The sequence below is a fragment of the Bacillus sp. AFS059628 genome, assembly GCF_002571225.1.
Taxonomy (GTDB): Bacteria; Bacillota; Bacilli; order Bacillales; family Bacillaceae_G; genus Bacillus_A.
In genome coordinates this window covers 1-57,671 of record NZ_NVEC01000023.1, presented here as the reverse complement: position 1 = coordinate 57,671, position 57,671 = coordinate 1, and the positions used below count along the sequence as shown (strand labels likewise).

Genomic DNA, 57,671 nt, shown 5'->3' with positions numbered 1-57,671 from the left:
ATAAAAAACATACTTAATAAATCCAATCATGTTTTCTCCTTGATAAATAGCCATAGGATGAGCTTCAACATCTTCATAGTGCACTCCAAGAAGAGATAAATAATTAGGTGAAATGAAATTTTCTTGTTCTTCTTTTACATTTAACTCCACACATTCTCGGTAATTACTACTATCAATTTCTTTAAAATTTATTTCCATAACCTAATCCTCCTATTCAGATTAGTACAATCAATTTTGTTGCAACAATCTGGATAGCATCAACAATTTCTTTTTTTCGTTATCAGTTGAATTTATAGCGTATCCTGATCCTATACCAGACAGTTGAGACACACGGAAAACCTCCGTTTTTTATTGTTATTTTAAAGATACTTCGACTAGTTTCAATAAATAAATCACACAGTCATCAAGCATGTCGCATTTCTACGAATATAGATCCAAATCTAATCCCATATATATTTATAGTTTGGTAGGTAATGAATTTAAAAATTTCACCCGATTTTCATTCTTACCTATAGATACATATCCACAGTGTATCCATTGAATATTTTTCATTCCTACAGCTTTCAATGTTGCTTTAATAAAAGATTTTTTTATACCATTTCCTCCCAAAAATTGAATATACCATTTAGGAGCTTGGCCGGTTGTGATAACTTTTACTGACTGGATATTATTAAGCAGTCCTTTCATTGTTCCATTCTTATTTTCAATATAAGCAAAATCTTTTAGAAGTACTTTATCTAAAAAACCTTTTAATATTGCTGGAACATTATACCACCAGATTGGAAATATAAAAATCACCTCATTACTTGACTTTAACATTGACTGATACTTACCCACTAAATCGTTACCATACTTACCTTTCGAATATAATTTCAACTCACTCGCGTGATAAATTGGATCAAACTTATCTTGATATATATCAATCAATTGAAATTGTTGATTTCTTTCCTTAAATGTATCTACTACTTTAGATAAAATTGCATGATTATAACTTCCATCCCATGGGTGAACATATACTATAGTTTTCATACTTTTTCTCCTTTAACTTTTAATTAAGGTGGTTACAAAATATGCATAAGTGCGCATAATTGCACGTATCAAGCAGAAAAACTCAAGGTTAGCAGCTACTTAAGAGTTTTTCTAATTGATCAGTCGTAAATTTAAACTTATCAAATATCATTTTGCTATTTACTTCATAGAAAATATTTCTTCCTATTTTTGTTTTTGAAACAATTTCAAATCTATGCATTAAATCTAAATGCCTTGAAATAACCGATCTATCCTGTGGGAGATTTTCAGCAATTTCAGTTATATTTTTCGCTCCATAAACAGCTAAATATCTAATAATTTCAATTCTAACAGGATCAAATAATGTTTTATAAAAGTCAAAATCAATAGCATTATTAATTTCATTTGAACATTTAAGTTCTTCATCCCTGCTCATTTTTGTCTCACCACCTGTATATATGATACGTGCATGAATATGCACGTGTCAAATCTAAAGATTGAGAAATCTATTTAAAAATTGTTTGAAAGCAATATATTCAAACGTCAAAACAGCCTCTAGCCCCCACCGAACCTCGGCCAAGAAGAATCATCAATTACATTATTTTATATAAATCAAAATGTAATTAAAATATTAGCGTTGAATGAGTTTTATAGTATCTTTATTTTTTATAATAAATCAACGCCATTTGAATGCAAAGTGTTAAATCTTAAATTGATAACTCACTTTTAACTGAAAGTAAGATTGCTCTGTTTCCAGAAAAGTCTAAAGAGTTACCAAATAATTCTCTCCATTCATCAACCAAAGTTGTTTGACAATGTACGAAAAGACTTATTTGTGAATCTGAAAAACGATCGATTCTAATAGATGTACCATTTTTGGATGAAAGAGATAATTGTTTCCACTTTAAACTCTCTTGAATAGTGATATCTCCGATATTATTAGCAACATTCATAATCAATTCGATACCGCCTAATAGAAATTAAAATACCAAAAAAGAGGGAGATATAATTTATGAATAATAAAGAATTAAAAAAGATCGCAACAGCAATTACTTCACCGTTTACCTTTGTAACATCGTAGAGGAACTGCTCTTAGATCAAGGAAACGATTCCAAATACTTATATCGATTCATTATCTAGGCTCTTATCTAATACTTCGTAGCTAATTGTAACAAAGAAAAAATCGGTAATAGTATTTTTACGATTGTTTTGCAGTTATATAAAAAGTATGGGGTGAAGAAAAGAGCAAGAAACCAGTTTAATTAAGTATTTGAGCTATTTACGAAAATTTCCATTATTTATAAAAAGAGCATAGATAAAACTACAATTTGATTATGAAGAAGGAAGTTGCTGCCATACTAATAATGTTTTTCAACTGGGGTTGGGCTAATCCACTTGCCATTGTTATTGTCGCAACTCTTGTTTTAAATACTTGTTGGCGTATAACAAAACGTGCTGTTCATTTATTAATGGAAGGTTTACCTAACAATATTGAATTAAGAAAAATTATTACAACTATCAAGAATGTCAATGTAGTAAAAATAATTTCCTTATATGGTAAAATATTTCAAAGAAATGATGGAAAGAAACAAGAATTTGATGAAGCTATTATAACTTTTGAAATTATATATGCAATGTATCGTAAACTTGATTATGAACTTATAAAAATCCCTAAAGACCATGTTTGTAATCGAGCCAATTTTGTCCTTGAGAGTATCAAGTCATGGGGTGTATCTTATGCTCTTTCTGCTCGTAAATTGAAAAAGGAACAGTGTCAATACTGTTCCTTTTTCATATTATTAAACTTCAGCGCACCAAAGTTCAATTTCAATTTTTAATTCAGGCCATCCTAATGCAGAAATATACGCAACTGTCATAGATGGATATGCAGTTTTAAATAATTCATCCCACTGAGGATAAAAATGCTCCCAATCTATCTCTTCTGTTGCCCAAATGTTAACCTTTATAACGTTCTCTTCAGTAAATCCTTCTGATTCAAGTACCTTTTTTATGTTTGCAAAAGTATTTGTGATTTGGTCGTTTAAACTTGAAGGAACATTACCATCCATATCAGTTCCTACTTGGCCAGAGGTTACAACTAAACTTGCACCTTTTGGCACTCTAGTGATATGACTGTAGTTGCCTACTGGTCTAGGCATAAACTCTGGATTTGTTCTAGTAATTTTTTGCATAATATTACCTCACTTACTATAAATTATTTACTGATTTTCTTAATAAATTAGACAGACTTCACCAATTTCTGAAAATCTAAAAGAAAACAGCAGTAGAGTATCCATAACCTATAGGTAAAAACATAAGTATTTTTTTCTTCATGACTTGAACACTCCCTTTCTTTCGAGAAATATTAACAATTGCAATATCATCGTTCGTATAATATCGATAACCCTTCGCTACATCTTTTTTGGCTTTAATAAAGCTTCTTCATCATAATACCTTAACATTCTTTGATATATTTTATTAATCCTCGAAAATTCCCCGATTTTATACAACCAAAACACCTCCTTCGATTGCACCTTTTACCTCATCATAAGTTCGCATCATAGGATTTTTTATAAGAAGTTTTTTTTCTAATTATTAGTTCTGCTATAAGAAGGTTTAGAATCCAACATAACCAGACTGCTATTGTGTAGGAAGTCCCATATGGGAAATTCAAAACTTTATGAGTAATAGCCACAATTATATAAATGGTCATATTCGCAAAAGAAAGAAAGAAGCTTCGAATCATCCATTGACTATGTAAGATTACCTTCTGTTTTTTTATACTTAAATAACCAAGGATCGTTGTTCCAAGCCATAATGTATCTAAAATTAGAAACCCAGTTGTACTCAGAAATCCACCTGTTGCAAAGAAAGAGACATAGACTCCCGGAATGAAATTTAAAATAATAGACAAAACATATAAGCGGCCATTCCAACGGTGAAACTTTAAAGATTTAACTCGAATTCTCTTTATGATTTCTAAAGGGCCAGTGAGAAGAGACGTAATGGCCAGAATAATATGAATACGAATCATTAGTATCCATAGGGATTCATTCGCTATAAGTTGATCCTTTCTGGAAATAAAATCATGAAAAGTAGGGTCAACAATAAAATTCTTTGAAAATGTATGCAGTACCCACATGATCGAAATGATTAAAATTGTTACTCTAATAATTTTTTTCATTTTATCTCCCTCCGTTAAAACATTTAAGAAAATAAACAATGATTTGTCATGATAAAGACGGTAGCCATTATGAATAAAAACGTTACCCATCCATATGATTTTTCAATTTGACACGTTATCTAATCATTTTCCTCGGGGATTTCTGCTAAATTAATAATTTTTAATGTCTTTATGAGTCATTCCTATCAGGGCTCCGATATTCACAAAAAGTAGCAATGTAACCACTACCCATAAGATTGAAGGATAAGTTGAATACTCTACTACTATGCATTAAAAAGACTAACACATCTAGACACGATAAATTATAAAATGAGTCGTATTGGCTTTTCACATACAATACTTTAACTAGTTCTCTTCTAGGTTGTTTTAAATTACTAATCTTCCCCTTTTTTATAGTTCTTCTATTTTTAAAAATCAAATAAATCGGGAATTTTACCGAAAGGATTAGTATAGATACTTTATCTATATTCTTAAATCACCTCAGACCGAACCGTCTGGTTCGATAAGTTTATCATACACTCGCGGTAACTTTATTTCCATATATTTATTATTAATTTTTTGTGAACCGAAAGACAAAGAACCTATCGAATTGAAAAACTTAACTCAGGTTCTTTTCCAAGTAATATTGTAACAGTATTCTTACTTGTTTCTAGTGTGTTGCTTTAGATAATAAAGATGAAAGATTCTTATTAACCGTCCTTTGTATCCAAAGGAGGTAAGACATTGCGAGTATATTTTAAATAGATATTCTAATAACCAAAATGAAAAGGGTGCTCAAAAAATTATTATTTAACGCCATTTAGAATCACCATCTTTATTCTTTAAAAGCTATTATATTTTTTTATCTTTCCTTGCTTCTTAATAATGAAGATAAAGGCAAAGAATACAATCCAAATAAGAACAAGTACTGAAATAAACATAAAGTTAATACCTGTTTTTTCTACAACCTTATAAATTTCAGCGGATTCTCTTTCTAAAGCAAGTTTAAAGGTTTTCTTCTCTGCACGAACACCCCATGCCCATCAACTTAAGAGTGTAAACAAACTGAACTTTCGTTCAGCCGGGTTAAAACATTCTTAAAATAGAAGTATATTCTTAAAAATGTGCATACCAAATAAATCCTAATCGGTTTCACTTTTTTTATTATTCAATTTTCTTTTGTTTTCTCAATCCATTATACTCATAGACAACACCTATAATATCAAAGACAGTCTTCTTCTTATATCCATGAGATTTTCGTCCATTCTTCTGTAGAAGATGAAACAGGTGGATTAAAACCTTTGTTATTTCTCGGGTGTTTTGCTGTATAGCTTGATAAAGAATGTATAGATGGCCTTGAATCATTCCAATGGCTTATATTCGCTTAATTCTCTTTTCTTCTTTTGTAAAATTAATTATTGCATCTTAAACATGGTAGAAGAACATAGAAAAATAGCGATGAGTTTTCCATAAATGTGGCATTCTAATCGCTCTCGTTTCATATTGTGCCAATCATGAATTTGAAATAAGGATTTCCAAGTTTTAAAGATAATCTCAATCTGCCAGCGGAGGGAATAAAAATCATGTATTTATTCCCTCGGAACCCATTCCAAAGGTGTATTGGTAACATAAATGTTCATACCAGTTAATCGTTTGCTTTTCTCTGAGTATGTAATACCCTTTTTACTTTCCGTATACACTTGTTTTTTTTACGTTCTCAAAGTTGTTTTTCAGTTAATCGATATATAATAACGCGTCTAAATAGTTTTTTATATAAAGAAATAGCTGATGTATTAGTTTCTATTACTGGTTTAGTTAGTATTTATACGCCTAGATAAATGTATGTCCTGCATTTTCCAATACTGATTTTGCTTTTTCTATGGAATGCAGTTTAACTAATAAATAATCAGTGTTAAAAGTAGAAATAGCAAAAATGCTTATATTATTATCCGCTAGTGGATTGGCTAAGGAAGATAATATTCCTGTTAATCCAAAATCTAACATACCTTCTACTTTAATGCACTTCCAATCATGCTCAACGTCTTTTAGAATGTTATCAGGAACATTGGATGAAGCACAAACAATCGAAAGTTCTTCATTTGTACGTGTGATAGAAAATAATTCGCCTTTGCTCGCCCAAGAAGGTACTTCTTCTGTTTTAGGTAATTTTATAACAGAAAATGTAGTATCCAATATGGTCAAATTCATAATTCTCCCCCTCTTAATTAAAGTTTTAAGTTTCATTCATTAATCAACATAAAACAGAAATTACTTTCTGTCCCCATCCAAATGGATTGATTTGACACCAACCAAATTCTATAATGCATCTCTATCAATTTAAAAAATTGGTTGTTCTCCAAAACAAAAAAATGAGCCGAATTCTCATAAATAACTGTAAAAAGGTGAAATTTTCGTTATGGGGTATCTTAAAATCTTAGGTTGATGGGCATGCACGAACACCCCCACCATTTAATAAACCTCTAGATTCTTCTATATTATTTACTTGATCTGTTGTTAGTTTAACAACCTATGTTTGGTTTGTATTGTTAATTACGACAATATTTTTATCATCTCCATATTTCCTTTTTATATAATAAATCCATTTTTTCCGTTCTGAAATTCATCATCTTTTGATTATCAGGAACATTGCCACCATCAATTGCAATTTCAGAACCATAATAGACAATTGGTATTTCTTCTTGAGTATATAAATAAGTTAACGCTAATTTCCATCGTTCACCTGAAAATTCATTATTATTAACCATATCTCTTGTATATCTTTTCATATAATGCTTATTGAAAAAGGCTCCCATTACTATGGAATTTAGATTGTTTTTAATCTTCTTTAATAGCAAGCACAGGTTTCATCGATCGATTAATCGTTAAATATCCATCTATATTTATTTTTGTTATCCGCCATTTTGCAGTATCAATTTATATTGATTTACGTCAGGATTTGTTTGACCCATTGCAAAAACATGTTCTGCAGATTCCTCTTTAAACCAATCCTTCTTATTTGGTTCATTAACTAAAGGATTTTCTGCACTCACTTGATTCGTAGGAAAATCAATGATGATTTTTAAATTTCTTTTATGTGACTCATCAACTAGTTTTTTAAACTCTTTTATTGATCAAAAATGCTCATTCGTTTTATAAAATCTGTGATTCTATATCCATCATGCCCCTTATAATCATTTTTAAAGATAGGGTACGCATTAATGTGGTAAAACCAAGGTCTTTTAGGTAATCTAATTTATCAATAATCCCCTGAAAATCCTTCCTTGAAAACTAAATGGATCAAGAACATTAATATTCTGATCATTTTTAGAATCACCATTGTTAAATCTATCAAACATTAAGAAATATATCGTCTCATCCTGCCAGTTCCGATTTCAGCATGTGTGGGTAAAGAATCATGCCCATCAACTTAAGAGTAAGCACAACTTGAGCTTTCGGCTCATCGGATCAAAACATTCCTAAAATAAAAGCATACTCTTAAAAATAAGCATCCCAAATAAACCCTAACGGGTTTCATTTTTTAAATTATGCAACTTTCTTTTGTTTTCTATATCCACTATACTCATAGACAACACCCATGATATCAAAGACAGTCTTCTTCTCATATCTGTGAGATTTGTGCCCATTCTTCTGTAGGAGGTGGAACAGGCGGATTAGGACCTTTGTTATTTCATGGGTGTTTCTCTGTATGGCTTGATACAAAAGAGATAGATGATCCTGAATCATACCAATCGCTTTATATTCACTTAACTCTTTTTTCTTCTTTTGTAAAAGAAGTTGACGCATTTTAAACATTGTAGAGGAACATAGGAAAATAGCGATTAGCTTTCCATATAGTTGGCACTCTAATCGTTCTTGTTTTACATTACGATAATGGTCTATTTTGAAGAGTGATTTCCATGTTTTAAAGACAATCTCTATTTGCCAACGTAAAGTATATAACTCATGTACTTGTTCCATCGGAACCCATTCCCAGGGTATATTCGTCACGTACACGTTTAATCCCGCTATCATTTTACTTTTCTCTGAGTACGTTCTATTTTTTGATTTTTCTTTTTCCGCGATCCTTTCTCGTCGCTTTTGAAGTTGTTTTTCTGTTAATCGGTGAAAAATAACACGTGCAAACAGTTGTTGTTTATCACCGATATAAGCCTGTTTTAATTCAAATATTTCTCCAGGGTGTAGTTGTTTCAAAATCTGTTTTACATCAATTTGTATGTATTCCGATTGTTTCTTAATAGCGCCATTTTTAAAGTATTCGGGGTTTGGATTTTTCATATATACATTTGTATTTAATTTTAAACGAGAAATATAATATGTACCTCGTTGATCCATTTGATCTAAGTCTTCCAATGAAAAATAACCTAAATCACGAATACATAAATCCCCTGGTCGCAAGGTATCTAAGCACTCCGTGCCAAATGTTTTGTCATTATTTTTTCCTGGTCCAACTTGAAAGTTAAGAAATTCCCCACTGTGCAAATCATATTCTAATTGAATTTTGATTCCGGCTGTTTGCGCACAGCCTCCAGAGCCTGGATATACATCCTCTAAAGCATTTGGCACCTGAAATACAGTAGCATCTAGAATACGGATTCGTTGAAAATAAGAGAAGAGATGGTTAGAGATTTGTGTTTGTTCACATACTTTTTGTTGTAATAGTAAAGAAAAAATATGTTGTAAAAACAAAACTGCTTTCGCATTTAAACGTTTATTTAAGCCCTCAGGGCTGAGTAAAGTACCAGTGGTTGCATGAAGCCTACTACATAATCGTACTAAGGGTTCACTTGCTACTCGTTGACTAATCCAAATACAAATCGTAGCTAAGTCTGAGCCAGAAAACTTACGTTTTCGCTTTATAAATCCGATTTCTCTTGCAAGTTCTTCTAGAAATACAGGTGTAACATATCGCTGTAATTCTTTCGCAAATGATTGTAACTCATCTTGAATCAAAAGATTCATAAAAGACGCCATCCTTTCCTATAATTCTACAGAAAGGATAACGTCTTTTTGGCTTTATGGATAGTGCAAAACCCTAGTTTTATAGCGATATATTAGTACCTTATATATCTGTTTAATCATTATTTCTGTTACTTTTATACATTTACATAATCTTCATTATCAGAAGTGTGAAAAGCTAGTATTTTACTAGTTTTTTTAATCAGTAAAAAGTCATATGCTTTTTATCTTCTTTATAATATTGTAAACGATCTTGTAAAGTACCAGTATGAAACTCAAACTTGTGACCATCTGGATCTGTAAAATAAATAGACCGTTTATCTCGGTCATCTCTTTCTCGTCCAGGTAAGATATTAACCTGATTTTGAATTAATATTTCTTTTAAAGAATCAAACTCATTATTTGTTACAGTGAAAGCTATATGTGTGTAAGAGTACTGAATTTCGTTTCTTGGTATACTTTCTTCCACATTTAGAGCAATCCATAAACCATTTAAATCAAAATAAGCTAACTTTCTACCTTTTACTAATAATTTTGCTTGAAGTATATTTTGATAAAACTCAATAGCTTTCTCTAGATTTGCAACTGAAAAACAAATATGGTTAATACTTTGTATCATATTCCATTCTCCTTGTTAATTGATTAAGTTATATATTCCATTATAAGTAAAAAAATACTTTTCTACCAGGAGTACAGATCTATCACCAGCAAGCTAAGGAAAGCAAATACTCCAAGACGAGAAGATTAACACACAAGATAAAAATGTACATTTTTTTGTTTTAGGGCATTATAAAATTCTTAAGTTGATGGGCATGGGGTAAAGAATAGAAACAAAGAAAAGACATAAGACAAAATGTCAAAGCTTTTTTAACATTTCCCCTCCTAAATATTTCTTCACACATTAAGATAAGCCTTTCTGAAATGTAAGTTAAACCTATGAAATGATTTTATTTAAAAACATTTCATAAAATTGAATTTTAAATAATCCAGGCTACACGAACATTCTTTATGACAATTTGCTTCTACTGTATGTACTTGATTTTTTTATTTACTTTTTTACTTATTGCACTTAGTGAAATATTCTTTTTAATCTAGTCTTGTATAACAAAAGATAATGACTGATCACTTTAAAAAATCAGAATATAACAAGTAGAATGATTAAATTGACAAAAGCATTAAAAACTAGAAGGTTTCCATCTTTCTCTGCTTAATTTATGAATTAATTTTCAGGTTCTTGTTTTGCAAGTTCCTGCATTAAACCTCTTATTTTTTCTACTATTGGAGCTGGCGCTTTCTTTGGTGAACCCGAATCAAACGGAGGAATAGGATCGTATTCCAAAATTAGTTGAACGGATTTACTGATATCTTCTCCAAATTCCCATGCTACTAGCTGAAGGGCCATGTCTATTCCCGAGGAAACTCCAGCTGCTGTAACTATTTTTCCACTACGAACCACTCTATCTTCGCTTGGGATGGCTCCGAGAGAACGGAGAAGGTCGTAGAACCCCCAATGACAGGTCGCTTCAACTCCATCTAACAAACCAGCGGCACTTAAAATCAGAGAACCAGTACACACGGTTGTAGTCCATTTTGTCGTTTCATGTATTTTTCGAATCCAATTCAATGTGTCTTCATCATTCATTGGAGATTTATAATTTGGCGGACCGCAACCTGGAACAACAAGAATATCAGCTGAAGTTACTTCAGAAAAACTGTAATCGGCATGCAAACACCCCATATTTGAGTCCAAATTAATTAACCCTTTTTTCTTTGCTACAAACTTCACTTCACATTTCGCTGTAGCAGCAAATACTTCGTATGGACCGATTGCATCAAGGGATGTAATCCCATCATAAAGTAAAATGGCTATTTTCATAATAATCCTCCTTTAAACATCATTACATAGACCGGACCGTCTGGTCTGCATAATATATTATACATGATTATTATTTATTTGCCATCATGTATTTATCACATTTTAGTGAACATAATGATAAAGAACCAAGAGGAATTTATTATTATTCTCTTAGTTCTTAGCAGAGTAGGATTGTAAAATTATTTTTATTTGCTTAATACTATGATGCATATGTTCATTATTTAAAGATAAACGACTTGCCATAACAGATCCTTCAAAAGTAGAAAATAAAAAAGATGCTAAAGAATAGGAATCCAAATCCGGAAGAAATTCTTTTGAACAAATCCCCTCATCAATGATAGATTGTATAAAAAGTATAATTTGATTAAGTGCCTCAGCAGCTTTATCATGAAGTTCTGGAAAACCATAGTCAGTTTCTATTGCTGTATTAAGCAAAGGACAGCCTCCAGCAACAGGTGGACTATTAATAGCATCTTGATAAACATGAAATATAGCTATTATCTTATCTATCACCATAACTTTAGATTTCGTTCCTTCTAAAAAGTGCATCCAAATAATACTCAATGAGTATTCAAATGCAGCAAGAGCAATTTCGTTCTTATTTTCAAATCGTCTATATATTGCACCTTTAGGTAACCCTGATGCATTCATAATATCTTGAATAGAAGTTTGACTGTAGCCTTTTTTATTAAATAAGGCAACGGAAGTTTGAATAATAAGATCACGTGTTTTATCTACCTTATCCATTTATTTGTTCCTCCATATGTGAGTGTAACACTTATTATAAACCATACTCTTACATTTTTCGTGTCATAATTTGAAAATATGTGAAATTACTTATATCTAGGTTAGACAGTTAAGACGGTTCTGTTGCAAAGTTTTCTAAACGAGACTACACTCTAGAAAAAAGAGTAAGGAAAATCACAAATGCGATATTTTAAAGGGGAACAGTTCAAGAAAAATATTATTTTAGTAGCCGTCGGCTACTATTGTCATTTTTCTTTAAGCTATCGTGATGTCTCTGAAATTTTAAAAGAACGTGATATTTCTGTTCATCATACAACGATTATGCGCTGGGTTTATGAGTACAGGACTTTGATTTATCAGATTTGGAAGAAGAAAAATAAGCATGCGAAACAATCTTGGAAATTGGATGAGACCTATATTAAATTCAAAGGAGAATGGTGCTACCTTTATCGTGCGATTGATAAAGAGGGGTACACTTAATTGAAAGAACAAGGCTTTTATAAGCATACAATACATTGTACACTCAAACATTTGAATAATCTCATCGAACAGGATCATAGAAAAATAAAGCGACGGCTAGCTAAATCCGCAGGATTTCAAAGTCTTCGCCATGCTTCACGTACATTGAAAGGAATCGAAACAATTCATGCTATATATAAACGAAAACGAAGTTTGCGACCAAATTTCGTTTTTTCAACGTACAATGAATTACAACAATTACTTGCTATTGTATAAAATTTAATTGTACATAGCTTACCTTTTTGTCTGTTAAGAAACTTTGCAACAGAACCATTAATGTTGTTTTAGAATAAAGTTTGTCAAATTAAGCAAATAACCTTGATACACAAAAAGAAAAAGCGTATTTTTAAAAAAAGATTGCTCAAAACACGCACTTAATATTTTCAATTGGTTTATTCTTTTATAAAAAGTTGGATCATTTCCTATCTATGTTGCACAACAATCCCGCCCTATAGCTAAATAAGAAAACCCCTTATTCAAATACAACCATTTCTCCGACATCTATAAATCCAAATCGCTTATAGATATTTTTTCCATCATCTGAAGCCTGTAATACAACTGGTTTTTGTTTATTCTTTGTTTGAGTTAGAAGAAATTGAAACATTTCACTACCAATTCCTTTACCTCTAAATGTTTCTTTTGTCATCACATCATAAATACCATAACTATCTTTGCTTTCTATTAATAAACCAGTAGTTACAGGCATTTCATCTATGCATCCAATAAACATTTGAACTTCTGAACCTAATTTTACTTGTGAAAACTTATTAAAATAACTTTCTAATGCATCTTTTTCTGGCGTCCCCTCAAATAAGCTCATGAATACATCTATATATTTTAAAAGGTCTTCATTATTTTTCACATTAGTAATCATAAGTTGATGGGAAATTCTTTGACCAACATTAAGAGTATTTTCAAGTTTCATCATTACATTACGTTCCGCTTCTTTTAGATCATATTCTTGCATAAGTTTTGTCCAATCCTCAGTTAAATACTGAGCATCAATCCAAATACTAAAAGGATATTTTTTATGCGAAAAATTATCGATTCCATGTCTAATCTTAACTGTATTTTTGATATTTGGAGATTGCGGCACTACTACATTGAATGTATCAGTAGGAATTTCTGTATTTGCTATGATGAAATCTTCCTCTTTTGTAAGTTCTCCACTAACTGCATGAGTAAATACTTTTAATTTTTCTTCCAAATTGTTTATTACTAATTGTTGATTTGTAATCATGTTATTGCTCCTTTCCATTCAATTTACGCGCTTTTTTTATTATAAGATCAATTAAACAATAAATATACAGTGTTCACAGTATTTACATCCTCCCATAATATTCAGAAAATTTGAAGTGACTTGTTTTTTTCTCAATAATCTGGCCCGTTTGTTGCACAAGTAGGAAACGGAGTGTTCTTAGATTTTATAAAATAACTTATTTATTTTTAAACAGGGGGAACAATATTTTCAATTGAATTTTATGCTTTAAAAATAAACTTTCTGCAAGTATATGAGTTATTTTGAAAAATAATTTTGCGATATTAGCCTTTAAAACCGATAATTTTATGCAAATTTATGAGTTAAGTAATATCTTATAATGTATGAAAATAAAAACTATTTATGGAGGGATTCTTTACAAACAAAAAGAAGGCATATTCAGTGTTAATGGCTATAAATCAAAAAACCACTGATTTTATTGAATAAATAAAAAATATTATTCTTTTTCTTTTATTTAATATTAATAAGGTTGCAAAAAAAATAGATAGGGGTGCTAAAATGTACAGTATTATTAATTATGAAGTGTTTTTACTAACAGGGATTTTATTAAATCTAATTCCTGGCGCAGACACCATGTATATTGTGGGGAGAAGTATTTCACAAGGTAGAAAAGCAGGTGTGTATTCTGTTTTTGGTATTATTACTGGTTCTTTAGTTCATACGTTATTGGTTGCTTTTGGTTTATCTATTATACTTACAAAATCCGTTGTGTTATTTAACACCATTAAGGTTATAGGTGTTATCTATCTTGTATATTTAGGGATTAAAATGATACTTGATAAGACAAATGTAGCTTTCCAAGCCTCCTTCAATAAATTGGACATTAGAAAGATATATTTACAAGGACTTTTAACAAGTCTTACGAATCCAAAAGTCTCCTTATTCTTTATTGCATTTCTTCCGCAATTTATAGATACAAAGGCTTCAGGTCCTATGCCTTTTATCATTTTAGGACTTACTTTTACAGTGACTGGACTATTGTGGTGTTTGTTTGTTGCTTATTTCTCTTCATATGTCACAAAAAAATTAAGAGGAAACCAAAAGGTAGGAATGATTCTAAATAAGATAACAGGACTGATTTTTATTGGTATGGGGTTAAAGTTGCTTCAAACGAAAACTCCTCAATAAACCTGAATAACATAAAAATACTCCCTTTCAAGAGATGTTATCTTGGGGTTAAGTTAATTTCCACATAACTAAAAAGTCCCTTCAAAAAGGGAGACTCTTTTTTTGATTTGTTCCTACAAACCGGATAGCTTGATCCATCTTATGTGTCACTTTAGGAGTTATTTTACTCTATTAAAGCGCCCGATTGTTGAAGATCGTTATTCAATTTAAGCCGATGTTACTTTAAATACATTTTTGGATTTTGTCTTCAACTTTTACACGTTTGATAAAGAATGCTAAAACTAATCCAATAAGCGACACCGCCATAGCAAATATAAAAGCATTTTGTACTCCTTGAGTGAAAGAAGCCACTATATTTTCAGGGCTTGTCGGATTGGTGATGCCAGATAAATAATTTTGTTGTCCTATTGTCATCATTGTTGTAGCTGTTGCCGTACCAATGGCGCCTGCCACTTGTTGCATTGTATTTATTATCGCAGAACCATGAGGATATAGTTCTGCATTCAATTGATTTAATCCATTAGTTTGCGCTGGCATCATAACCATTGAAGTAATAATCAAACACATATACAGTTTGATTATTACTTCAATTGATGTACCTGAATCAACATTGGAGAAAATTCAAAGTACAACAAAGGCTATGAAAAAACCAGGAATCACTAACCACCTTGGACCAAATCTATCAAATAATCGGCCATTAATAGGAGACATGATCCCATTCAAAATCCCGCCTGGGAGTAAAATTAGCCCTGCTATCAAGGCGGTAAAGCCCATACCCTCTTGAAGATAAATAGGTAAAAGCAGATTAGCCTGATAATAGTAGCCATCACTGTCAGAGTACCTAATGCAAACATCGGCTGTTTTAAAGCCTTCAAATTGACAATAGGAGATTTAATAGAAAACTGCCTTATAGAGAATAGAATCAGTGATAAAATACCGTTAATTAAACTCACTATTGCAATTGATGTACTTTCACTTTGCCCTACACTACCAAAACCATATATTATTCCCAAAAATCCAACTGTAGATAGAAGTATAGACAATATATCGATTTTTGGCTTGGTGTTATTGTAAAACCATTTTTCATATAAAACACACTAAACAAAAGAGCAATTACATAGAAGGGAATCGCTAACCAAAATAATCAATGATAACTTAGGGTTTCAATCACTAGCCCAGAAATTGTAGGTCCAAGTGCAAGGGATGTCATCATTACCAATTCCATTAACCCCATAGACGTCCCCCGCTTTTTGGGAGGAATAACTACTAAAACAACATTATATATTAACGGAAGGAGTATTCCTGTACCAATTGCTTGAAGCATTCTCCCTATTAATAACAAACTAAAGCTTGGAGCAATTGCAGCACATATTGAACCTAAAATAGAAAATACTACTGAAGTTATAAATAACTTTCTTGTAGAAAACCATTGGATTAGAAGTGCCGAAATAAGTACTAAAACGCCAATGGTTAAAAGGTAACCCGTTGTTAACCACTGAACGGTAGATGCATTTATCTGAAACACCTGCATTAAATCACTGAAAGCCATATTTAGGGCTGTCTCGAAAAATAAACCTATAAATCCTGCCAGCAATAAAGATATCATAATAGGAATAACACTAAATTACTTGTCATTTCTTTGTACTTCCATATAACCCCACCCTACAAAGAATTATTTTCACATTTTCACTTTATTTCCAAAGTATTCATTTTGCAAGATTCCCATATGAATGATGTCATGCCATTCACCATTTCTAAATAAACTTTGTCTACTGTTTCCTTCTTGTTGAAAACCAATTTTAGTGTACAAATTAATAGCTCTGTTATTAAATGAAAATACTCTAAGTGAAACTCGATGTAGATTCATTTCGTAAAAAACGTAATCCAACAGTAATTTCACCCCTTCTGAACCATAACCTTTTCCCCAATATTCCTTTTCACCGATGTCAATAATAAATTCAGCATTTCTATTTTTATTATCAATGTTGATTAATGATACAATACCAATTGGTATTTCATTTCCTTTTTCAGTCATGATGTAGCTTTTGGCTGTATGTGAATCCAAAATAACGTGATCTACAAATTCTTTAGTCTCTTCCATCGGATAAACATCTAAAGATGGGTTGGTGGAATGCATAACTTCCACATCATTTCTCCATTTGTGATATAGTTCTGTATCTTCCTTTGTCATTTTTCTAAGTCTCATTCTTGATGATTCAAACAACATAAAATTCACTCCTATTTTACATGTTTTGGATTAATTAATCTTTCTAAAGAGAAAAGTAAGATGGATAACTGATTCTTGACTTCTGTTTGTTCATGTCCCAATTGAAACGTGTCCAACATTAAACCGTTTATAAATGATAGGATATATCTCGCAATAGAACGAGTAGATTGTTGCGTTCTGAATTCACCTTTACGCATACCTTCATTTAATACTTCTTCTATAGCTTCAGTAGTTCGATTATAACGCTCAGAAATGTAGGGGAAATTATCTTTATTATTTGCGTAATTATATGATAAGAAGAATTCTGCCTTTGCATAGAGCAATGTTTGGTCAATTGTCTCAATATAAATTTGCTGTTCTTCAATCCAGTTTTTTAATTGCGGCCATAGAGGACTTTTATCAGATGGCACAAAAAATTGATTGTCTTTTTGGTCATCATATTTTAAGACTTCGATGAACACGTGATCAATATTGTCGAAATAACTATACAATGCACCTCTAGATATTCCAGCTTTGTCCATGATATCTTGCATAGATGTACGAACAAATCCTTTCTCAATAAACACCTTCTTGGCTGCTTCTATCAACTCTCTCTTTCTCTCTTTTTTATATTCTTCGCTAACTATTGGTGCCATAAACACTCCTCCATAATGATTGACAAAAGGGTACATAAAAACTATACACCATTGTCGTTTATGTTATTGATTATAACGACAATAGTGTATAGTTTCAACCTTTTTCTTTAAAAAATATATTAAAAATAACAGAACAATCAAAATTGACTTGTGAATTAAAGTATTCAATTAAAATAAGTATTGTTCCCCCCTTCACAACCAATCGACTATTAACAGGAGTTAGCATGATTGAAGAATGCATGACTGTTAAATAGCAATTTTCAGAAAACTAAAGGCGCACTTGTTATTTACTCCACAATCTGGCCCGATTGTGGAACAAAATTAAAAAAGCGCATTTTATCAAAAAAAGCATCCTGTCAATATTTCTTAAACCCAATATGCGTTCCAAAACTCGTCGTTTAAGGAACTTTATTTATATTTATCAAAACTGACTGAAATATGTTTGAAATTTAGTTCCAAAACTCATTACCCAAAATAAAGTATCCTACAAAACAGCAAATACCGTTTATGGAACCTTCCTAACGTACGGAAAAATCAAGTTTTTTAAATGAAAAATTCCTTAGCGTACGAAATTCGCGTTATGTTGGTGGGACCTCTACTTGCTCCAAATGGTTGGACGTAAAATCACTTCCATGGTCTGTATAAAATGTGGTTCTGGTGCAAAAAATGAAGATGCTTGCAAATAATCTCTAAACATTGGACATACTGATACGATTATTCTATAAAAGGTGTGTGATCAGTATGCAAAAAGAACAGACATTCAAGTGGAAACATTATCAGCCAGCTATCATTCTATTAGCTGTACGTTGGTACTTGCGGTACAACCTCAGTTTTCGCGATTTGGTGGAAATGGTGGAAATGATGGGAGAAAGAGGATTATCATTAGCCCATACAACCATTATGCGTTGGGTTCATCAATATGGGCCTGAGTTGGATAAGCGTATCCGACGTCATCTTAAGCAAACAAACGATTCATGGAGGGTTGACAAAACGTATATAAAAGTAAAAGGACATTGGAATGTATTTATATCGTGCCGTTGATTCTGAAGGAAACACGATTGACTTTTATCTGAGTAAGGCCAGAAATCATAAGACTGCAAAGCTTGTCTTTAAGAAAGCTTTGCAGTCTCTTCATGTTTCTAAACCCCGTGTAATTACAGTTGACAAAAATCCAGCTTATCCAGTCGCTATTGAAACATTGAAGAAAGAAAAAAAGATGCCTGCAGGCATCCAAACGAGGCAACTCAAATATTTAAATAACATTGTGGAACAAGATTATCGTTTTATTAAAAGACGGATACACTCTATGTTTGGGTTCAAATCATTCCAAACGGCCGTGTCTATCTTAAGTGGTGTAGAAGCGATGCATATGATTAAAAAAGTAGATTGATTTGCAGAATCAGTCTGTCCAAAATCAGAATATCTTTATCAATCAACTGTTTGGATTAACGGCATAAAAAAGATTTCGGTGAGAATTCTCGCTTTTGGTTTAATTTATTATTTATTTGCACCAGAACCCTTTTGTGAGTGGCTCCAAAAAGAAGAAATGGTTACCGTACTCCATATGGACGGCTCATTTACATAATTATCGTTCTAGGGACCTATATAATTGAACTAGAAATACTCTAGTTGTAACCCCACTCCCACTTCCTCTATATTAGTAACTGTGGATAGAGCTATCTTAGAATGTAAATCTGTACAATGAGAGGCGTGAAGCTTATTGGGTCTAATTTCTTTTATATACTTTACAGTGTTCTCTAATTGAAAATTTGATGGATTCAATAAGTGAAATCCTCCTATGATATCTACTATTCTTTCTTCATCACATACTTCTTTAGCATATTCAATAATGTTACATATTCCAGAATGAGCACATCCTACTATAATAACTAGCCCTTCAGATGATTTATATACTAATGCAGTATCATCAAAAACATAATCGTCAAATTCTTCTTTTGTAGTAGAAACTTTCCCCATAACTTCTTTACCTTCAAAATCAAATTTCCTTTTAATTTCACCTAAAAACACTAATTTATCAGTCAGCCAAAATGATTGTTTAGATAAGCGAATAGGGAAATGTCTGTTTAATTTATTGTAAGATAAGATACTTCCTATCTCACCTACTGGATCCAGTAATTTACTTTCAAAAACTAAAGGATGACCAATGATTGTAGGCGTATTATGTATTATGTGCTCACCTTTTGCTTCCATATGCAACCTAATTAAATGCGTGAGTCCCCATGTATGATCGACATGTCCGTGTGATAAAGCAACCCAATCTAAGTCCCTTAGATCAATTCTCATCTTCTCTGCATTTTTTATAAAAGCATCAGAGTATCCAGTATCAAATAAAATCCGTTTATTATCATCTTCAATAAAAAAAGAAAGTGCTGGTTCTCCGAAGAAGTAGCGATCAATGAATGTATTATTATCGACAAGTATTGTTAATTTCATATAATACCCCCTTTTTTTTCTATCTCGATCTATTATAGTTAAGGTACAATATCGCTATGATTTATAACCGTGACTTCAAGTGGTCTCATAGAATCTGTATTGCCTACCTTTCCAGATATAAGCATTAGTCTATCTGTTAGTCTATTTCACTCCATAAACAGCTAAATATCTAATAATTTCAATTCTAACAGGATCAAATAATGTTTTATAAAAGTCAAAATCAATAGCATTATTAATTTCGTTTGAACATTTAAGTTCTTCATCCCTGCTCATTTTTGTCTCACCACCTGCACATATTATATTTAAAGATTGAGAAATCTATTTAAAAATTGTATGAAAGCAATATATTCAAACGTCATAAGAGATTTTAACAGCTGTTTCATGAATCGGCACTTCATTATCATACTTATCATCTACCCAATACAGTAGTCCCCCTTTACATATAACTTAATAGCCAGTATATGTGGCCACTAAATTCAATGCTATAAAGTAAATAACCATTTTTTTATTTTTATAAGTGTAGATTTTTCTGCTTGAACTGGACAAATAATTTTAACAATTTTTTCTTTCCTTTTTTATTAATAAATAAATATCCAGATTTATGAATATCATTATTTAAAAAACACTTTTTATAACCGAATATAAAAATTTGGCATCTCTTCCTACTCCACAAATAAGTGCTGATCCTCTTTGATGTTGCCACGGTAATCCAATATAATATAATCCTTTGATTGGACTGACACCTCTGTTATGAATAGGAAAACCTTTTTCATCTAAAACCCCTTCTATATCTATCCATTTGTAGTCAGGAGTAAAACCTGTTGCCCAAATAATATTTTGTACATTTATCGTACTGTAATCGTCAAAAGTTACTTCTCTTTCACGTGTTTGTGTCACTCTTGATTTGACTTCAATATTTCCATTATGAATTAATTTTTTAAATTCAAAACCAAAAATAGGATCACTTTGTTTCCGAAACCATAATCCACGTTTTGTATCAGTTCCTGCATATAAGAGACCAATCCTTTCTAACCAATGAAATATGCTTTTTCCCATAATTTTCATTGGCAAAAATTTAAATGAATGGCTAATAGCAATCGTTACATCTCGACTCTCTGCAAGTTCAGTCGCAATTTGTGTACCAGAGTTTCCTCCTCCTATTACAAGGACAGGACCACCTGGCATTTTCTTTGGTGATTGATATTGAGAAGAATGAATTTGAAATACCTCTTGTGAGAGGTGTTGAGAAATTGAAGGAATAAATGGTTTCTGAAAAGCACCAGATGCGATGATAACATGCCTAGAAAGAAATACTCCTTTATCGGTAGATACTTTAAATGTACTTTCTGTTTTTTGTACTTTATGTACAGTCGTTTCCAACTGTACTGGTAACGAAAAATGAACAGTATATATTTCAAGATAATCTGCAATTTCATCTTTTGTAGGAAACGCATTTTTATCTCCTTTTAATTTCATACCTGGCAATGAACTATAAGATTTAGGTGTAAATAGAACCAAAGAGTCATACCTGTTTCTCCACGAATCTCCAATTCTCTTTTCTCTCTCTAGTATTACAAAATCGTAGCCTTCTTTTTTCAAGTAATAGCCCATACTTAATCCAGCTTGCCCAGCACCAATTACAATAACGTCTAACACGCATTCACCCCCATTACCTACTTTTCAAGTTTTACATATGAACGATTGTTCATATGTTCATATGTTTTCGTTAATTATAACATTCCCTTTTTCTACGTCAAGGAATTTTTATTCAATTTATCCTTAGCACTTCATAGATGAAAATTGAGAAAACGATATTTTTCAGACTTTTTTAATTTATTTTGACACACATATTAGTAATTATTAATGCGATTGGAGTGAATACAATTGTGCAATACAAATACTTTAGATATAAAAGCCAAATTTATCCGTGGCTTTGCTGATAAAACAAGGCTTCAGATTCTTCAATGTATGATGGATGGGGAAAAAACGGTATCTGAAATTGTAGAAATCATCAACGGAAATCAGTCAAACATATCTCAATACCTGAACTGTTTAAAAGGATATGGCATTATTCTTGGAAGACAAGAAGGAAAGTATGTCTACTATTCTTTACGAAATGCACAAATCGAACAGTTACTTACAATGTTTGACGTTGTATTTCATATAGTTCAAAACGAGGTAGCATCATGTGATAAAAACGATGCATGCTTATCTCAAAAGGGAGAGAGTTGTCATGACAGATAAAAAAGAAAGAAAAACAAACGAGTTGCTGTCAAATTTCTTCTCACAGTGAATCTTCATCAACTTCTCCTAAAGAAGGAATACGAAAGGAAGATTCATCATGTTTCTCTTCAAAAAAGAACTTTCGATTGTTCCCGTTGCTACTGAGGAGACTTCCTGTTGTAGTAGTGACAAAGATACTGTGGAAATAGAAAAAACAAAAGAAACAAACTCATGTTGTTCCTCTAAAAAAGAGATTCCAATTGTTCCAATCGCTAAGAAAGATTCATGTTGTAGTAGTAACACTGATACTGCGAAAACAGTGAATACCTCTTCTGCTTCTTGTTGTGAACCTAACCAGAAAAGGAATCTTCATGTTGCTCTTCTGCATCCTCTATACAAAAAGAAGTAGTAACATCAGAAACTTCTTGTTGTATAGAGGAAGATTGAAGAAATATACGGATAAGCACCCAGGTATGAATCATGCGATTGAATTGCGAAAGCATACCAATAAAACTGTTAAAGAAATATGCCAAATTACAAGTGTGAGTCAGACCACTCTGTATCGTAGATTAAAAGAACTTGAATAAAGTTCTTTTTTGATTTGTAATTAAACCCCTGATTGACTCCTCATACCGAGAATCGTTTCCGTACCCTTATAAGGTACTCCAAAACCTTAGCTTGGACGATGCGTCGAGACCTCTATATGAAGAATATGATCTTACACATACTCATAATTCTTGGGCGTTTCAGAACCAAACAAATAATAACAGTAATTAAGAAGCTTAAAAACCATAGGTCTTTGGTTTTTGTATGATTTTTTAATAATCATTCGGTACGTGAAATTTTAAATATGTCTTGTTATTTTTTGCTTTGCACCCTAAAATTTGTATAGTATTTTATATGGATTCTATGTTAAAATATAGATAGAAAATTTGTTTCCATTGTTTATACTCTATTGTACGTAGCGTGAAGGACAAACCTTACGCCCTGTTAACTCGGGCGAGGTTTGTCCTTTTTTTACTTTAAGGAGGAATTTACTATGAAAAAAATCTACAAAATCGGAGCAGTTATAACAACTCTATGTGTTATTGGTATCACGATCTTTACTTTAACTAAAAATGAATCAGTCAAAACAGAAATAGTAACACCTGAAAAAACAATTGTATCTGCTGTAGATGCAGAAAGTGCACCAAAAAATATAAAAGATATTTCAAAAGAGGAATTAAAGCAAAAGATACAATCCCATGAAGAATTTATTGCGTATTACTATCAACCAACCTGCCATTATTGTAAAAAGGCTGCACCAGATATCAATAGTATGTCCAAAAAGCATGATAGAACCATCTATCGCATTGATATCTCTACACCAGAAAATCAAAGTGCCTTTCAAGAGTTCGACATTCCTGGTACTCCAGTTGTTGTAGCTTACAATAGAGGCGAAGAAGTTGAACGCCTAGAAGGGGCAGTGTCAGCTGCTACATATGACGGATTCTTTGCGAGACGTAATTCGAGCGCTATTTAATATAGTGCTCGTTTTTCTTTGTAAGAAAGGAGAATTTACATGCAACAAAACGCCCGCATTTATTCTTTAGACATAATAAGGGGTATAGCCATACTATGTATCCTATTTGCTAATCTACCTACTATGACGGGACTAGATCCCTTTAACCAGGCCGGTTACTCCGGTACAGATAAAGTGATTCGTTTTTTAATAGATTTATTTATACAAGCAAAGTTCTATACTATTTTTGCATTCTTATTTGGGGTAGGATTTTATATCTTTATAAAAAACGCGGAAGCAAAAGGCTATTCTATTTATAAGCTGTTTAGCCGTAGATTGTGCATTTTGCTACTCTTTGGTTTATTCCACTTTATCTTTCTATGGTATGGAGATATTCTACACGCATATGCCTTAGCTGGTTTTATCCTATTGTTCTTTTATAAGCGATCTACAAAGCTTATTTTTCTAGTTGGCTGCATCTCTCTACTTGTTAGCTATACACTACATGCTATTTTATTTATACAAGCAAGTTCTTCTATTTCTGCAGTACCAAATCACTATCAATATATGTTTACAGGCAATACTACCAATCAAACAGTAAATCTATTTACACATTATTCACATCAAATAAAAGCCCGTCTGTTCTTTCTAATGACCGAGGAATTCCAACAACTACTAATAGGAATTCCGGAATATATAGGCTTATTTTTAATCGGTTTATGGGCTGGTAAGAAAGATATTTTTAAGAGGATACCGCAATTAATAAAGGAAATTAGATTTTTACAGTGGAGTTCGTTATGCATTTCATGTCTTCTCTCTTGTCCTATTATCTACTATTTTATAAAAACGGATGTCTATTACTCTCAGGATATTAAACTATGGATTCTATTTGGAGGGAAAACGTTAGCTATATTCTATATTTGTACCCTACTTAGGGTTTGTGAGAATAAAAAATATATAGAGCGGCTGCACCCCTTTATGAACGTAGGCAAGTATGCTTTAACGAATTACATTAGCCAAAGTATACTAACTCTTGTCATTCTTTCATTGTACTTTAAAGATGTCTCACACGTATATTACTGGCAACTATGTATCTTCGGGGTTTTCATTATCTTTGTACAAATTATTTTCAGCAAAATTTGGAGTAAATATTTCCGCTATGGTCCTATTGAGTGGATATGGAGAAAAGGAATTTACAAAAAATAACCTATTTTTCACCAGTTTCATGCAACTAGCTGAAATAAATGATAAAATATCATATGAAAGATTAAAGATATATTAGTGGTTTAAAATAAAAGTAATTCAAGTCGGAGAAAGGCACCTTAAGGTGTCTTTTCTCATAGAAGCTCCCATACACATAAAGCGACTAAATTTTTTAGATTTACTGAACTAGACTCATTTTACCTTTTGTAAGATGCGCTCATTCTTATCCTATTATAATATATATTATGAATATGAATTACAGAAGTTGCATTACCTTAAAGGAAGACCCTTCTCCAACATTTCATATATGATTCAAAAGATTATCCTGAACCTTTTGAAGTGTGTTTTTAGAAAAGTTTTTTGAATAAACTTTTTTCGAAAAGGTTGTTAATTTTACAAATAAATCAATATCTACAGTGTTAGTACTAGTAAATATTTTCATGTTTACACAATTAATTGAGCTCCTTACTGTTTTAGCTAATTGAAAAATATTAAGTAATTGACAGATAAAAATTCACATATTCAATAAAAAGATTGCTTTTTTAGTTTAAATATTACAGTTCTTAAAAGTGAAACGGCTAATGAAGCATCTGTAATGAGGCACTAGAGATGCTTCGTTCATTTAAAAATTCAATTATACGACTATTTATATATTGAGGATTTTCTAAAGACATTAAATGACCTACATTCTTCACCAATTCTATAGTTAGATTGGGTGATGAATTTTCAGCACATTTGAAAGCTTCTATTGGGTTATACATTACTTCATTCTCTCCTAACATTAACAGCATTGGCGTTTGAATTTTGGCTAACTCTTGATTCGTAAAAATATATGGAAATCCCTGCTCTGTTGGAGTTTCATTTTTCACTGAATTATTCCACATCATTCCTGCTATCAATTGTTCTTGAATATAAGGATGAATAGTGTATCGATTATCAAAAATCCACTCTAAAAATTTCTCGACCCCTTCCCTACTATTCATCATTCCTGAAGCATAGGAAAAAAACAAAGGATGAAAAGGAATATACGTTGCTGCAGGACTCATTATTACAGCCTTATTTACCTTCTCTGGAAAAAATGTCAAGAAGTTAACAGTATGCAAAGCACCATATGACAACCCTACAATGTTTATGTTATTAATTTCTAATGTATGTAGTACTTCTTTTAACCATAGTGCGTAACTTAAGCGATCTGTAAAGCCTTTTTTGAGAACACTTTTATTTTTATCCCCTAAAATATCAATACATATTATTCTAAAATGGTTACTCCAGTGTAAGATATTTGGATACCACATTGTCGAACTCATCTTCGCTCCATGGAGTAATACGAGAGGTTGTGCTAATTTATTACCACTTTCAATAATATGGGTCTTTCCTTGAGATGTTTCCACAAAATAAGATAAAAAACTAGTTGGCCATAATTTTAGACTTTTCTCATAAGATTGTAGATAGTTAGTTTCTTGATATTTTTGTTCTAAAATCTTCATTTTAGTTCCCTCCATATAAATCATTTTCATAGTTCACTTTTAAAGTCACAGTAGTTTTGTTTTACTTAATATTCATTTTAAATTTAAAGTTTTCAATTTCATCGACTGCCTTATTATATCCTCCAGCATTTTTTAAAGATTTTCCAATTCTATGGCTATTTTTTGTATAAATATCATTTGATAACACATGCATTGCTGTATTACGTAATATTTCTGGAGTAAGCAAATTTCGATTTAACTGAACTCCGGCTTCTAATTCTTCTATTCTTTGAGCAACTATAGGCTGATCTCCCATAACTGGAATAACTAGCATAGGAACACCAAAATACAAACTTTCACTAGAACTATTCATTCCTCCGTGTGTAATAAATAGATCAGTATCTTGTAGAATGTCTAATTGAGGAACGTAATTATATAGCTTAAAATTAGAAGGGATATTTTCTAATTGACTAATATCATTTTGTTCTCCTACAGCTAATATGACAGTAACCGGGCTATCTCGAAATGCTTCAAAACATGTGTAATAAAAGTCAGGTTGTTCGTTAAATACTGTTCCCATAGAAATAAAAATAAGCTCGTTTCCCTTTTCCTGTTCTAAGGAAAAAGTCTCTACATCTTTACGCTGTGCAATAGAAGTCCCGACAAATATATAAGAATCATCAAATTCCTCTACATTTGGTTGATACAATTTTGATGTATATACAATTGTAATATCCCCCGGGCATGTCATTACATTTTGTCTTTCATTAAGGGTAATACCATACATATCTTCCCATTTTTTTAAAATATACATGACTTCCTGATATGAAGGAGATTTTTTATTTTCTTCTCCATGATTTTTCATAAGAGTAGAGGCCATCTTTTTAGTAACGGCAAATGTTGTACATGAAGAAATTTTAGGTAATTGTAATACTTCTGCTATGATCCATCCAACAGCAAAATTATTATCATATATAACATAATCGTATTCTTCTTCTTTTACTTCTTCTAAAATTACCTCTATTATTTTATCCATGGATTTTACCATGTGTAATAATAGTTCTTGAGAATCCATTTGCCTACTCATTCTTTTTACCATGTCTATTTGTGATATGAAATTTTCATATGGTCGAAATACAGCTCCTGTATTCTCTATTTTACTTCTATACTTTTCTACGCAATAGTAAATAACTTCCTCGCCTCTTTTTATTAGTTCTTCGATAAGTGCAATTGTCGGATTAATATGTCCCTCTCCTGGAAAATTAAACATTAGAACTTTTGCCATATTATTGTTCCTCCCCTAAAGTTTAATTAACTATTCTATTATTACTAATATCAATCACGTACTGATACTTGAAGTAAAGCTAAGGATTTTCCCCTTTCATTTTAATGAAATCACTTGTGCTATTAAATAGAAAAAACAATTAAGAAACAAAGTAGATATAAAAAATCACATAATTCCCTCTCTCTATTTCTCTCATGTATAATAAATAATAACTGAGAGTAGAAAGGGCTGAATTATGCGCAGATATCAATATTTTTAATCTACCCATCACTAATATAATGGAGGTAAAAGTATTGATTACAGAATTATACACACAAAGATTACATTTAAGAAAAACAAAAGAATCCGATTCATTAAGTTTATTTAAAATATGGTCTGATCCAGATGTTACGAAATTCATGAATATTATTAATTTCAATACTGAGGATCAAGCAAAAGACATGATTAAATTTCTAAACGAGATGGCTCAAAGTAATAAAGCGCTCCGATTTACTATTATCGAAGCAAAATCTAATCAAATCATTGGTTCATGTGGTTATAATTTCTTAGATTTTGAAAACTCTAAAACTGAGATTGGTTATGATATTTCAAAAGCATTCTGGGGCAAAGGATATGCACCTGAAGCAATCTCCGCTTTATTAGACTATGCATTTACTAATTTAAAGCTAAACCGCATTGAAGCAAAAGTTGAACCTGAGAATCTAAATTCCATAAGTGTTTTAAAAAAATTAAAATTCACGTTAGAAGGAACGCTAAGAAAAAGTGAAAAATCAAATGGAAAATTCATCGATTTAAGTATCTATTCGAAATTAATAACTGATTAATTTCTGTCTCTTCCCTATACTTCAATGAAGTATAGGGCTTTTTTATTCGTTAATAAAATTAAAGTGATAAATCAACAAAAAATTGGTTTCATTTCTAGTTACTAACCTACAACTCGAAACTCTTTATAAAGGTACACTTTTATAGGCATTTCAAATCTTCCCTACATCTTTGAACACGTAATTGATTAAGAAATTCCAATTTCAAATTTTAGAATGGAATTGCAATCAAACAGTTATGTTTCATCCCAGGTTTACAAAATAAACCGTTAATGAGTCACATAATTTACATAAGAAAACAAAAAAGAATATCCGCCCTCAAATAAATACAATAATTGCAAAAATACTACAATCAATTTATTGCAATATCCATTATCCTTATAACAAAATAGTTTTTATATTTACATTTTATAATTGTTAAATTATAAATTCTTTAAGGTATAAGGTATATCTTTTGTATACAAAGAGAATCAGTAAATACCCTGGAGTAATTATTAAACATTACTTTTACTTTACAATACCAATGTTTTGTTATCCTCAAATCGATAAATGACAAGCATTATTTCACTTATAAAAACAGGAAGATTTCACAATTAATTTTCATAAAATAATTAATCTTATATATATTTTTAATTCAACCATTAATAGAAATACACGTTAGGGAGAAAAATTTAAATGTCTATTTATAAAGAAAACGCTAACCTTTTAAAGGCAATATCACATTCAATAAGAATTAAAATAGTAATAGAACTTAATAAAAGAGGTCCATGCACTGTAAATCAAATAGCAGACTTTTTAGAAAGGCCACAGTCTACCACATCTCAACATCTAGCTATATTGAAATCACAAAAAATACTAGCTAGTAATCGAAAGGGATACGAAGTTTATTACAGTGTACAAGATAAAAAAATAAATACCCTAATAGAGATATTATTAAGGTAAAAAATTAATTAATTCTAATAATCAACAAAATAGTAGTGAATTTAGAAGTATTTAATATTTAAGGTAGTTGAATTATTGGAGCGGTACAAAACTTTATTGAACTACTCACCACTTAACATCCTTGTGGACTGTTTGAAGCGGAAGATTCCTAAGTACAGAAACCTAACCGGTTTCTAATTCAGTAGGCTATGCCTACTGAATTCACCTCCCACCTCCCGTTGGGCTAACGCTCTTCATACGCTTGAGGAGAGAGTACTCTGTCAGAAGACGATAAAAATTATTGGAGGTGAATATTCTATTTCAATTTTAAATAAGGAAGAGAAATTCATGGAAAATAAAATAAGATTAGGTACTATTATTCAAATTTTTTCTGGTGAAAAACTAACTGGAATATACATTGTATCCAAACTATCAATAGATTGTTTAATTCAAGATAAATATGCTTTGATTGGTACGAATGGACATCACTTTTTAAATATGTATTTTAGTAGCTTAGAAGATTTAGAACTACAATTAGAACTTGAAGATTCTTGGAGAATTTTAAATATAAATGTTGAAAAATTACTTTTAGAAAAGGATTCTGAAGAACAACTGAAAAAAATTATTTTGAATCATTCTAAAAATACTGTGGTTATTGATCAATGGAATATTGAAAAAGAATATAGTTCAATTTATAAGTTAGAAGATGTAATAAGAAACTTTATTAATGGTCTTTCTGGAAGGTATGGATTCTTAAAAAATACTAAGATAAAAAAGGAGAAAAATATTCAAATTTATTATAAAGGAGATTTATTTTTAGATATCGGAATTAAATTAGAAATTCGTATTGAACTTATAAATGATGAAAAAAAGCAAACACAAACTTGGATATGTAAAGCAAAGCTAATTTCATGAACTGCTCACGACTTAGATATAACCACTCATTATCTTAGCTGGCTCTGTCTGTAGAATTCCTACAGCGAGAACGGAAATCTCTTGTTCATTGACACACCAAGCTTCCTACTTTAGCTTGATTTTTGTAAATTCGGCAAGCCTGGATAATAGAACGCTGTATCTTTTACGACTCGAACAATTTTTCTGCAACCCCATATCTTGAGTTTTCAAAGAGGAAACTGTGGAGGTATATAATATCAAGCATTTTAACTTACGCCAGACGACATTCACCTTCTACCTATTTACTGGTACTATTACACCTACTCACCAATTGAGGAGGAAGTCTTCTGCCGGAAAAAGAAAAAGCATAAATGTATATTTATGAAAAAGCGATACTTTCGTCCCATGCCTAAAGGCGGACAAAAGTCCGGTATGGGCTTTCCCGTATCGCGAAATCTGTGATGCATTCATGCAATTTGTTGATTTTAGTACATCTATTGGCTTTGTAAAAAGAAGTTACATTATATACTATGAATAGATGTATAAACACATATTCTTTCACATAGAAATATAGATTTTTATATGAAACTTTCATTCCTAATGGACCAAGTTGGACATGTTTGTCACATAATATTTTTAAATTACAGTGTGTTTTTCACGATATTGTTTTGGTGTCATTGTCGTTATTTTTTTAAAAACTCTAGTGAAGTAACTTTGATCATTAAAGTTAAGCCACAGACAAATATCTGCTAAGGTATAGGAAGTTAAGGTTAATAATTTTTTTGCTTCTTCTATTCGTTCTTTTTGAATATACAGGCTCAAAGGAATTCCTACTTCTTTTTTAAATAATTTAGATAAATAGGTTGGATTAACTCCTAAAAAATCAGCAAGCTCATTTAGTGAAATTTCATGGTAGATATTATTGCTTACGTAGTTTAAGCATGTCGTAATCGTATTTGAATACTTCTTTGTTTTGTATTCCTTTACACGATCTGCAAACGTACATAAGGCATCTTCTATCAATCGATTAACAGAATACATATTGTCTAACTGTTCAAGCGTTTGTATGTATAAAATACTAAGAGAAAAAGCAATATCTGAGGGTAAATTTCCAGCAATCGCATACCTTGTAGCTAACGTAATAGCAATAATCCCATTATTCTTTTGATTTCTCAGTTGGTTTCCCTGAGATGTGATTCCTGCATCTTCTTGAGGAAAAGAATACGCATATTTAATCACATTTTCTTTATTCCCTTCTTTTATTTGCGAAAAAAGTTTCTGTTCTAAAGCAATATTGTAATTATTAGGATCATCTTGCCGACGTTTGGAAATATATAAATCTGGATTCACCATTTTATAAGGTTTCTCTTCTAACAATTTATTTTTTTTCCAAACGGTATCAATATCTAATCTTTCTTGAAAAATCATGTAATGTAAGAAAATCCCTATATGAAGTAACGTCATTTTTTTCATCTCAAGTAGAGATTGATAGTAAGACAAGCCTTCCTGTATCTTCTCACTTGCATGAAAGGCTTTCACAAGATTTCCTGCCATTTCATCTGTTACTTTTGGATAGGTAGTTGGTCCGATGACAATCGTTCCTTTTATCCCTTCGTGATTTTTAATCCGAATTAATACAAAGTTTTCTAAGTAATGGTTACCCCTAAAAATCGGAAAATTGTAAGGATCATTTTCTTGATACAATGCCTGAAAATGTTCTTCTCTGCTTGCATAAAAAGGGCTATATGTATCATAGCAAGTAAAAGAATGTAATATTTCTCCTTCCCCCGAAAGAAAATATACAGGTACATAAAATGTGTTATGGACGAGCTTACATAAGTACTCTATATCAATTTTTTTCATACTTATCCTCCTTTTAATTACAAATATATAAATTTCACATAGTATACAAATATGTATACTATGTGAAATTTTACTGAAAAATTTTACTATAAATTTTTAAAAAAGTATACTTTAAAGTACTACTTAAGATAAAAGGCAGATAATCAGAATGATAGAAATTTTAAAAAATAAATGCTTACTATAAATCAAGAAGCTCTTTTCCTAAAATTTAACCTTTTAAGAAAAGAACCTCTTTATCTTATATTTTTAATGAATGAAAAGGCTACTTTCTTCTTAATAGACCAAATAAAGCAATAAATATGACTAAAATTCCTATAACAATAAAACTTATTGTTTTTACAAAATCTTGCTTTTGATTTTTCTTAATTTTAATCATGCTCTCTGTACTGTTTTCTTTTATTTCATTATTTACTCTTTCTCCATAAATGAGTAAACGATATTTACTTGAAGTATAAGGTTCACATGTGAGTAATGTAGCCTTATCTTTTCCTTTTATAATAGCGAGTTTTTCAACTTGGCTAGGAAGTATCACTTCGTGACCTGTTACTTCATAGGTTAATTCTTCTCCTAAAATACGGATATAGAATCTATCACCCTTCTGTAATTGATCTAAATGTCGAAACATCTTAGCTCCATGATAACCACGATGGCCCGCTAAGACCGTATGCGTATCTTGTCCACCTAAAGGAAAAGATGTTCCACCAATTTGCCCAACTCCCATGCTAAGATGTTCCTGAGTTGCTCCTAAATAAATAGGAAGTTCTTCATTAATTTTTGGAATGATGACTGTACCTAGTACATCATTCTTCTTAATAAAATTTACAAAGGCTTCATTTTTCTTATCATTACTATTAAAAGGATCTTGCATAGAAAAAGATAATCCTTTTAAGGACTCATTATAGGCTTGCATGACTTTAAATTTATTACGTAAATCCTCATCTTTTAACTTTCCTACTCGCTTCTCATAATTAATTATTTCTGTTTCGTATACACGTTGATTCATATAATTCGAAACAGTTGGATATAGAAAGATGCTAAATCCGAGAATAAACAATGTTGCACTAAGTAACATCTTTTTCATATTTTCACCACACACTATAACTCTATTTACTTTCTAGTTTTTTCTTTCTTCTTCTCTTTAGGAATAAGAAGACACTCATAATTAGTATACTGATTGCCGCAATGATCTCCCAATTTTCTACAATAGGAGATTCTGAAAGATTTTCACTTGGTTTCTCTTTTCCTGTTGCTTCATATGGGATCCGATGCCCTCTCACTAATAATCGATGCGTATTTACTCCATACGGTGTACAAGTCAGCAATGTGGCGTAATCCTGATTATTTACAACCAGTAAATCCTCTGTTTCACTTGGTAATACCACTTTAATTTGATCTACTTGATACGCAAGAACCTTATCTAAAGAATGAATATAAAATACGTCTGACTCTTTCATTTTATCTAAATCTGTAAATAATACTGCTGAAGGTAGGCCTCGATGTCCTGTTAATACCGTATGTGTGCCTGTTCCTCCCACAGGTAAGGAGGATTTATCTAAATAACCTACCCCCCGACTTAATACTTCCTCAGAAGTTCCTTGATAGATAGGTAGTTTCACCTTAATTTTAGGAATTTCCACATATCCCATCACATCTCCTATGTTAAGTGCATCCGCATAGGATTTTCCACCAGTCTTTTCTTTTTCTGCAAATGGATCTGCAAATGTTTGAGTAGAATTTTGTACGTTCTTATTATACTCCTTTGCTTCCTTTTCTCTACGCTCTAATTCTTCCTTTTGAAGAGCCTTTACTTTGGCATCATAAGAACTAATCTGAGAGTAATGTGTTCGAGTTGCTAACCAGTTGCTGATTGTTGGATATAAAAAAATCCCTAGTCCTAATACAAAAATACAACCAAAAATAATATTGCGTTTCATAGTGACTCCTTTATCGTATACTGATATAGAAAAGAGGAGAAGCAAATGGCCCTCCTCTTTTCACATGTAACTACTATAAGTATAAAATTGTAAAGAATTAGTTATTTACTGTTTTTTTTCTGAAGAAAACAAATGCTGCTGCAGCCATTAGTAATAGACCTACTACAGTGAAGAGCACTGTGCCCATACCACCTGTTGTTGGAAGAACCCAACCACTCTTATTGTTTTCAACATTTAATTTAATTGCTTGGTGATCTGCATCCACTGTTACATCAATTGGATCTTTTAATAATTGGTAAGAACCTGTTGTTCCATCTTCTTTTTTATACGTTGGTGCTTTTGTTTCAACGATTTGGTAGTTGCCGTAAGGAATGTTATTCCATTGGATGACACCATTTGCATCTGATACACCTTTTACCTCTTTACCTTCTACTACAACTACTTTACCGTCTTTGTCACGTAATTCAAACTCTGCACCTTGTAACGTTTTGTTATCTGCACCATCCACTTTTGTTAAAGCAATGTTACCTGTTGTTACTGTAACCGTTGTAGGTTTAGATTCTTTTTCCCCTGTTACATCATTTTTGTTCTTGAAATCAATGGTTGCTTTGTTTTGAATTTGTGTTCCCGCTGGGAAACCTTCTTTAATTTTTGTTGCAATTTGTAAATGTAATTGTTTTTTACCATCTAATTTTGTAAAGTCTTTCACTGTCGCTGTTACTTTTTGTCCGTCTACAACTACTTCTACTACACTTGCATCTACTTCTACACCATCAATTTTAACGATTGGTGTTCCTACAATTGTTAACTTATCATCTAGAACGTCTTTTACTACATAGTTTTTGTACTCTTTAATATCCTCTGGAATTAAAGTTTTAATATCATAAGTATGTTCTGTATTTGGGTTCATTGGTGCATTTTCTGAATCCCCATTAATTTTTTTATCAATTGTTGGTTCTTCAAAGTTTTTAATTGCTACTGGTACGATAGCACCAGACGTAATTGTACCATCCGCATTTACTGTACCTGATTCTGTAATCGAAAACGCATGTTTCGTTGGATCAATCACATATCCAGTTGGTGCTTTCGTTTCTTGGAAGTAATACTTACCATACTCTAAACCTTGTACACGGATTTTACCGTCTGCACCTGATACTAATCCTTTTTGAACTTCTGTTCCATCTTCTTTAAATACAGAGAATTCTGCACCAGCTAATACTTTATCGCCAGCACCTGTTTTAGTTAATTCTACAGCACCACGTTTGATTTCATTCTTTGGATACATATGAACATCATAGTTTAAGCCTTTACCCTCTTTATCTGTCATCGGGATATCAACTGTGTACGTGTTTGGATTTAAGTTAACATGTGCTGGACCAGCAATTTCTTTTACTTCATAACGTCCTAATGGTAGATCCGGGAATACAGCTTGACCATTTGCATCTGTTGTTACTTGAATTGGTTTTGCAGTTGTAACTGGTGTTACGCTTTCTTTTGCGATTGTTCCATCATTTGTGATTTTCTCAAATGATTCAATTTGCTTAATTTCAAATGTTACACCTGGTAATGCTTTTGCATCTGCAGGAACTGTTTGGTTCGAAGAACCGTCACCTTCCGCACCTGGAGTCCCATTTTTTTCTTGCTCATACTTATGAATTGTTAACGTACCTGTACTTCTTGAAGCCGCATTTGCAAATGTGCTAGGCATCATAGCAAATGTGAATACAAGGATTAATAGCATACTAAATAGTTTTTTCATTTACTTTACCTCTCCCTATTGTTCTTTTCTATTTGTTTTTAGCTCTCTTACGGAAAAATACAACCAATGCTGCCACCATTATGATCATGCCAATCAGGTAAAATAAAGTTGTTCCTATACCACCTGTATGAGGTATGTTCCATCCATTTTTTGTGTTTTCCACTGTAATCTTGTGTAATGGTGAGGAAACTTCTACTTCAATTGGATCTTTTAATAACATGTATCCATCTGGCGCCTTGATTTCTTTTACTGTGTATTTTCCTAAGAGTAATAGTTCAGAAGTTGCTTTCCCATTTTCATCTGTCGTTAGTTTTCCAACTTCTTTACCATCTTTGTCTATAATCTGGAATACGGCATTTTTTAATTTGATAGCAGAATCCGCAGCATCCACTTTTTCAATCTCAATTTGTCCAAGTGGCTGAACCTTGATTTCTGTTGTTGGTTCTTGTGGCGGAACATTTTCCCCTGTTACTTTTGCAGTATTTTGAATAGCTGTTCCTTCCTGTCCTGCCTTGACTTTTGCATGGAATACGACAGTATGCCATTCTGTATCTGTAATATCACCTAGTTGTCCTGTGACTTTACCTTGTACATAATGACCCGTATCATCGCCTTCAACATCTGTCACAGCTTGTCCATTCACTTGTAATGTCCCTGGGACATATTCTAGTGCTTCTGGTAATTGGTCTTCAATTACCGCATTTTTTACAATGCTATCCGAAACCGTATTACGCATTTGAATCGTATATTCGATTTCATCTCCTACTTCAATATTTTTATCTTGTAGGTTTTTTGCGGTTTTCTTAGACTCTACTTTAGGATTTCTAGGATAAACTTCTACTGTTGTACTTGGTTCTTGCGGTGGTACATTCTCTCCTGTTACTTTTGCAGTATTTTGAATGTCCTGCCCAGCTTGTCCTGCTTTTACCTTCGCATGGAATACAACAGTATGCCATTCTGTATCTGTAATATTGCCCAGTTGTCCTGTAAATTTACCTTGTACATAATGACCGTTATCATCACCTTCGGTATCTGTTACAGGTTTTCCATTCACTTGTAATGTTCCTGGGACATATTCTAGACTTTCTGGTAATTGGTCTTCAATTACCGCATTTTTTACAATGCTATCTGAAATCGTATTACGCATTTGGATCGTATATTCGATTTCGTCTCCTACTTCGGTATTCTTATCTTGTAGATTCTTTGCAATTTTCTTAGATTCTACTTTTGCTTCCTTTACAATCACATTATTGACAACTTCATTTGTATCAACGGATTGATCTTCATTCTTCAATAAGTTCTTGTAAGCTACATGTGCTTTATTTGTGATTTTCTTGTTCACGTAACCTGATGAAACTTTGACTTTGAACTGTACGGTAACACCATCAGGTAAAATACCGGTATTTGGTAAGTCTCCTAAATTAACCGTCACTTTTCCATCTTGGTAATTTCCTGAATCTGTATCTGTTTCATCTGTTATATTTGTTGTTTTTGCATCTTTAACTACTTTAATTGTTCCTGGTACATACTCTGTTCCTTCAGGGATCGCATCTGTAAACACTGCATTAGATGCAACGTCACCACCATCATTTTTCACAGTTACGTTATACGTTAACTCATCTCCAGTTTTTACTTCACCTTCTGGAGACACTGATTTTGTTGCTGTCACACATGGCTCTGTACCAAGGAAGATATCATCTAAAAAGTTTCCAGCAGCATTATACCCACTCGCAGAAGAAATGGCTTCAAAGCCAAATCGTGTAGCTGTTTGTCCAGCTGGTACTGTATAAGTTCCCGTATAGTATTTCCATTGATCTTTACCAGTTGTGATTTGTTGGATTGTTGGTAAGCCCTTTGGAGAAACAATAGATGAACCGATTTTTACTGCCATTGTGTCAAGACCTTGTCTACCTTTATGAGCAAGTCGCCAATAAATTGTTTGTCCAGGTGTCGTCTGCACATCTTGATATAACTGCGCCGCTTCTCTGCTATTTAATTCCGCGAATTGTTGACCGTGTGCTACAGGATTTTTTAAACCTCCTTGATCCTCAATAGATCCCGGTTTTATCTGATCCATTAAATTTTTATTGAATATTTCAAATACTTGATATGAATCAGTTGTCTTCCATCCTGGAACAGTTCCTGCTGGGGCAGTAAAGTACCCTGGCCCATGAAAAGGTATACTTGTATAATAGGGTTCTTCAAAACTACCGTTTACAAGTGCCACACGTCCCAATTGTCCACATGAGTTTGCTGGTGGAGTTGGTGTTTCTGGCTCAGGTTCAACGTCATTTACAACTTCATTTGTGTCAACTGTTCCATCTGTATTAGTTAGCAAATTCTTGTAAGCAACGTTTGCTTTATTCTTAATTTGTTGTTTCACGTCACTAGATAATACCTTTACTTTAAACTGTACAGTAACCCCATCAGGTAGAATATCCGTATTGGGTAAATCCCCCAGATTAACTGTAACTTTACCATCTAGATAATCTCCTGAGTCTGTGTCTTTTCCATCAGTAACTGTACTAACCTGTCCATTTTTGATTACTTGTATAGATCCAGGTACGTATTCAGTTCCCATAGGAATTGCATCTGTGAAAATAGAGTTAGCAGCAATGTCACCGCCATCATTTTTCACTGTTACTTTATACGTTAACTCATCTCCCGCTTTCACTTGACCTTCTTTATCCACAGATTTTGTTGCTGAAACGCATGGATCAGTTCCTAAAAAGATGTCATCTAGTAAGTTTCCCCATAGAAGATCCCCATTTGAACTTGAAACAGCATCAAAACCAAACCTTGTCATAGTTTGTCCAGCGGGCACTTTGTAACTCCCTGTATAATACGTCCATTTATTATTGGTACTGCTTATCTTCTCAATAACTGGTAAATCATTTGGTAAAGTATTCGATGAACCTATTCGAAGTTGCATAGTATCAATACCAAATTCCCCGCGGTGAGCCAGTCGCCAATAAATTGTTTGTCCTGGAGTTGTCGCTACATCTTGATATAGCATTGATTGTTGGTTTGCATTTAATTCTGCATATTGCTTTCCTTCTGCAGCTACAACTGGGATTGTTTGACCGTTTCCTCCCATTTTCGGGCCCAGGAATTCATTAGAGTTTTGCATAATTTGAATAAATTTATCTGTTGCTGTTGTTTTCCAGCCAGGTACTTCATGTTCATAAAAGTACATCCAAGCATGCTCAGCTCCAGGTGAGCCTTTGTCTCCAACATTTCTTGCAGGCGGTTGCTCAAAACCACCATTGATGAGTGCTACACGTCCCATCGGTCCACATGAGTTTGCTGGTGGAGTTGGTGTTTCAGGTGTAGATACCTCTACTGTTGTTGTTGGTTCCTGTGGTGGTACACCATCCCCAGTAACAGTCGCTTTATTTTGAATGGATTTTCCAGCTTGGTCTGCCTTGACTTTTGCATGGAATGTTACATTATGCCATTCAGCATCTGTAACATCACCAAGTTTTCCTGTCACTTTACCCTGAATATAATGACCATTATCGTCACCTTCAGCATCTGTCACAGCTTTTCCATCCACTTGTAATGTTCCTGGTACATACTCTAAGCCTGCTGGCAATTGATCTTCAATTACAGCATTTTTTACAGAACTATCTGAAACCGTATTACGGGTCTGGATTTTGTAAAGAAGCGTATCTCCCACTTCAGGATGAGTCGCATCTTTGTTTCCATCCGCCTTTTGCTGAATACCCGCTTCTTTCTTTGATTCCAACACAGGAGCCTTTAAATCAACGGTGAACTTTGTTTGCGCATCTATTGGATCTAATCCGTCACCTTTTACACTAGCAATATTATTAATGGTTTTACCTGTTTGATCATTCGAAATTTTCGCTTCAAATGTAACAATGCGTTCGTCAGTATCAGATACATTACCGAAGTTTGCCGTAATTTTCCCATTATTATATTCCGGAATTGCATTATGGCTAGCCTTTATAGTTCCTTCTACAAGTTCTAATCCTTCAGGTACTTCATCTTCAATAATGACATTCTTCGCTATTGCCCCGCCTACTGTATTTTTGGCAACAATCGAATATACAACCGTGTCACCAATTTCATAATTTGTCTTGTCTTTTAAGTTGTTTTTTACATTCTTGCTAATTTCTAATTTTGGAGGAATTACCTCTAATGCGACTCCCCAAAAATGCGGATAGTGTAAATCTGTGCTACCTCCAGCATTTATTGGTTTTGCACTAAACTTTTGATCTATCTTATCTATCCCTGCTGGAAAATAAGGAGAATTAGTAAAATCTAAGTTTAGTATATCAGTATTAGCTGGAGTTCGATCTGGATTTCTGGTACTTATATTTTGTCCATTTTTAGTAATACTTCCATTCCAAAAATTATTTTCTGCTCTAGCACTATCACTCATATATGAATCATTGACAATTTGGTTATCTTTATATGCTATAATTCTATATTGATCGTTGTCTATATTTTTATTTCCACCATATACACTAGCTACCATGCTCCCTTTTAAACTACCTTCTTGCTTTGTCAAAAAAGGTTGATCTGACAAAGTTGCTTTGAAGTCTGGATGAGTAGTAGTATTAACATCATTATAATAATTTAATTTTGTCATCATTGATGGTAAATTCTCATTTTTTTCGACAAAAACGATATCCCAGTTTGCTAATGCATCCGAGCCCCAAGGAATAGACAATGGATTTTGTAACCATAAGTTTTTCCCCCAGTAATGTCCAGCACCTTCTTGTTTAACAAATTCTGTAATGTCATATACACCCTTAATACTTTTATCAAACAATAACTTTCCACCTTTTGGTCCTTGGATAAAAGTCGGAGTAGTATCTGTTGAACTTTTTATATTATCCGGGGAAATATAAAGGAACGCAGACACAACTTCTCCATTAGGTACATATTCCATTGAACTACTACTAATAGTCGATGAGTCATTATCAGCATCAATATATCTGCCCTTTATTTTAGGATCATTCGAAACATCATAACCCCAAACGTTACTACCGCCTATAGCTTGAAGATGATAAGGCCCAACTGCATTGAATGCTGTAATCTCATTTTTCCCATCAAAAGAATATGATGGTACTTGGCTTGAAAACTTATCCTTGGTGGATGATGCTGTCTCAGCATGAACTGTCTGTAAAACCGCACTAGGTGCTATTCCACTAAAAACTAATAAAAAAGCTAACAATGATACGATGGTTTGTTTGAAGCGCTTACCATATTTTTTTAAACTAAAATACTTTTGCAATATCTTCTCCCCTCCTTGATGTAAATATAAATAAGTTCACTTCCCTTTTAATTGAAACTCTACGGTCTCTATATAAGGAGAATTCAGCAATTAATATCTAAAAACATTCAAATTTATGGAATGAATTGGTATAATTAAGCTGCATTTTCGATAAAAGTTGTAATCTTCAAATATTTTTATGTATGATTTGAAAATGAACATATCTATCAGAACATATAGCTGTTTCCCATTCATCAAAAAGACTGAATCCCCTTTCCTAGATATTTAGATAGACATTAATTACTAAAAATATAATATAAGATTGTCATAAAAAAGTATGGTAAAATCTTTCCTTTGGTGGTACTATTTTGCACTTTTTTGATTTTTATAGTATTTCTTTTGGAAAAATGGTATTTTACTTGGTGTAATTTCTGCTTATATTAATACATCCATTTAAAAGGAGAATAAGATGCAAGGTTTAGTTAATACACAATATATCTGTAATCTCATTCATCAAACGTTTTTTGTACCCGTTTATTTTTTATCTGAGGAGGGAGAAATTTTAGATTATGCTACTTGTTATGATATAAGTAGCCCTTTCTATTCATCTAAAGAGGAGCATTTTCAGACACTATGTCAAGAATGTGATCTATTTAATTTTCCGCTTTTTAGGGGGAATGATTATCTTGAAAACTTTCTATTCATACAGATTAAAAATCAGGAAGGAGTAAAGGGAACGTTTGTCATTGGGCCAACTACCTATCCCAAAGTAACAGATGAAATGGCAACCAAATTAATGAAAACGTTTCAAATGGATAACAAAATACAGGAGGGATTATCCTACTATCAATCCCTACCAGAAGTAAAGAAAATCAAGTTACTTCAGATAGGGGTTTTCTTACATTATATGATTTTTAAAGAAAAATTAGATATTGATACTGTGTGGAAACAAAATAAATTGTTAGAAGAGACACCTTATAAAATCGTACATCCAGATTCTTATATTTCTAATCGGCGTCAAAATAGTGTTGGGAATTATAATATTTCCTTAGAACGTAAATTTTTTTCCAAAATTACAGAAGGTAATAAAGAAAGCGTAATCAAATATGCGTATTCTTTTCCTCAAGAAAATGCAGGAATCACATCTCAAGGAAATCAACTGAGAAATCAAAAGAATAACGGAATTATTGCCATTACGTTAGCTACAAGATATGCAATTGATGGAAATTTACCAACAGATATCGCCTTTGCACTGAGTGATTTGTATATACAAACTATTGAGCAATTGGATAATATGTATTCTGTTAATCGCTTGATAGAAGATGCCTTATGTACGTTTGCAGATCGTGTAAAAGAATACAAAACAAAAAAGTATTCAAATACTATTACGACATGCTTAAATTATATTAACAGAAATATCTATCAAAAGATTTCTCTTAGTGAACTTGCTGAGCTGTTACATGTCAATCCGACTTATTTATCTGGTTTATTTAAAAAAGAAGTAGGAATTACTTTGAGTCAATACATTCAAAGGGAGAAAATAGAAGAAGCAAAAAAATTACTAACCTTAACTTCCTATTCCTTAGCAGATATTTGTCTGTGGCTCAAATTTAGTGATCAGAGCTATTTCATCCGGATTTTCAAAAAAATAACGATGATGACACCAAAACAGTATCGTGAAAAATACAAATTAATTTGAAGGATATATCTAAATATTTATCTTTTGAATTACGTTTTTCTGACAAGTTAATTATTTTAAGAGTACTTGTAAAAGTGCTCTTTTGAGTCCATGGGTCCCCCTTTTTTAAAAGTTACCTACTTAATCCACAGTATATTAATTAATTAATTAATCTATTAATATATAACAACTAATAATTGATAATTTAATTTCCAGAGTATTAATAAAGTATAAACCTCTGATTATTCATAATATTGACTAATCTAGTCCAACTGTTTCTAAAAAACTTTTAGTTCGAAAAACCATACCACGAAGCATATATATCGTTTGTCTTTCAACTTCTAAAATCTCTTTTTGCATAGTCAATTCATTATTACTGAAAAAATGTATTAATTCACAAATAAACACTAACCACTCTTCTCTCAAAATGCAATCTATACAGCTTTGTAAACTAGCTATTTGCATTTCAGAAAGTGAATATTCTGTTTTTTTATACCCTATTTCTTTTTGGTCTCTCCATTTATCTTGAATTGGCCAACTAGCTGTGATTTGTTGCATCATAAACTGAATATCTTCCTTACAAAGTGTTCCTATGCCTTGATAAAGTTTCAAAAACCTGATTAATACTTCTCTGTCCATTTTTAATTCCCCATTCTAGATTTTTTCAGTATATCACCTATATTTACCATTAAATTTATTTACCAATTTATCGTGATTATATATAATATATCATCTTTTTTTCAATCACCTAAAGAAAATATCATTAAATTTTTTCTTGAAATAATAAAAATATTCATAACTTTCATATTCCTAATTACTTTTCTAAACTACTTAGTAAAACCGCACAAGAATTTTTCAGCTCTTCGTCCTAAATAGCTTAAAGTATTTAAAAAGAGTATATGAAAAACAAAAAATTTCCATATACTCTCTAGAATTAGTAAACCTCGGTTATTTAATTTTAATATTCCTATTTNNAAATAGGAATATTAAAATTATAAATTAACTCTGAATTCATAATCTATAATTTGCAAATATAACATCCATCTTATTTTTGCGTTTTATAAACTATTCTATATATATTTTGTTGTTTGATTGTTTACGTGACCAAGTGTTCTATAAAATTATATAGATCCGTATTTCCTTGTTCTTGTAGCTTATATGTTAAAAAATGTAACAAGCATCCTCCAATCATTATCTACTACGTTCTTACCAAAGTGAAGTGCGCGCACCACTCCTTTCATATGTAAGTCTCCGATTACTATAACATCAAAATTCATAGCTAATTTTTTAGACTTATAATGAAGAAAATTCTTACATTGATTTGCAACCCTTTCATACAACTTAGCGGCCAAATGTTTTGTTTATTCCAACAAACAGAGCCTTTCACATGCTGGAGCTAGGAGACTTCTTTCGGATAATGTGTTAAATATCTACTAACCTTATGATTATTTCCTTCTATTTTATGTACTAAATATTGATAAGTTTCATAATATTAAACAGCATTCATGTCCTAAATTTCAACTGCTTGATGATTCTAAACACAATTATTTATTCTAAAATTCATCTGAAAATTAAATTTAAATTAAAATTATTATCAAAAAAGTGCAACACTTATAAAGATGTTACTATAAACAAAGAAATTACTATAGTAGACTAAATATGTGATGAGATTACAACTATCAAATAATTTCTAATCTTCTCTATCAAAGTTACACTTTATAGTGCTAAATTTACAATAATCTTTGTTAGAACAACTAATTTAACTACAAAGTCCCTAAACAATTTGTTGCCTGAAAAAAATTAAAATACCATATGACATCTTTTGTATAAAGGAAATTACTCTTTACTGGATAGCGATATAAGAAAACTTAGCGAATAAAGAGTTTGAAAGGAAAAATCTTAGTTAATTGCTATACATTAAGCGTATTATCTAAAAATATGGTATCCTTCAATATAATTTAATGAGACTGATATAGTTTCTTTTGAATCGCGTATAGAAAAATATAAAATTCGATTTTCTAAATACTTAAATCATATCTTAAAATCTTAAAAAAATATAAATGTTCAATAAATCGAATACCATTTATATCCGTGATTTTCTACATTTAATCGTTGTTATTTCTCCTTATGAAACTATATCCTGCATGTTCTAACCAAGATACCCCTTTTATCCGTAAAAATATTTCAAGTTTAGAAGGTGATATTATGCATACAGACACTGATATAAAATATCTTTCTTATTTAATACATCAATCATTTTCAGTTCCCATCTTTTTTATATCTGAAGATTACAAAATTTTATTTGAATATAGTTCTATTGATATACATAATCCATTTTACCCATGTAAAGAAGCGTACTTAAGTGAACTTTATCAACATAATGATCCAAATAATTTCCCTATTATTCGTACTAATCCTTATCAAGAGCAATTTATCTTGATTCATATAATAGATCATGTATATGGAAAAGGAACTCTTATTATTGGCCCTACTACATATACAAGCTTATCTAGGGATATAATAATTAAATTAACAAAAGAATTTCATCCAAGCAGCGAAATAGAAGATATAATAGCGTATTTTCAGTCTATACCAATGATCAAAAAACTTACTTTGGTTGATATAGGAATTTTATTTCATTACTTAATGTTTAAACAAAAATTAGACATAGGACATTTCTGGGAACAGAATAAATTATTAAATGAAACGGATTATTCTTTTCCAAATCCTGACTTGTATATTTCATCAAGAAGACAAAATAATTTAAACTTGTACGATATAACATTAGAAAAACAATTTTTTACAGCCATTAAAGAAGGAAATAAAGAAAAAGTACTAGAACATCTATATGCTTCTTCTCTAGATAAGACTATTACTCTTTCAAAAGTAAGTAAGCTAAGAGACAAAAAAAATCATGGTATTGTTCTGATGACTTTAGCTTCCCAATATGCAATTGAAGGAAATCTTCCATCAGAAATTGCTTTTTCACTAAGTACTTTATATATACAGATTCTTGATCAATTAGATAATATAGAATCCGTAGATCGATTAATAGAAGAGGCTTTATGTAAAATTGCCGATCGAGTAAAAGAATACAATAATCATAAGTATTCCAAAACTATAGTTACCTGCTTAGATTATATTTCTAAAAATATTTACAATAAAATCACCTTAAGTATTGTTGCAAAAAGGATGAAATTAAATGCCAGTTACTTATCTAATTTATTCAAAAAAGAGGTCGGTATTTCCTTAAGCGAACATATACAAAAAGAGCGTGTAGAAGAAGCAAAGAAATTATTAACTTTAACTACATATACTTTAGTTGATATTTGTACATGGTTAAATTTTAATGATCAGAGCTACTTTACAAAAGTATTTAAAAAATTTACTAATATGACACCGAAACAATATCGTGAAAAGTATACTGTATTATAGTGAAAACTGAGAGACTCTTTTCTTAGTTAATCATAGTATCATAACTAGGAAAAGGGTTTTTAGTTATAGGTGGTGATTCTTTCCTTTCTGCTAAATTTTTAAAAAGGAACATCTAGATTAGCTGCTATTTGTATAAAAAAAGGCTTCATTATTGGAGCACTCAAATGATATAAATAAATGAATTAAAACAAATAACAGACAATTAAAAGTATATAAATAAAAATTATAAAAATCTAGATTAGCGTAACATTGTGTTTTAGCAATATAAGAACCTTGTATCAAGTCTGCTTTCATGCATTTAAATAAAAGTTTTAATTTTTATAGAAACACGTTTATTTTCCCCTGTATTTCAACCATAGAAAAAATAATTCCCCAAACTCCTTTGTACTTCCAGGAAGTAAATTTCAGTAAATTTATATGTATATTCACTTGACACCACAGATATTAGAGGTAATTATTTACTTATAATAAAAATTATTACAGGGGGATTATTATGGTCACATCCATTGATTTAAAATACGTCTGCCATCTTATACATCAATCATTTTTAATACCAATTCATTTTTTAACTACAAATAATCATATTTTATTTGAATATAATGATTATAAGGAATGTAATCCACTTTACTCTTGCAAAGAAGATTATCTAGATATATCCTATGAAAAAAATACACTAGATAATTTTCCTATTCTCAAGACCAATCGTTGTCTAGAAAATTTTATTTTCTTTCGTATAGATAATCAAGAATTTATAAAAGGAACTTTAATTATAGGACCTTCTATAGAAAAAAAAATATCACAAGATATGGTTATGCAGCTTGTCCACATATTTAATTCCAATCTCACAATAAAAGATATCACTACTTACTTTGATTCTGTACCTGTATATAATAAACTTCTATTCATTCATATAGGTCTTTTGCTTCATTACATGATTTTTAATGAAAAATTAGATATGCATACCTTTTGGGAAAAAAATAAACTACTAAATGAATCATCCTATCCACTTCTAGACCCTGACATATATATTTCAACAAAAAGGCAAAATCATTCTAATGACTACAATATAGCATTAGAAGAACAGTTTTTCTCAGCAATTACAGAAGGAAATAAAGAAAAGCTCATAAAATACGCCTACTCCTTTCCACAAGAAGATGCGGGTATATCATCCCAAACAAATCAACTAAGAAACCAGAAAAATAATGGAATTATTGCTATTACGTTGGCTACTCGATATGCAATCAAGGGGAATCTTCCTTCTGAAGTTGCCTTTTCACTTAGTGACCTTTATATACAAAAGATTGAACAATTAGATAACATATATGCTGTAAACCGGCTAATCGAGGAGGCTTTATGTACATTTGCAGATTCTGTGAAAGAATATAATGAAAAACAATATTCTAAGAAGATAAATATGTGTTTAGATTATATCGCTAGAAATATTTATAATGATATCACTGTTAATGCTCTTGCAAATTATTTACAAATGAATTCCAGTTACCTATCAGATATCTTTAAAAAAGAAGTTGGTATTACATTAAAGCAGTATATCCAAAGAGAGCGAATAGAAGAGGCAAAAAGGATATTAACCTTGTCACAATATCCTGTTTCTACAATTTGTCATATGTTAAATTTTCATGATCAAAGTTATTTTATAAAAGTTTTCAAAAAATTTACAAGTATGACTCCTAAGCATTACCGTGAAAAACACACTGTACTTTGAAATCCTCCCACTTCACAACCTTACGTCCTGTTTGAAGTGAGAGTTTCCTGCTGAAATGGATACTAATACATTTTCAAAAGCATTAAAATATCACAATTTCCCTCCCAGGAAACTGAGAGGGTCAATTTTTATTAATATATCTTATTAAAATCCGTTCATTCCTTCCTATTCCCCCATATTAAAATTAAAAACCCTCTTTAATTAGCTGTTTTCATTTCTCTTGTCTAATCTTATGTTACTGTTATGGACCTTCTTTGATTGATTCCTCCTTCCTTCTTTTCATTAAGATTAAGGCCACAGCAATAAGCAGAATACTGATTGCTGCAATGATCTCCCAATATTCTAAAATAGGAGATTCCGAACGATTTTCTCTTGGTTCCTCTTTTCCTGCTACTTCATATGGGATTCGATGCCCTCTCACTAACAATCGATGCGTATTTACACCATACGGTGTACAAGTCAGTAATGTGGTGTAATCCTGGTCATCTACAATATGTAAATCCTCTGTTTCACTTGGTAATACCACTTTAATTTGATCTACTTGATACGCGAGAATCCTACCTAAAGAGTGAATATAAAATACATCAGACTCCTTCATTTTATCTAAATCTGTAAACAATAGCGCTGAAGGTAGGCCTCGATGCCCAGTTAATACAGCATGTGTTCCTTTTCCACCTACGGGTAAGGAGGATTTATCTAAATGTCCTACACCGCGGCTTAATACTTCCTCAGAAGTTCCTTGATAGATAGGTAGTTTCACCTTAATTTTGGGGATTTCCACATATCCCATCACATCCCCTATGTTGAGTGCATCCGCATAGGATTTACCACCAATCTTATCTTTTTCTGCAAATGGATCAGCAAATGTTTGAGTAGAACCTTGTACTCGTTTATTATATTCCTTTGCTTCCTTTTCTCTGCGTTCAAGCTCACCCTTTTGAAGAGCTTTTACTTTGGCATCATAAGAACTAACTTGTGAGTAATGTGTTTGAGTTGCGAACCAGTTGCTGATTGTTGGATATAAGAAAATTCCTAGCCCCAATACAAAAATACATCCAAAGATAATATTTCGTCTCATAGTAACTCCTTCATCTATTAAAATATGAAAAAGAGGAAAGCATTCGCTCCTCCCCTTTTTACATCAAATATTATAATTTTGTAGAGACTTATTGATTTACAGCTTTTCTTCTCATAAAGATAAACACTGCTGCAGCCATTAATAAAAGACCTACTACAGTAAAGAGAACTGTTCCCATACCACCTGTAGATGGTAAATTCCAACCACTCTTATTATTCTCTACAGTTAATTTGATTGTTTGATGATCTGCATCAATTTTGACATCAATTGGGTCTTTTAATAATTGGTAAGACCCTGTTGTACCATCTTCTTTTGTATAAATAGGTGCTTTTGTTTCAACAATTTGGTATTCTCCATAAGGAATGTTATTCCAGTGAATCACACCATTTGCATCTGATACACCTTTTACTTCTTTACCTTCTACCACAACTACTTTACCGTCTTTGTCACGTAATTCAAATTCTGCACCTTGCAATGTTTTTTTATTATCTTCACCATCAACCTTTGTTAAAGCAATGTTACCTGATGTTGGAACTACGATAACTGGTATTGTTTCTTTTTCTTTCGTTACATCATGGTTATTTGTAAAATCAATTTTTGCTGTATTTGGGATTTCTGTTCCAGCTGGGACCCCTTCTTTAATTTGTGATGTAATTTGTAAATGTAATTGTTTTTTACCATCTAATTTTGAGAAATCTTTCACTGTAGCTGTTACTTTTTGCCCATCTACAACCACTTCTACTATACTTGCATCTACTTCTACACCATCAATTTTTACAACTGGTTTACCTTGAATCACCAATCGGTTATCTAATGTGTCTGTTACAACATAGTTTTTATAATCTTTAATATCCTCTGGAATTAACGTTTTAATATCATATGTGTAATCTTTCTTTGGATTAGTCGGTAACGTTTCTAAGTCCCCATTAATTTTTTTATCAATTTCTGGTTCCTCATAGTTTTTTACCTTTACTTCTACAACAACACCAGATTTAATTGATCCATCAGGGCTAATAGTACCTGATTCTTTAATGAAAAATTCATATTTTGTTGGATCTAAAACATATCCAGTCGGTGCTTTTGTTTCTTGGAAGTAGTACTTACCATATGCTAATCCTTGTACACGAATTTTACCATCCGTACCTGTTACTAGATTCTTTTGAATTTCTGTACCATCTTCTTTAAATAATGAGAATTCTGCACCCGCTAGTGTCTTATCCTTTGCACCTGTTTTTGTTAATTCCACAGCACCGCGTTTAATTTCATTCTTTGGATAAATATGAACATCATAGTTTAATATGTCGCCATTTGCACTTGTCATTGGGATATCCACTGTATACGTATTTGGATTTAAGTTTACATGTGGTGGTCCTGCAATTTCCTTTACTTCATAACGTCCTAAAGGTAAGTCTTTAAATACAGCTTCACCTTTTTCATTTGTTGTTAACTGAATTGGTTTCGCATTATCTACAGGTTTTACATTTTCCTTTACAATCTTTCCATCACTTGTAATTTTCTCAAAAGAAGCAATTTGTTTAATCTCAAATGTTACGCCCGCTAATGGCTTGGCATCCGTAGGTACTTCTTGATCTGTTGAACCATTACTATTTAAACCCACATCTGGGGCTTTTTCTTGTTCATACTTATGAATTGTTAAAGAACCCTTATCTTTTGATGCTGCATTTACTAAAAAATTAGGTAATGCAGAAAACATTAATACAAATGCTAATAATATACTCAATAATTTTTTCATAGTTTTTTCTCCTTTGTAAAATTATTAATAACTCTTTCTTTTTCGGAAAAATACAATACATGCAATTATCATTAGTGTTACGCCAATTGCATAAAAGATTGTTGTTCCGATTCCGCCAGTCTCAGGTATATTCCAATCACTTTTTTCATTTGCTACTTGTATCTTTTGTATTGGAGTCTTGGATGTTATTTCTACCTCAATTGGATCTCTTAGTAGCATATATCCATTTGGCGCTTGTACCTCTTTAATTTTGTAAGTTCCAAATAATAATGGTCCAGAAATTGCTTTTCCATTTTTGTCAGTTGTTAAAATTCCAACCTCTTTACCATCTTTATCTAAAATTTGAAACACTGCATTTTCCAATTTTACATCTGAATTTTTCGCATCAACTTTTTCAAGCTCAACCTTCCCAATTGGTGGTATTACTTTTGCTTCATTAGAAGTTGTTGGAGTATTATCAAACAATAACTTTGCTTTGTTTGGAATTCCACCTTTTTCTACATACTTTGTAATTTCTTGAGTAGATGCTGTATCTGTAATTTTCGATTTGATGTACATTGTATATGTTTGTCCCGCTAAATACGCATAACTGTCATCTTTCTTTGGAAGTTCAATCACTATTTGCTTCGTTTTTTCATCAATTTTAGGTGTAACTTCGATTGCCTTTCCTTGTGCATCGACCAGTTTCACTTCTAAAATATCAAGAATATCTTCTAAATCATCTTGTAATACAACTTTCTCTAATTTTGCTGTATCATTTCCAAACTTGTAGTCTACATTCCAAGTAAACTCCTCATCTTTTCCTTGTAAAATTGCTTTTTCTACTTCTTTCTCATCTTGATCGGAGACCGTTTTGTTTACCTTTGGTTTTTCTGTTGGTGGTACGACTTTAGCTTCATTAGAGGCCGTAGGGTTATTATCAAGCAATAACTCTGCCTTGTTTGGTATCCCACTATTGGCGATATACTTTGCAATTTCTTCAGTAGAGGCCGTATCTGTAATCTTCGATTTGATGTACATTGTATATGTTTGTCCCGCCAAATACGCAAAACTGCCATCTTTCTTTGGAAGTTCAATCATTACTCGTTTAGTTTTCTCATCAATCTTAGGTGCAACTTCGATTGCCTTTCCTTGTGCATCGACCAGTTTTACTTCTAAAATATCTAGAATGTCTTCTAAATCATCTTGCAATACAACCTTTTCTAATTTCGCTGTATCATTTCCAAACTTGTAGTCTACATTCCAAGTAAACTCTTCCTCTTTTTCCTTTAAAATTGCTTTTTCTACTTCTTTTTCATCTTGGTCTGAAACCGTTTTGTTTACCTTCGGTTTTTCTGTCGGTGGTTTTACGTATACCTCATTAGAAGTTGTCGGTTTATGGTCTAATAAAAGTTCTGCTTTGTTTGGAATTCCATCCTTAGCAATGTATTTTGCGATTTCTTCATTTGATGTACTATCTGCAATTTTGGAGGTAATATGCATTGTATAAGTTTCATCTGTTAAATAGGCGTAACTTCCATCTTTTTTTGGAAGTTCTATCGTCACCTTTTTAGAAGTTTGATCAATCTTTGGTTCAACTTTTATTGTTTCACCTTTTTTATTAACAACTCTTACATCCACAATATCTAAAATATCTTCTAAATCATCTTGTAATACAATGGAATCATAAGCACTTGGGCTATTCCCAAATTCATATTTTACATTCCAAGTAAATTTTTCTTTTCTATCTAATAGAGTAGCTTTCTCCACATCAGTTTCATCCTGATCTGAAACTGTTTTTTTAACTTTCGGTTCTTCAATCGGTGGAGTTACTGTAACTTTATTAGATTCTAATGGCTTGTCATCTAATATCATCTGCGCTGTGTTCGGAATACCACCTTTTGAGATAAACTGTTTTAATACTTCGATGTTTGTTCCTGATTTAATCTTTGCTGTGATAGTTAATTTATATTGTTGTCCTGCCAGATAATCATAGGATCCATCTTTTTTTGGAATTTTGTAGACAACACTAGATTTTTCTTTGTCTATCACAGGTTTTACTGCAACTTCATCGCCATTCTTATTTATCAATTTTGTATCAAGAATATCTAAAATATCCTCTAAATCATCCTGCAAAACAACCTCATGATTTTTTGCTACATCGTATCCAAAATTAAAATTCACATCATATGTAAATTTTTCATCCAAAGCCTTTAACGATGCTTCCTCTACCAACTTTTCATCTGAATCTGAAACTTTTTTTGTTATATCAGTTGAACAATTAGATGCATTAGGATTACCTTGTGCCTTTACAATGGGAATTTCAAACTTCTCATCATATGAGATAAAATAGCCTCCAGCAACATTAAACTCATTTAATTGAGGTGCTGTCTCTTTCACCTTATAAGTAATTGTGTAATTCCCTTCTGGTTGTCCTTCTAAATCCCAAGTAATTTGATTATTTTTGATCACAGGTTTTGTAGTCATTCCATTTGGCCCGGATACTTTAACATCATCTACTTGCAGATTTTTATCAATATCTAAAATCATTTTATCTTTTTCTTTTTTTGTTACTTGAGTTACTGTTTCAATTAATTTTTTTGAGAACTCTTCGATATTATTTGACAATACAAACCATTCTGGTTTCGTTGCCATACTTTCTAGTATATTCCTTGAATATGGACCAACTTCAAGATCGTATTTATCATAATATTGATCTGCAGCTGCTAAGGTTTCTTTATTTTCCCAAAAAGCAGTGACTAATTTATATCCTTTGTTTTTTATGCTTAGACCTTTTTCCTTAACCTCGCCTAAAGCTCCCTTGTAATCTTGCGCATACTCAGAAGACAAAGCTCGTCCTGACCAATCCCTTACTTGATTTGACAGTTTATGAATATATCCATCTGTTTGAACATTTGCAACCCCATCTGTGACAAGTAAGAAGATAGTTTCACGATTTGGATCATCTGCCCCTTTTTGTTTTTCATATTGCTCTAAAGCAAATTGTAAACCACTGGCAGTTGGGGTACCGCTATTGGGATTAATTCTATCAATACCTTGCTTTGCTGCCCCTAGATTATGGGTTAATCCAGATTGTAAAATTGTTTTGATTCCTGTCCCACTATTGTTTAATAATTGACCATATATCCCTTTAAACCCCTTATAATCTTGATAACTTGTCACCATAACACGATCATTTTGTGGATCTAATTGGTCTACAATTTTTTTCAATGCGCTTTTTACACTTCCTATAGAACCTTTAAAACTACCACTAGCATCTTGCACAATAACAAAATCTACTTTCTTTTTATTAAGTGGCCACTGGAAATTTATTTGTCCTTCATGTTCCCTCAAACACATACTAGCTGTTTCTTTTGTTTGTAATTTATGATCTATGTTTTTGACAGGTGATGCAGCTAAAGAGATTAATCCTGGTGAAAATAACTGTAAGAATAAGAGAATTGTTAAAAATATTGATATATTTTTTTTCATCACTGTTCCTCCTTTGCCCTCCTTTTCATTGGAATACGTTCTGTATAGAAATGACCTGTAAGTAACAAAGAAAAATGAAACATCTCCTTTCTACCATGTGCTAAATTTAGACAAATGTTACTTACTTCATAAAATATTAAGAATTTAACTAGATAATTTATGGTAAATTTTATGGATTTATGGTGTTTTTTAATTTTTTCCAGTCGTTAAATGTAATATTTTATATAAATAAGAGTTTTTATAAGATTTAAAGGGATTTAGTGAAATAAGATGTAATATGGAGGTACAAACCATTTATGAAGGAAACATGATGATAATTGTATTAACATGAAAAATTTTATTTTTACTTTATATACTGCTTTTCAAATTAAACTGTATGATTTGTCCATTTTCACAAAAATGTTTTAGTAAATTCATATTAATATACAAAAAACAGCAGACCTTAATTGAACCGCTCCCCAATTGATAGACACGGTCTAACCATTGGAGGTGCATTTTTTATGGCTAAATTTTCTTCAAAAGAAAAAATCCAAGTGTTGTAACGGTAATTAGATGGTACAGAAAGTGGATACTTTTTTATAAAGAAATTGCTTCAGTTCTATATCTATGTAATACACACTGTAGAAATAAAACAGCACATCGATTAAAATGTTGATTAAGTCCTTCTGAACTCATAAGAGTAGCTGTATTTGCATAAAGCTGCCTACATAATCGAGTAATAGAATCGCTGTAGTTCTTTAGCGAACAAATGAAACTCATCTCCAATCGATAAATTCATACAAAAACGCCATCCTTTCTGTATATTTCTACAAAAAGAATAGCGTTTTTTGTTTTATGAATTCACTTTTTTAGCTTGATAGCGAAGTGCTATACTTCTCACTCATTTGAAGAACCCCCAGCCATTTGTGTTAACGATTAATATCCCCAAATGTCTACTTCAGCTGCTGAGGCAAATCCATTCTGTCCGTTCGTTACTTCTACTTTTACATATTTTGCAGTAACAGGATTAAATGTTGCCGTTTTCTTATCACTATTATTTCCCCATGTTCCTGATGATACTTTGTCATATTTAACGCCATCTATACTCGTATAAATATTGTAGCCTAAAATGCGGCCGTTCTCTGACCCGTCTTGTCTTGGAAGATAGTCTACTTTTGAAATTGTTTGATTTTTATCAAGTTCCAATGTTAAATTGTATGGATATTGATTTGGTGTCCAACTGCTATGCCAAAATGTATCTGTTTTCCCATCAATTGCTTTACTAGCTGACCCACTTGATTCCTCACTATTTGCACTTGCTTTCATCGTACTTTTAGGCAATACGTATGGTTTAACAGATGGAGAATCCGTTAGAATATCTACTTCAGCTGCTGAGGCAAATCCATTCTGTCCATTCGTTACTTCTACTTTTACATATTTTGCAGTAACAGGATTAAAGGTTGCATTTTTCTTTTCACTATTATTTTCCCATGTTCCTGATGATATTTTGTCATACTTAACTCCATCTACACTTGTATAAATATTGTAAGTTAAAATACGACCATTTTCTGACCCATCTTGCCTTGGAAGATAAGCCAATTGTGAAATGGTACGTGTATCACCAAGTTCTAGTGTCAAATTGTAAGGATATTGATTTGGTGTCCAACTACTATGCCAAAATGTATCTGTTTTTCCATCTATCGCCTTACTAGCTGAGCCCGGTGATTCCTCACTATTTGCACTTGCCTTCATTATTTTTTTAGACAATACAGCAAGTGGTTTTACAGGTTTAGCATCCGTCGCTTCCCATATAGGTGCAATTAATATTGGGTTATTTAAAGCTTCTACTTTTTGTCTTGTTTCTTGGGTTGCCTGCAATCCCCACTGATCAAAAAATGGAATTAAATTTTGTTTTGCTATTTTCGATGTATTGTAAATAAATGCCTGTATTTTATCTTCGTCTGTTTTTGGAAGTTGCTCCTCTGGTAGCTCTCGATATAATTTGTGAAGGTTTGGATAAAAATCATCGCCATATGCCAAATGAAGCTGCCAAAGCATAACAAGTTTTACAAACGCGTCGTCAATATTATTATATTCTTTATTCGTTTGTTTTAAATACGCAAAGGCTCTATTATAATCTCCTTCTGTTTCTAAACGTGTTGGTTTGTTTGGATATACCTTCTTGTCTGCAGCTAAAGAATATAGATTAACAGTTACTTCACCCATCCCACTTCCATTACCCCACGTCCATGGATGCTGTTGTCTTGCATGTCCCGCTTCATGCATTTGTCCCCACCCAAAATCATTTACATTTAAAGTGCTTTTGATTGCTTCACCAGCAGTCGTAAAAACGGCTCCATCCAAACCTGCATACATGCCCCAACTTTTTGCATTAGGGTTTTCTACAAAGGCCCAAATACGACGAGTTGGCTGATGTAAAGGATTAAAGTCTGTTTCAGATAATCCTGATATCTTATCTTCTGCTTCAATCATTTTATCGTATTTTTCTAATAGAGGAATAGGATCTTGATTCATAATATATTTATTGGCACTATCACGAGTTACGGTAAGTACTGCTTTCTTTGACTTTAGTTGAACAGCATGTGCATCTGGATATTTGTTCATCATGATAATCCAGTCTTCTTTCGTGTGCTTCCCTAATTCAAAGAACGGAACGGGACTACCACCTTGTGTTACTTTCACCTTAACTGTTCCTGTATCTTGATAGTTATCCAATCCTAGTAAGCCGCCGTTTGGAGAAGAGATGGTATTAGAACCAGGAGAAAGATCAATTTCTTTTCCCCATTCTTTATCATATTGATGTGTCCCAATAATCGCTCTAATCTTTTGTGTTCCTGATACTGTAATTGTAACCTGTTCATTTGGTTTTACATAAATTCCTGTTGGTAAATAATTTTTTTGATTACCTCTTCTTTCTCTGTTTGCTTCATTCCAATAACTCCCTGTTGCTGGAAGGTCGAACTCCCGCTGTTCAAATTGAGTTGCAGTCTGTACAGTTTCAGCATGTACATCTAAATTGTTTGACATAATAGGTGCAAATAACGTGGTTGCTAAAATAACGGATGTCGCAAGCACTTTTATTGGCTTTTGTAACCTGCCGTTCTTTTTTCTATTCATATAAATCAATCCTTTCTCATTCCCGTTTTTTTAATAAATATTTTAGATGAATTAAGATATCACCTGTATAAAATATACATTTTTTAGAAAAAAAAAAATATTGAGAAAAAATTGTTTTAAGGACTTTTTAATAGAGGGATAATTTGATTTTGACTATGGACTTTAAAGAAAGAATGTTTTCTATTTTAATAATCTAGTTTGTTTAAAAGTAATAATGATTTTTACTCTTAGAGGAAGTTAGTATTCTTAAGTGGTAGATATGGGGTACCGTCACACATCCATCAACTTAAG

The 57,671-nt window shown here is 31.9% G+C and carries 43 protein-coding genes and 9 pseudogenes (1 of these 52 running past the window's edge); 15 read left to right on the top strand and 37 right to left on the bottom strand.

Annotated elements, in window-relative coordinates; genetic code table 11:
• From COL05_RS09350 to COL05_RS09335, 4 genes are all read right to left on the bottom strand, one after another.
• A protein-coding gene (locus COL05_RS09350) for a GNAT family N-acetyltransferase (RefSeq protein WP_098668407.1) crosses the window boundary here: on the bottom strand, positions 1-198 show its 5' portion. It extends 258 nt beyond the left edge of the window; 198 of the gene's 456 nt are visible here — the first part of the coding sequence; the start codon lies at positions 196-198; the stop codon falls past the left edge of the window.
• Between the two features lie 258 nt (positions 199-456).
• A complete protein-coding gene (locus COL05_RS09345) occupies positions 457-1,029 on the bottom strand; it encodes an NAD(P)H-dependent oxidoreductase (protein WP_098668406.1) in 573 nt (190 codons plus the stop codon).
• A gap of 88 nt (positions 1,030-1,117) precedes the next feature.
• Complete coding sequence (locus COL05_RS09340) at positions 1,118-1,444, bottom strand: ArsR/SmtB family transcription factor (RefSeq protein ID WP_098668405.1); 327 nt, start codon at positions 1,442-1,444, stop codon at positions 1,118-1,120.
• A 271-nt stretch (positions 1,445-1,715) separates the two neighbouring features.
• Positions 1,716-1,967: a hypothetical protein gene (locus tag COL05_RS09335; protein WP_098668404.1), complete on the bottom strand. Its 252-nt coding sequence runs from the start codon at positions 1,965-1,967 to the stop codon at positions 1,716-1,718.
• 375 nt (positions 1,968-2,342) lie between these two features.
• Here COL05_RS09335 and COL05_RS09330 point away from each other — a divergent pair, with 375 nt between their 5' ends.
• On the top strand, positions 2,343-2,846 hold the full coding sequence (locus COL05_RS09330) for a cation diffusion facilitator family transporter (RefSeq protein WP_098668403.1): 504 nt from the start codon (positions 2,343-2,345) through the stop codon (positions 2,844-2,846).
• Here the strand turns inward: COL05_RS09330 and COL05_RS09325 are convergent.
• The 11 genes and pseudogenes from COL05_RS09325 to COL05_RS09280 form a co-directional block, all read right to left on the bottom strand.
• Positions 2,808-3,200 (bottom strand): RidA family protein, encoded by a 393-nt coding sequence (locus tag COL05_RS09325; RefSeq protein ID WP_088119871.1) that lies wholly within the window; start codon positions 3,198-3,200, stop codon positions 2,808-2,810. The two genes, COL05_RS09330 and COL05_RS09325, sit on opposite strands and share 39 nt — an antisense overlap.
• A gap of 219 nt (positions 3,201-3,419) precedes the next feature.
• A complete protein-coding gene (locus tag COL05_RS31810) occupies positions 3,420-3,527 on the bottom strand; it encodes a MerR family transcriptional regulator (protein WP_257152555.1) in 108 nt (35 codons plus the stop codon).
• A gap of 26 nt (positions 3,528-3,553) precedes the next feature.
• Positions 3,554-4,192: a DUF2306 domain-containing protein gene (locus COL05_RS09315; RefSeq protein WP_098668401.1), complete on the bottom strand. Its 639-nt coding sequence runs from the start codon at positions 4,190-4,192 to the stop codon at positions 3,554-3,556.
• A gap of 1,143 nt (positions 4,193-5,335) precedes the next feature.
• Positions 5,336-5,945 (bottom strand): annotated as a pseudogene (locus tag COL05_RS09310) (transposase); the annotation flags it as partial.
• 56 nt (positions 5,946-6,001) lie between these two features.
• Positions 6,002-6,379: an ACT domain-containing protein gene (locus COL05_RS09305; RefSeq protein WP_097990214.1), complete on the bottom strand. Its 378-nt coding sequence runs from the start codon at positions 6,377-6,379 to the stop codon at positions 6,002-6,004.
• A 359-nt stretch (positions 6,380-6,738) separates the two neighbouring features.
• Positions 6,739-6,984: an alpha-amylase family glycosyl hydrolase gene (locus tag COL05_RS09300; protein ID WP_098668400.1), complete on the bottom strand. Its 246-nt coding sequence runs from the start codon at positions 6,982-6,984 to the stop codon at positions 6,739-6,741.
• A gap of 96 nt (positions 6,985-7,080) precedes the next feature.
• Positions 7,081-7,221, bottom strand: a complete 141-nt coding sequence (locus tag COL05_RS32285) for a hypothetical protein (protein ID WP_373605314.1) — start codon at positions 7,219-7,221, stop codon at positions 7,081-7,083.
• A 493-nt stretch (positions 7,222-7,714) separates the two neighbouring features.
• On the bottom strand, positions 7,715-9,151 hold the full coding sequence (locus COL05_RS09295) for an IS4 family transposase (protein ID WP_098668399.1): 1,437 nt from the start codon (positions 9,149-9,151) through the stop codon (positions 7,715-7,717).
• Between the two features lie 199 nt (positions 9,152-9,350).
• Positions 9,351-9,767 (bottom strand): FosB family fosfomycin resistance bacillithiol transferase, encoded by a 417-nt coding sequence (gene fosB, locus COL05_RS09290; RefSeq protein WP_000616114.1) that lies wholly within the window; start codon positions 9,765-9,767, stop codon positions 9,351-9,353.
• Positions 9,768-10,367: 600 nt separating this feature from the next.
• Positions 10,368-11,024 carry a DJ-1/PfpI family protein gene (locus COL05_RS09285; RefSeq protein ID WP_098668398.1) on the bottom strand — a complete coding sequence of 219 codons (657 nt, stop codon included), beginning with the start codon at positions 11,022-11,024 and terminating at the stop codon, positions 10,368-10,370.
• Positions 11,025-11,174: 150 nt separating this feature from the next.
• Positions 11,175-11,771, bottom strand: a complete 597-nt coding sequence (locus COL05_RS09280; RefSeq protein WP_098668397.1) for a TetR/AcrR family transcriptional regulator — start codon at positions 11,769-11,771, stop codon at positions 11,175-11,177.
• 180 nt (positions 11,772-11,951) lie between these two features.
• Here COL05_RS09280 and COL05_RS09275 point away from each other — a divergent pair.
• Positions 11,952-12,506: pseudogene (locus tag COL05_RS09275) on the top strand (IS6 family transposase).
• Between the two features lie 256 nt (positions 12,507-12,762).
• Here the strand turns inward: COL05_RS09275 and COL05_RS09270 are convergent.
• Entirely contained in the window at positions 12,763-13,530 is a 768-nt protein-coding gene (locus COL05_RS09270; protein ID WP_098668396.1) for a GNAT family N-acetyltransferase, read from the bottom strand.
• Positions 13,531-14,067: 537 nt separating this feature from the next.
• Here COL05_RS09270 and COL05_RS09265 point away from each other — a divergent pair.
• The gene (locus COL05_RS09265) at positions 14,068-14,697 is read left to right on the top strand and encodes a LysE family translocator (RefSeq protein ID WP_098668395.1); all 630 of its coding nucleotides are present in this window, start codon (positions 14,068-14,070) and stop codon (positions 14,695-14,697) included.
• A 222-nt stretch (positions 14,698-14,919) separates the two neighbouring features.
• On the opposite strand, the pseudogene COL05_RS09260 reads toward COL05_RS09265, so the two are convergent.
• The 3 genes and pseudogenes from COL05_RS09260 to COL05_RS09250 form a co-directional block, all read right to left on the bottom strand.
• Positions 14,920-16,303 (bottom strand): annotated as a pseudogene (locus COL05_RS09260) (DHA2 family efflux MFS transporter permease subunit).
• A gap of 72 nt (positions 16,304-16,375) precedes the next feature.
• Positions 16,376-16,924, bottom strand: coding sequence for a GNAT family N-acetyltransferase (locus COL05_RS09255; protein WP_098668394.1), 549 nt, complete (start codon positions 16,922-16,924; stop codon positions 16,376-16,378).
• 11 nt (positions 16,925-16,935) lie between these two features.
• A complete protein-coding gene (locus tag COL05_RS09250) occupies positions 16,936-17,559 on the bottom strand; it encodes a TetR/AcrR family transcriptional regulator (protein ID WP_098668393.1) in 624 nt (207 codons plus the stop codon).
• Positions 17,560-18,300: 741 nt separating this feature from the next.
• Between COL05_RS09250 and COL05_RS09245 the strand changes: the two are divergent.
• Positions 18,301-19,016: pseudogene (locus COL05_RS09245) on the top strand (IS6 family transposase).
• A 157-nt stretch (positions 19,017-19,173) separates the two neighbouring features.
• Here the strand turns inward: COL05_RS09245 and COL05_RS09240 are convergent.
• From COL05_RS09240 to COL05_RS09230, 4 genes and pseudogenes are all read right to left on the bottom strand, one after another.
• Positions 19,174-20,013, bottom strand: a complete 840-nt coding sequence (locus COL05_RS09240) for an MBL fold metallo-hydrolase (RefSeq protein WP_098668392.1) — start codon at positions 20,011-20,013, stop codon at positions 19,174-19,176.
• A 41-nt stretch (positions 20,014-20,054) separates the two neighbouring features.
• Positions 20,055-20,153, bottom strand: a pseudogene (locus tag COL05_RS09235) (aminoglycoside nucleotidyltransferase ANT(9)); the annotation flags it as partial.
• Between the two features lies 1 nt (position 20,154).
• Positions 20,155-20,286: a hypothetical protein gene (locus COL05_RS31805; protein ID WP_257152550.1), complete on the bottom strand. Its 132-nt coding sequence runs from the start codon at positions 20,284-20,286 to the stop codon at positions 20,155-20,157.
• A gap of 342 nt (positions 20,287-20,628) precedes the next feature.
• Complete coding sequence (locus COL05_RS09230; RefSeq protein WP_098668391.1) at positions 20,629-21,669, bottom strand: flavin-containing monooxygenase; 1,041 nt, start codon at positions 21,667-21,669, stop codon at positions 20,629-20,631.
• A gap of 228 nt (positions 21,670-21,897) precedes the next feature.
• Between COL05_RS09230 and COL05_RS09225 the strand changes: the two genes are divergently transcribed.
• The 5 genes and pseudogenes from COL05_RS09225 to COL05_RS09205 all read left to right on the top strand — a co-directional run bounded on the left by COL05_RS09225 (position 21,898) and on the right by COL05_RS09205 (position 24,943).
• Complete coding sequence (locus COL05_RS09225) at positions 21,898-22,257, top strand: ArsR/SmtB family transcription factor (protein WP_098668390.1); 360 nt, start codon at positions 21,898-21,900, stop codon at positions 22,255-22,257.
• A 2-nt stretch (positions 22,258-22,259) separates the two neighbouring features.
• Positions 22,260-22,668, top strand: a pseudogene (locus COL05_RS32275) (heavy metal translocating P-type ATPase); the annotation flags it as partial.
• Entirely contained in the window at positions 22,608-22,823 is a 216-nt protein-coding gene (locus COL05_RS32165; protein WP_306475309.1) for a helix-turn-helix domain-containing protein, read from the top strand. The pseudogene COL05_RS32275 and the gene COL05_RS32165, both read left to right, overlap by 61 nt.
• Before the next feature lie 452 nt (positions 22,824-23,275).
• The gene (locus COL05_RS09210) at positions 23,276-23,758 is read left to right on the top strand and encodes a thioredoxin family protein (RefSeq protein ID WP_098668388.1); all 483 of its coding nucleotides are present in this window, start codon (positions 23,276-23,278) and stop codon (positions 23,756-23,758) included.
• 39 nt (positions 23,759-23,797) lie between these two features.
• Positions 23,798-24,943, top strand: coding sequence for a DUF418 domain-containing protein (locus COL05_RS09205; protein ID WP_098668387.1), 1,146 nt, complete (start codon positions 23,798-23,800; stop codon positions 24,941-24,943).
• Positions 24,944-25,518: 575 nt separating this feature from the next.
• On the opposite strand, the gene COL05_RS09200 is transcribed toward COL05_RS09205, so the two are convergent.
• Both COL05_RS09200 and COL05_RS09195 read right to left on the bottom strand, forming a co-directional pair.
• The gene (locus tag COL05_RS09200) at positions 25,519-26,427 is read right to left on the bottom strand and encodes an alpha/beta fold hydrolase (RefSeq protein WP_098668386.1); all 909 of its coding nucleotides are present in this window, start codon (positions 26,425-26,427) and stop codon (positions 25,519-25,521) included.
• 61 nt (positions 26,428-26,488) lie between these two features.
• Positions 26,489-27,691, bottom strand: coding sequence for a macrolide family glycosyltransferase (locus tag COL05_RS09195; RefSeq protein WP_098668385.1), 1,203 nt, complete (start codon positions 27,689-27,691; stop codon positions 26,489-26,491).
• Positions 27,692-27,984: 293 nt separating this feature from the next.
• On the opposite strand from COL05_RS09195, the gene COL05_RS09190 reads away from it, so the two are divergent.
• From COL05_RS09190 to COL05_RS09180, 3 genes are all read left to right on the top strand, one after another.
• Complete coding sequence (locus COL05_RS09190) at positions 27,985-28,515, top strand: GNAT family N-acetyltransferase (RefSeq protein WP_098668384.1); 531 nt, start codon at positions 27,985-27,987, stop codon at positions 28,513-28,515.
• Positions 28,516-29,187: 672 nt separating this feature from the next.
• Positions 29,188-29,454: an ArsR/SmtB family transcription factor gene (locus COL05_RS09185; protein ID WP_098668383.1), complete on the top strand. Its 267-nt coding sequence runs from the start codon at positions 29,188-29,190 to the stop codon at positions 29,452-29,454.
• Positions 29,455-29,781: 327 nt separating this feature from the next.
• Positions 29,782-30,348 (top strand): hypothetical protein, encoded by a 567-nt coding sequence (locus COL05_RS09180; protein ID WP_098668382.1) that lies wholly within the window; start codon positions 29,782-29,784, stop codon positions 30,346-30,348.
• Between the two features lie 615 nt (positions 30,349-30,963).
• Here COL05_RS09180 and COL05_RS09175 read toward each other — a convergent pair.
• From COL05_RS09175 to COL05_RS32430, 5 genes and pseudogenes are all read right to left on the bottom strand, one after another.
• Positions 30,964-32,190: a helix-turn-helix domain-containing protein gene (locus COL05_RS09175; protein WP_098668381.1), complete on the bottom strand. Its 1,227-nt coding sequence runs from the start codon at positions 32,188-32,190 to the stop codon at positions 30,964-30,966.
• Between the two features lie 262 nt (positions 32,191-32,452).
• Positions 32,453-33,271, bottom strand: coding sequence for a class C sortase (locus COL05_RS09170; RefSeq protein WP_098668380.1), 819 nt, complete (start codon positions 33,269-33,271; stop codon positions 32,453-32,455).
• A gap of 22 nt (positions 33,272-33,293) precedes the next feature.
• Complete coding sequence (locus tag COL05_RS09165; protein ID WP_098668379.1) at positions 33,294-34,124, bottom strand: class C sortase; 831 nt, start codon at positions 34,122-34,124, stop codon at positions 33,294-33,296.
• A 97-nt stretch (positions 34,125-34,221) separates the two neighbouring features.
• On the bottom strand, positions 34,222-35,883 hold the full coding sequence (locus COL05_RS09160; RefSeq protein ID WP_098668378.1) for a SpaH/EbpB family LPXTG-anchored major pilin: 1,662 nt from the start codon (positions 35,881-35,883) through the stop codon (positions 34,222-34,224).
• A gap of 28 nt (positions 35,884-35,911) precedes the next feature.
• Positions 35,912-40,012: pseudogene (locus COL05_RS32430) on the bottom strand (isopeptide-forming domain-containing fimbrial protein); the annotation flags it as partial.
• A gap of 1,582 nt (positions 40,013-41,594) precedes the next feature.
• On the opposite strand from COL05_RS32430, the gene COL05_RS09150 reads away from it, so the two are divergent.
• Positions 41,595-42,824 (top strand): helix-turn-helix domain-containing protein, encoded by a 1,230-nt coding sequence (locus COL05_RS09150; protein WP_098668376.1) that lies wholly within the window; start codon positions 41,595-41,597, stop codon positions 42,822-42,824.
• Between the two features lie 237 nt (positions 42,825-43,061).
• Here the strand turns inward: COL05_RS09150 and COL05_RS09145 are convergent, their stop codons facing one another.
• Positions 43,062-43,442 carry a hypothetical protein gene (locus tag COL05_RS09145; RefSeq protein WP_098668375.1) on the bottom strand — a complete coding sequence of 127 codons (381 nt, stop codon included), beginning with the start codon at positions 43,440-43,442 and terminating at the stop codon, positions 43,062-43,064.
• A 499-nt stretch (positions 43,443-43,941) separates the two neighbouring features.
• Positions 43,942-44,196 (bottom strand): annotated as a pseudogene (locus tag COL05_RS31790) (RNA-guided endonuclease TnpB family protein); the annotation flags it as partial.
• Positions 44,197-45,008: 812 nt separating this feature from the next.
• On the opposite strand from COL05_RS31790, the gene COL05_RS09135 reads away from it, so the two are divergent.
• Positions 45,009-46,238 carry a helix-turn-helix domain-containing protein gene (locus tag COL05_RS09135; protein WP_098668374.1) on the top strand — a complete coding sequence of 410 codons (1,230 nt, stop codon included), beginning with the start codon at positions 45,009-45,011 and terminating at the stop codon, positions 46,236-46,238.
• Positions 46,239-46,731: 493 nt separating this feature from the next.
• Entirely contained in the window at positions 46,732-47,961 is a 1,230-nt protein-coding gene (locus COL05_RS09130) for a helix-turn-helix domain-containing protein (protein ID WP_098668373.1), read from the top strand.
• Between the two features lie 241 nt (positions 47,962-48,202).
• On the opposite strand, the gene COL05_RS09125 is transcribed toward COL05_RS09130, so the two are convergent.
• The 5 genes and pseudogenes from COL05_RS09125 to COL05_RS09105 all read right to left on the bottom strand — a co-directional run bounded on the left by COL05_RS09125 (position 48,203) and on the right by COL05_RS09105 (position 57,380).
• Positions 48,203-49,039: a class C sortase gene (locus COL05_RS09125; RefSeq protein WP_098668372.1), complete on the bottom strand. Its 837-nt coding sequence runs from the start codon at positions 49,037-49,039 to the stop codon at positions 48,203-48,205.
• 88 nt (positions 49,040-49,127) lie between these two features.
• Positions 49,128-50,792: a SpaH/EbpB family LPXTG-anchored major pilin gene (locus COL05_RS09120; RefSeq protein WP_098668371.1), complete on the bottom strand. Its 1,665-nt coding sequence runs from the start codon at positions 50,790-50,792 to the stop codon at positions 49,128-49,130.
• Positions 50,793-50,816: 24 nt separating this feature from the next.
• A complete protein-coding gene (locus tag COL05_RS09115; RefSeq protein ID WP_257152549.1) occupies positions 50,817-54,263 on the bottom strand; it encodes an isopeptide-forming domain-containing fimbrial protein in 3,447 nt (1,148 codons plus the stop codon).
• A gap of 585 nt (positions 54,264-54,848) precedes the next feature.
• Positions 54,849-54,992 (bottom strand): annotated as a pseudogene (locus COL05_RS09110) (IS4 family transposase); the annotation flags it as partial.
• 186 nt (positions 54,993-55,178) lie between these two features.
• On the bottom strand, positions 55,179-57,380 hold the full coding sequence (locus tag COL05_RS09105) for a M60 family metallopeptidase (protein WP_098668370.1): 2,202 nt from the start codon (positions 57,378-57,380) through the stop codon (positions 55,179-55,181).
• Between the last annotated feature and the right edge of the window lie 291 nt (positions 57,381-57,671).

Coding starts and splice junctions, on each gene's coding strand:
- COL05_RS09200 (WP_098668386.1), bottom strand. CDS start 26,427: ATGAAGATTTTAGAACAAAAATATCAAGAAACTAACTATCTACAATCT.
- COL05_RS09135 (WP_098668374.1), top strand. CDS start 45,009: ATGCATACAGACACTGATATAAAATATCTTTCTTATTTAATACATCAA.
- COL05_RS09280 (WP_098668397.1), bottom strand. CDS start 11,771: ATGGATAAGGTAGATAAAACACGTGATCTTATTATTCAAACTTCCGTT.
- COL05_RS09185 (WP_098668383.1), top strand. CDS start 29,188: ATGTCTATTTATAAAGAAAACGCTAACCTTTTAAAGGCAATATCACAT.
- COL05_RS09195 (WP_098668385.1), bottom strand. CDS start 27,691: ATGGCAAAAGTTCTAATGTTTAATTTTCCAGGAGAGGGACATATTAAT.
- COL05_RS32165 (WP_306475309.1), top strand. CDS start 22,608: ATGTTGCTCTTCTGCATCCTCTATACAAAAAGAAGTAGTAACATCAGA.
- COL05_RS09145 (WP_098668375.1), bottom strand. CDS start 43,442: ATGGACAGAGAAGTATTAATCAGGTTTTTGAAACTTTATCAAGGCATA.
- COL05_RS09300 (WP_098668400.1), bottom strand. CDS start 6,984: ATGGGAGCCTTTTTCAATAAGCATTATATGAAAAGATATACAAGAGAT.
- COL05_RS09170 (WP_098668380.1), bottom strand. CDS start 33,271: ATGAAAAAGATGTTACTTAGTGCAACATTGTTTATTCTCGGATTTAGC.
- COL05_RS09285 (WP_098668398.1), bottom strand. CDS start 11,024: ATGAAAATAGCCATTTTACTTTATGATGGGATTACATCCCTTGATGCA.
- COL05_RS09295 (WP_098668399.1), bottom strand. CDS start 9,151: ATGAATCTTTTGATTCAAGATGAGTTACAATCATTTGCGAAAGAATTA.
- COL05_RS09265 (WP_098668395.1), top strand. CDS start 14,068: ATGTACAGTATTATTAATTATGAAGTGTTTTTACTAACAGGGATTTTA.
- COL05_RS09120 (WP_098668371.1), bottom strand. CDS start 50,792: ATGAAAAAATTATTGAGTATATTATTAGCATTTGTATTAATGTTTTCT.
- COL05_RS09160 (WP_098668378.1), bottom strand. CDS start 35,883: ATGAAAAAACTATTTAGTATGCTATTAATCCTTGTATTCACATTTGCT.
- COL05_RS09115 (WP_257152549.1), bottom strand. CDS start 54,263: ATGAAAAAAAATATATCAATATTTTTAACAATTCTCTTATTCTTACAG.
- COL05_RS09330 (WP_098668403.1), top strand. CDS start 2,343: ATGAAGAAGGAAGTTGCTGCCATACTAATAATGTTTTTCAACTGGGGT.
- COL05_RS31805 (WP_257152550.1), bottom strand. CDS start 20,286: ATGAGCAGGGATGAAGAACTTAAATGTTCAAACGAAATTAATAATGCT.
- fosB (WP_000616114.1), bottom strand. CDS start 9,767: ATGATACAAAGTATTAACCATATTTGTTTTTCAGTTGCAAATCTAGAG.
- COL05_RS09105 (WP_098668370.1), bottom strand. CDS start 57,380: ATGAATAGAAAAAAGAACGGCAGGTTACAAAAGCCAATAAAAGTGCTT.
- COL05_RS09125 (WP_098668372.1), bottom strand. CDS start 49,039: ATGAGACGAAATATTATCTTTGGATGTATTTTTGTATTGGGGCTAGGA.
- COL05_RS09345 (WP_098668406.1), bottom strand. CDS start 1,029: ATGAAAACTATAGTATATGTTCACCCATGGGATGGAAGTTATAATCAT.
- COL05_RS09340 (WP_098668405.1), bottom strand. CDS start 1,444: ATGAGCAGGGATGAAGAACTTAAATGTTCAAATGAAATTAATAATGCT.
- COL05_RS09130 (WP_098668373.1), top strand. CDS start 46,732: ATGGTCACATCCATTGATTTAAAATACGTCTGCCATCTTATACATCAA.
- COL05_RS09325 (WP_088119871.1), bottom strand. CDS start 3,200: ATGCAAAAAATTACTAGAACAAATCCAGAGTTTATGCCTAGACCAGTA.
- COL05_RS09305 (WP_097990214.1), bottom strand. CDS start 6,379: ATGAATTTGACCATATTGGATACTACATTTTCTGTTATAAAATTACCT.
- COL05_RS09165 (WP_098668379.1), bottom strand. CDS start 34,124: ATGAAACGCAATATTATTTTTGGTTGTATTTTTGTATTAGGACTAGGG.
- COL05_RS09210 (WP_098668388.1), top strand. CDS start 23,276: ATGAAAAAAATCTACAAAATCGGAGCAGTTATAACAACTCTATGTGTT.
- COL05_RS09240 (WP_098668392.1), bottom strand. CDS start 20,013: ATGAAATTAACAATACTTGTCGATAATAATACATTCATTGATCGCTAC.
- COL05_RS09150 (WP_098668376.1), top strand. CDS start 41,595: ATGCAAGGTTTAGTTAATACACAATATATCTGTAATCTCATTCATCAA.
- COL05_RS09255 (WP_098668394.1), bottom strand. CDS start 16,924: ATGTTGTTTGAATCATCAAGAATGAGACTTAGAAAAATGACAAAGGAA.
- COL05_RS09250 (WP_098668393.1), bottom strand. CDS start 17,559: ATGGCACCAATAGTTAGCGAAGAATATAAAAAAGAGAGAAAGAGAGAG.
- COL05_RS09180 (WP_098668382.1), top strand. CDS start 29,782: ATGGAAAATAAAATAAGATTAGGTACTATTATTCAAATTTTTTCTGGT.
- COL05_RS09175 (WP_098668381.1), bottom strand. CDS start 32,190: ATGAAAAAAATTGATATAGAGTACTTATGTAAGCTCGTCCATAACACA.
- COL05_RS09205 (WP_098668387.1), top strand. CDS start 23,798: ATGCAACAAAACGCCCGCATTTATTCTTTAGACATAATAAGGGGTATA.
- COL05_RS09315 (WP_098668401.1), bottom strand. CDS start 4,192: ATGAAAAAAATTATTAGAGTAACAATTTTAATCATTTCGATCATGTGG.
- COL05_RS09270 (WP_098668396.1), bottom strand. CDS start 13,530: ATGATTACAAATCAACAATTAGTAATAAACAATTTGGAAGAAAAATTA.